The organism is Streptomyces viridiviolaceus, from assembly GCF_014650995.1.
GTDB classification, from domain to species: domain Bacteria; phylum Actinomycetota; class Actinomycetes; order Streptomycetales; family Streptomycetaceae; genus Streptomyces; species Streptomyces viridiviolaceus.
Window position 1 is genome coordinate 343,608 of sequence record NZ_BMWA01000003.1, and the last position, 46,052, is coordinate 389,659.

Genomic DNA, 46,052 nt, shown 5'->3' on the forward strand with positions numbered 1-46,052 from the left:
GGGATCCTGGGACCGTCGGGGTCCAGCCCTCGCGCAGGGCGCGTGCGATGGCTCGGGCAACATCGGATGGAAATACCGGTTTGGCCTCGCGCCCGACCCAGTTACTCAGGTGCGGCTGGTTGGTGGTGACCACGAGCGTTGATCGCGGGGTGTCCGCACGCTCGACCGCGAACGTGCATGGCGACCAGGCCAGGCCCTGGAAGTAGGTCGGCCTGCGTCGCAGCCGCCAGCGGTAGGCCGTGCCGTCGACAATGACGCGCCGTGCGCCTTTACGCCCCAGTGCCATGACTCCCCTTCGATATGGGCAATGCTAGCGACTCCGGCTCTGCCGTCCGTAGGAAGCAGACGTGCCAGATCCGTGCCAGATCGTGCGGGAACCACGGGGAACACCGGGTATCAATCCGAGAAGCGGTCAGGCGCCGGCAGCACTCCTGTCCAAGTCAGCCAGGCAACCTTCCGTAGATCACCTCAGCTTCCCAAGCCAAGTGCACCAGCTGTCAGCTCCTGATCGGCTGGCCGTGACAAGGAGAGTGGCCCCGGCAGTTGTCCGGGGCCTCTCTAGGTGCGCACTACTGCCAGCCGAAGCCCGCAGCAGGTGGCTTCTGCGTTCCCCATGAGGAGGGGTGAGATTGGGGCGCTGCCAGGCGGTGACCGCGGCTGGTCGCTACCCGGAGCACGTCCCGTAAGGCACCGGCCAGATCCGTCGCCGGAAGTCGCAGCTTCTCCAACTCCGCGGCCTCGTCGCCGAGTACTTCTGGAAAGCTCCAGCAGTTCGGGTGCCGTCCCGAGCTGTACCGCTTCGATGTTGTCCGCTAGGCGGGACATGTGACCGTCGCTGTCGTCGGTGCTGAGATAGCAGGTGTAGACAGCGGACATCGTGGTGCCCGCGGCTCCTTGCGAGATCGTCTACGAGATCCCGATCAACCGATGGCCCCGCCTAGGGTTCGCCGTATGGCCGACGACGCCCCGTCCTGTCCCGAGTGCAGCCAGCCCCTGAAGCCGGGCGGCCTTGTGCTGTCCAGCCGAGACGACGACCGCCGGGGGGCCTGCCGGTCTCTGTGGCGGTGCGCTGATCGGCACACCTGGTGGCGTTGGACGGACCGGCCGGAGGAACCGTTCGAGGTCTGCCCAGTTCCGGAGCTGTTTCGGTGACAACCAACGCTGACATCAATGAGGCCGGACGGGTGTGGATCGAACTCCTGAGGCGGTGCTCATCTCGGCGCGACGGCGTCGAGCCAACTAGCGAGCGCGGAGAAGTCGGCGTCTTCGAGGCCCTTGGCCGGGTCGACGTGATGAAGCAGTGACGGCCCGGGGTGGCTGGCAGCGACCCAGAGGCGGTCCATGGCGCTGATCTCGTCGTCGATCCAGATGAAGGGCCGGCCGTCGGCCCACTCGACGAGGGGGCGGGTCTTCCAGTGCAGGCCCCGCGGGCCTTCCTCGGCGCCGGTGTCCGGCCACTCCACCACGGGCAGCCTCGGTAGGCCGATGCGTGGGGCGACGGCCTCGTTCGCTTCGTCCATCCAGGTCGTCGCCCACACGAGATCGCAGCCCAGAGCCATGAGGCGTGCCCCGATCCCTGGGGCGAGCCGGGTCAGCAGTGGGTTTCCTTGATCCGCAGGCGTCGCGGCGGCGGCATTGGCGGCCTGCTGGTGACCGGTCGGCGATCCGAACGGGATCAGTGGGCCATCGATGTCGAGGAAGAGGAGAGGGCGCTCCGCTGCGCTGGTCACGGCGGCACGGTAGCCCGGCGCGGTGGGGAGGCGGCAGCCTGGGCCGGGCCGTCTGTGGGCCGTGCGAGGGTGCCCGAGGGCGACCGACGGCGACCGGCAGTGACCGGCGAGGCTCAGGCGCCATCCGAGAAAGCCCAGGTCAGAGGCCTCGCGGCTAACGCGTTTCCGCCCAGGGGTGGCGGTGCGGCAAGATGGGGTGTATCTGCCCACTGCCTGATTTAGCTGCCGGACGGTTTCTCTTGGCTGAGTTCATTTACACCATGCGCAAGGCGCGCAAGGCGCACGGCGACAAGGTGATCCTCGATGACGTCACCCTGAACTTCCTGCCGGGGGCGAAGATCGGCGTCGTCGGCCCGAACGGTGCCGGTAAGTCGACCGTGCTGAAGATCATGGCGGGGCTGGAGCAGCCGTCGAACGGTGACGCGTTCCTGTCGCCGGGCTACACGGTCGGCATCCTGCTGCAGGAGCCCCCGCTGAACGAGGAGAAGACCGTCCTGGAGAACGTCCAGGAGGGTGTCGCCGAGGTCAAGGGCAAGCTCGACCGGTTCAACGAGATCGCCGAGCTGATGGCGACCGACTACTCCGACGCGCTGCTCGAAGAGATGGGCAAGCTGCAGGAGGAGCTGGACCACGCAGGAGCCTGGGACCTCGACGCCCAGCTGGAGCAGGCCATGGACGCGCTGGGCTGCCCGCCCGGCGACTGGCCCGTGGTCAACCTCTCCGGTGGTGAGAAGCGTCGCGTCGCGCTGTGCAAGCTGCTGCTCGAAGCGCCCGACCTGCTCCTGCTCGACGAGCCCACGAACCACCTCGACGCCGAGTCCGTGAACTGGCTGGAGCAGCACCTCGCCAAGTACGAGGGCACCGTCGTGGCCGTCACCCACGACCGGTACTTCCTGGACAACGTGGCCGGCTGGATCTGCGAGGTCGACCGCGGCCGCCTGCACGGCTACGAGGGCAACTACTCCAAGTACCTGGAGACCAAGCAGACCCGTCTCAAGGTCGAGGGCCAGAAGGACGCCAAGCGCGCCAAGCGGCTCAAGGAAGAACTGGAGTGGGTGCGCTCCAACGCCAAGGGCCGGCAGGCCAAGTCCAAGGCGCGTCTGGCCCGCTACGAGGAGATGGCCGCCGAGGCCGAGAAGATGCGGAAGCTGGACTTCGAGGAGATCCAGATCCCGCCGGGCCCGCGCCTGGGCAACGTCGTCGTCGAGGTCAACAACCTCAACAAGGCCTTCGGCGAGAAGGTCCTCATCGACGACCTCAGCTTCACCCTGCCGCGCAACGGCATCGTCGGTGTCATCGGTCCGAACGGCGCCGGCAAGACCACCCTCTTCAAGATGATCCAGGGCCTGGAGGAGCCGGACTCCGGCAGCATCAAGGTCGGCGAGACGGTCAAGATCTCCTACGTCGACCAGAGCCGCGAGAACATCGACCCGAAGAAGACGCTGTGGGCGGTCGTCTCCGACGAGCTCGACTACATCAACGTCGGACAGGTCGAGATGCCCTCGCGGGCCTACGTCTCCGCGTTCGGGTTCAAGGGGCCGGACCAGCAGAAGCCCGCGGGCGTGCTGTCCGGCGGTGAGCGCAACCGCCTCAACCTCGCGCTCACCCTCAAGCAGGGCGGCAACCTGCTGCTCCTCGACGAGCCGACCAACGACCTCGACGTCGAGACCCTCTCCAGCCTGGAGAACGCGCTGCTGGAGTTCCCCGGCTGCGCCGTGGTCGTCTCCCACGACCGGTGGTTCCTGGACCGCGTGGCCACGCACATCCTCGCCTACGAGGGCGACTCCAAGTGGTTCTGGTTCGAGGGCAACTTCGAGTCGTACGAGAAGAACAAGATCGAGCGGCTCGGGCCGGACGCCGCGCGTCCGCACCGTGCCACCTACAAGAAGCTGACCCGGGGCTGATCGATCTTGCGGCACATCTACCGCTGCCCGCTGCGCTGGGCGGACATGGACGCGTACGGCCACGTCAACAACGTGGTCTTCCTCCGCTACCTGGAGGAGGCCCGTATCGACTTCCTGTTCCGCCCGGACAAGGACTTCCGGCAGGGGTCGGTGGTGGCGCGTCACGAGATCGACTACAAGAGGCAGCTCGTCCACCGGCACCACCCCGTCGACATCGAGCTGTGGGTCACGGAGATCAAGGCGGCGTCGTTCACGCTCACCTACGAGGTCAAGGACGGGGACCAGATCTACGTCCGCGCCTCCACGGTGATCGTGCCCTTCGACTTCGAGGCACAGCGGCCCCGCCGGATCACCGAGGAGGAACGGGAGTTCCTCCGGGAGTACATGGAGCACGAGGAGGAGGCCGTCGCCGCATGACGGTGCTCCACCTCGCCGACGAGGGGGAGGCGGCGGATCTCGCGGCCTTCCTCTCCCGGCTGCTCCACTACGACCGAGCAGCGGCGGTACGGCTGCAGGCGGCCGGCACGGCCCTCGCGGTCTTCGGCCGGCCGCCGTCCTTCGAGGTGCTGGCCATCCGCGCGGTACGGCTCGCCAAGCCGTACGAGAACGGGCTCGACGTCACGCTGGACGTGACCGTGTCCGCCGGTGAGCTGCTGGAGTCGGTGGACGAGCCGGCCGCCACCGCCGGCGTGCCGGGCGCGGTGACCGGGCCGCCGTGGGCCGGTGTGCTGCCCCCGCGCGGCGGCTGGAGCCCCGAGCCGGGGCTGCCGGCCACGGACGCCCTGCGCGGGCTGGTCGCCGCCGCGGTGGCGGAGTTCCGGTCCCGTACGCAGGAGTTGCCGCCCGAGCGGCGTACCCGCGCCGAGCTGGACCGGATCGGGCGGGAGATCTGGTCCCGGACGGTCGGGGACACCCGGCTGCCGGTGCGGGCCGTGCACGCGGCCCAGTCACTGGGCTTCCTGCGGCACGCGGGCGCACCGGGCGAGGAGGAGCCGACGCTGGTCTCCTCCGGCGCGTGGCTGCGGCTGCGCACGCCCTACGGCTCCGTCGCCGTCCGCCGGGCGGGCATCGGGGCACTGGGCCTCAGCGTGCGCTGAGCCGCCCAGGGCGCTCAGTCCCGCTCGCTGTCGTCCGGCCGGACCGCGATGTGGTCGGGCTCCAGTTCCAGGGCCACCCGGTCGCGCATGCCCAGGGCCTCGGTGTACTCGGCGGGGAGCTGGAGGCGGCCCGCCCGGTCGAGCATGGCGTACTCGCGGGCGACCACCCTCTCGTCGCCCGTGGCGGCGTCGACCTCGCTGCGCCGCAGGACCTCCGTCGAGGTGCGGCCGTCGCGGATTGCGACCGTACGGCGGACCTCGCCGGCCACCGCCTGGTCGTGGGTGACGATGACGATGGTGGTGCCCAGCCGCTCGTTGGCGGTGCGGAAGGCGCCGAAGATCTGTTCCGCCGTGTGGGAGTCGAGCTCGCCGGTGGGCTCGTCGGCCAGCAGGACCGCCGGTTCGTTCGCGAGGGCCACGGCGATGGCGACGCGTTGCTGCTGTCCGCCGGACATCTGGTGCGGGCGGCGGTCCCGGCAGTCGGCGACCTCCAGCAGTTCCAGGAGTTCCAGCGCGCGTTCCCCGCGGGCGCGGCGCCCGCTACGGCGGGCGGCGCCGGCCAGCTGCATCGGCAGGGCGACGTTCTGGGCCGCCGTCAGGTAGGGCAGGAGATTGCGGGAGGTCTGCTGCCAGACGAAGCCGACCACCTCGCGGCGGTAGGCGAGACGGTTCTTGGAGGTCATCGCGAGCAGGTCCCGGCCGGCGACCCGGGCCGCGCCGGCCGTGGGGGTGTCGAGGCCGGCGAGGATGTTCATCAGCGTCGACTTGCCGCTGCCCGAGGCGCCGACCAGCGCCATCAACTCGCCCTCGCGGACCAGGAGGTCGAGCCCCTGCAGGGCCTGGACCTCCACGCCGTCGGTGCTGAAGATGCGGACCAGACGGTCGCACGTGATCAGCGCGTCGTGGCCGTAGGCGGGCCGCTCGCGGGACGCGGTGGCGCGGTCGGCGAGCTCGGCGAGGGTGGGGTTCGTCGTCATCGGCGTCTCCTCAGCAGTTGCCCGGGGTTCCTCCCTGCCGTGCCGCGGGGGCGGGGGCGGCCGGCCGGGTACGGCGGGGTGCGTCGGCTCATCCGTCAGTCCCCCGCCCTCAGCTCGACGACCGAGCCGCGCCGGCCCGACCACCACGCCTGCACCACCGCCACCCCCACCGCCACCAGCAGGACCGCGACGGCCGGAACCGCCAGCGACCACGGGTCCGCGCGCAGCTCCGCCCGGCCCGCGGGGGACGAGGGCGTCGCCAGGGCGATCGTCGTCAGGTCGATCCCCGCGGAGAGCAGACGGACGGCCGCCCAGCCCGTCAGGGCACCGCCCGCCGCGGCCAGGAGGGCCTGCGGGAGGGACTCCAGGACGAGCAGGCGGCGGCCCTGCGCCCGGGTGAGCCCCATGGTGCGCAGGCGGGCGAGGAGGGCGACGCGCTCGGGCGCGGCGCGCAGCAGGGACAGCAGCAGGGCCAGGACGGCGTAGCCGGCGCCGGCCGCCACGGCAGCGGTGTAGACGCGTTCGGCACCGGACTGCAGCGGCGAGTCCACGTACCGGGCACGCTCCTGCGACCGCAGCCGCACGGAGCCTGCGCCGTCCGCCGCCCGGTGCAGGGCGCCGACGTCCAGGCGGTCGCCGCTCAGCAGCAGCGTGTTCGGGCGGGCGGCTTCGGCGGACAGCCCGGACCGGTCGACGACCAGGAACTCCTCGCCGGAGACGGCCGGGGTGGACTCCCGGACGAGGGCGATCCGGACGGTGACGGTCGTGGCGTCCTCCAGACGCACCGGGAACGGCCCGCTGCCGAACCGTTCGGCGGCCGCGGGGGAGGCCAGCGCGGGCAGGGGCCCCGACCGGCCGTCCCGCCGCAGCTCACGCCCGTCGAAGGCGCCCAGCCCCGTGCGGGCCGCCAGCGCCGAGTAGTCCGCGGGGTCCACGCCCGCCACCGGCACCGACTGCCGGCCGTCCTCCGCCTTGGCCTGGTAGGCGATGCCCACCTCGGTGAGAGAGGCCACGCCGGGGGCGTCGCGCAGGCGGTCGGGCAGGCCGGCCGGCAGCGGTCCGGTCCCCTCGACACGGGCGTCGGCACCGACGCTCAGCAGCGCCGCCCGGTCCCGGGCATGGTCGACGCCGGCCAGGACCGAGCCGCCGAAGACCGCCGTGGTGAGCGCGGTCAGCAACGCCAGCAGCGGCAGCGCCGCGGAGACCGGCGTGCGGCCCGCGCGGGCCAGCGCCAGGTGGGCCACCGCGCCGCGCAGCCGGCCGGCCGGACGGGCCAGTGCGCGCAGCGGCAGCGGATACAGGCGCACCAGCACGAGCGCCGCGATCACCCCGACCAGCACCGGCGCGAGCGACACCAGGTCCCCGGCGGCGCCCGTCGCACCGCGCCGGCGCAGGGTCTCGACCGCGCCCAGCGCCAGGACCACCAGCGTGAGCTCGGCGACCGTGCGACGCCGGGACGGCCGCACCGACACCACGTCGCGTCGGCCGTCGTGCAGGCGTACGGCCCGGTGCGCGAGGGCGGCCCGCAGGGGCAGCGCGGCGCAGGCGACGGCGGTGACCGCGGCGGCGGTCCCGAGGGCGGGCAGGAGACGGCCGCCGGGCAGCGCGAGCAGGGCGGCGACGAGACCGAGGGCGCCCGCGGGCAGTGCCACGACCGCCGTCTCGGCCAGCAGCCGCCCCGCCACACCGCACAGGGAAGCTCCGCGGGCGCGCAACAGGGAGAGTTCGGCGTGCCGGCGGTCGGCGGCGAGGCCGGCCGCCATCAGCAGGACGACGCCGGCGACCGTACCGGTGCCGGCGGCGGCGACCGCGACCAGCGGGCCGATGCCCGACCGCAGCCGGTCGAAGGAGGCGAACACCTCGTCGAGGTCGGTGCTGACGTCGGTCGCCGGGTCGACCGCCGAGCGCACCTTCCGCAGGGCCGGCCCGGACTCCAGGGAGGCGACGGCGGACTTCAGCCGGTCCAGGTCGTGGGCGTGCAGGGCGTCGTACTCGGACGCCAGCTGCCAGTAGGGGACCGGGTTCCCGGCCGTGCCCAGCAGCGCAGGCGCCGCGTCGGGGGCGAGCAGCAGGGCGCCGAGCCAGTACTGGTCGGGGTCCGGGCCCGCCGAGCCCGGCACGGTCACCAGGGCCGGGGTGCGCAGCAGGGGCTGGGTGGCCCAGTAGGCGCCGCCGGGGTCGCGGGGGGCGAGGACGCCGGTGACGCGGACGGCGAGCGGGGAGCGTTCCACGCCGGGGACGTGGAGGACCGAACCGACCTCGATGCGCAGGCTCTCGGCGGTCTCGGCGGTGACCGCCGCCTCCACCGTGCCGGTCGCGGCCGTCACCGGGGCACCGGTCGCCCGCGGCAGGCGGCCGGAGCGCAGCCGGGCGTGGTCGCCGAGGCCGTGCGGGGTGGCGAGGACCACCTGCGGGGGCAGCCCGCTCGGCCGGGGCAGCCAGGGGTCCGGCACCTTCAGGCTCTGGGCGGTGCGCACCCCGTACGTCGACGCGGCCCGGTCGACGACGAGCGGACGGTCCACGGCGGCCAGGGCCTTGTCGTACCGCCTGCCCAGCGGGCCGGGGCGCAGGGCTTCCTGCCGCTGCCTCGGGGTGAGGAGGAAGTCGGGCTGCGGGGCGGTCAGCAGCACGCTGGTCCGGTCCGGCCGGGCCCGCTCCAGCGCCCGGTGCAGGCCCGCGTCCCCGTACCGGTCCAGCGCCCTCGGGAACGCGGCGGCCAGACACGCGGTCAGCGCCACCAGCAGCGCCAGCGCCCACGCGGCACCGGGGGCGGCACGCAGCCGGGTGCGCACCCAGGGAGCGGTCACGGACTTCACGCCACCTCACCGCCCAACTCCAGGCCCGCCGTCGCCGGGCGTGCGGTGGCGGGGTCGTGGGGCTGCGGGCGGGTTGCTGGGTGACGCCGTGCCGGTGTCGGGGTGGGCCGGGTGTGGTCGTCTCGCTGCTGTTCGGGGGGTGTCGTCGGGCGGGCGGTGGTGGGGTCGTGGGGCTGCGGGCGGGTTGCTGGGTGACGCCTCGCGGGTGTCGGGGCCGGGGTGGGCCGGGGGTGGTCGTCTCGCTGTTGTTCGGGGGGTGTTGTCGGGCGTGCGGTGGCGGGGTCGTGGGGCTGCGGGCGGGTTGCCGGGTGACGCCTCGCCGGTGTCGGGGCCGTCGTGGCCCCGGGACGCTCCGGTGGAGCGGGGCGTTCGGCCCCTCGCTGCCGGGGGGCCGGCGCCGCCCCCGCGGTCACGGGGAGTCCATGGGTCACCGGTCCTCACCGCCCTGTTCCCTCAGTGCCTGTGCCGGGTCCGCGCGGCGCAGTGCCAGGGCCGCCGTGACCAGGAGCGGGGTGAGCGCCACGGCGGCCAGGAGTACGGCGATCCGGGAGGCGGGCAGCTCGACGAGGACGTCGGGGACCGGGCGGGCGGCCTGCGGGGTCAGCACGATCAGCGGGATCACCGCCCGCGTCAGCACGGCCCCCAGCGCCGTGCCCACCAGCAGCGCCAGGCCCACCAGCACCCCCTGCTCGACGGCGACCGCACGGGCCAGCCGGCGGCGCGTGGCGCCCAGGGCGCGCAGCACCGCGAACTCGGCGCCCCGCTCCCGCAGGGAGCCCGCCGCGCTCACGGCGAACCCGACCGCGGCGAGCGCCGCCGCCACCCCGGCCGCCGCGGTGAACGCCGCCTCGGGACCCGCGCCGAACGGGTCGTCGCGCAACTGCTCGGCCACCTCGTCCCGGACCACGACCTGCGCGGGGTCCACGTCCGGGAAGGCCCGCAGGGCGTCCGCGACCCGGCCCGCCTCGCCCGGCGCCGTGCGCAGCCACCACTCGGTGGGCGTGACGCTCTGGCCGTACTTCGCCTGCAGCACCCGGTTCACGGCCCGCAGATCGACCAGCAGGGCCCCGCCGTCCTTCGCCGGGTCGTCCGCCGAGGCGGTGGTCGGCAGTTCCCGGACCGAGCCCGTGATCCGCACCGGAAGGCTCTCACCGCCGAGCGAGACGTCCACGCGCCGGCCGGTGCGGGCGCCCGTCGAGTCGAGGAAGCGGTCGGTGGCCACGGCCGTGATCTGCGGCGGCGCGGGCTGCGGTACCAGCAGCCGCACGGTCACCGACGACACCGCCCAGGTCTCGTCGGCGGGGATGTAGCCGGTGCCGTACTCGATCGTCGGCGGCCCGGACCCGATCAGCCGCGGCCGGGTCGGGCCGGTGCGCGCGTCCGGCGACGACACCAGCCCGTCGCCCCGGGCCGAGGCGGTCCACGGCCCGGGCAGCGGCAGCCTCCGAACGGTCCCGTCGGCGGCCGTGGCGGTCAGCTCCCGCAGGGTGAGGCGGTGCCGCTCCGCACGGCCGGTCGGCTGAACCATGATCAGTTCCACGCCGGTCACGGTCAGCCGGCCCGAGGCGACGTCGAGGTCCAGGGTGTGGCTGCGGCCGTCGGCGGCCAGCTCGCCGGCCGGCAGCCGGTACGGGGTGCCGTAGGCGTCCTGCACCGTCACCGTGACGTCCGCCGTGGCGCCCGTGCCGGAGCTGCGCAGGATCGCCGTCAGGCCCAGCCGCACGGTGCCCTCGGGGACCTCCGGGCCCGCCGCGGTCCCCTCGGGCCCGAGCGGGGACAGCAGCGACCGCACCGGCTCGCCGGCGAGGTCGGAGCGCATCAGCACCGTGTCCGCCGCGTGCGCGGTGTCCAGCGCCAGGACCGTCGCCGTCCGGTCGCCGGACAGCGGCAGCGCGGCACGGACCGCGGGCGCCGCCTCCCGTACGCCCGCGACGGCCGCGTACGCCTCGGTGCGGCCGAGGCCGGCCGTCCCGGCGGCGAGCACCCGCACCGGCGCCCCCGCGCGGAAGTCCGCCTGGTCGCCCTGCGAGCGGTTCCAGGAGGCGCCCTGACCGATCGCCAGCACGCCCAGCGCCATGGCCAGGACCAGCAGCAGCACCGGCCCGGCGCCCCGCATCGGACGCCGGCTGAGCTGCCAGCCCGCCAGCGCCGCGGTCAGCCCGCGGCCGCCGGCCGCCCGGCGCTCGGCGAGCCCGGCCACCGGCGGCAGCAGCCGCAGCGTCAGCACCGTCCCGGCCAGCAGCGCCAGCGCGGGCGCCGCGACGAGCAGCGGATCGATGCCGAGGGTGCCCGCGCTGTCACCGGTCACCGCGCCGGAGGTCTGCCGGGACAGCTGCCAGTAGGCGACGCCGGCCACCACCAGCAGCCCGACGTCCGCGCCCGCGCGCAGCGGTGCGGGCAGCGCGCGGGCCCGGCCCCCGGCGGCCGGGGAGGAGGTCAGCGCGGGCAGCGTCACCGCCAGCGCGCACCCCAGGGCCGCCACCACCGCCACCAGCCACACCCCGCCGCCGCCGGCGGCCGGCACCTCCAGCCGCAGCCCGATCCTGGCCAGCGGCCCCTGCCCGCCCAGCAGCCGGGTCAGCGGCCCGGCGAGCAGAGGCGCGCAGATCACGGCGGGCACGGCCAGCAGCAGCGCCTCCAGCGCGGCCAGGCCCGCGATCCGGCTCCGGGAGGCGCCGCGCGCCCGCAGCAGCCGCAGCTCGGCGGCGCGTTCGGCGCTCAGCAGCCGGGCCACCAGCAGCAGGGCGCAGCCCGCCAGCAGGGCGAGCTGGAGCGCGACGACGAGGAGGGTGGAGCGGGAGACGAGCAGGGAACGGTCGAGCCGGTCGAGCACGCCGGGCAGGGCGGTGGTCGCGGCAGTGGTGCCGCTGAGGGCCGGCCGCCCGCGCAGCCACGCCGTCCCCTCGCGGGCCGACTCGGCCAGCGCGTCCGTCCGCCCGGCCGTCAGCGTGGAGAAGTCGGCCGTCGCCAGCCAGCCGGACGGCCCGGCGCTCACCTCGCCGCCGGTGAGCACGGCGGGGGCGGCGAGCAACGGCCCGTACGTGGTGAAGCCGCTCCTGCGGACGCCGCGCCCGGCCAGGTCGTCCAGTGCCCAGTAGGGTGCCGTGGCCTCGGACGGCCGGTAGAGGCCGGTGATCTCGACCGGCACCGCGGGGCCGTCGAGGCGGTCGTCGAGGGTGAGCCGGGCGCCGGGGCGCACCTCGAGGCGCTCGGCGGCGGTCGTCGGCAGCGCCGCCTCGATCCGGCCGGTCCCCGCCCGGGGCATCCGCCCCTCGGTGATCCGCACCTGCGTCGGATCCAGCGCCGCGAAGAACGTCAGGTCGGGTTCGTCCGACCGTTCCTCGCCCGGGCGCAGACTCCTCGGCAGCGCGTACGGGCCCGACCGCAGCAGCGTCCGGACCGTCACCGGCAGTCCGCCGAAGGTCTCCCGGGCCCCCTTCCGCACGGCGGCGTCGGCGGCCTCCCGCCGGTCGGCCGGGACGTCGGCCTTGACGACCAGCGCGGTGTCGGCGGCGTTGCGCGGGTCCCGCAGGGCCTGGCGCAGGGCCGCGTCGCCGATGGCGCCGGAGTACGCGGTGAGGGCCGCCAGCACCGCCGTGGTCAGCAGGACGGTGAGCAGGGCGGCGGCGAGCAGCAGGCGGTGCGCCCGTGCGCGCAGCAGCACGAACCCCGCGAGTCCCCCGAACCCCGTCACCCGGCCCCCCGGCACTGTTGTCCAGACCTCCGGGCGATGCTGTCAGAGGGGGCGCGGCAGGGGTAACCGCCCGAGGGGCGGACTTGACCGGATCGTGACCGGATTCCGGCGAGGGGCGACCGGAATCCGCGCATCACCCCAAGAGGATCATCAGTCCGGGGTGTTCACCATCGAGGCCGCCGCGTACGTCAGGTACTTCCACAGCGTCTGCTCGTGCTCCTCGGACAGGCCCAGCTCGTCGACGGCGACCCGCATGTGCTTCAGCCAGGCGTCGTGCGCCGCGCGGTCCACGGTGAAGGGGGCGTGGCGCATCCGCAGCCGGGGGTGGCCGCGGTTCTCGCTGTACGTCGTCGGCCCGCCCCAGTACTGCATCAGGAACAGCGCGAACCGCTCCTCGGCCGGACCGAGGTCCTCCTCGGGGTACATCGGCCGAAGCAGCGGGTCCTCGGCGACCCCCTGGTAGAAACGGTGGACGAGCCGGCGGAAGGTCTCCTCCCCGCCGACCTGCTCGTAGAAGGTCTGCTCCTGAAGCGTGCCGCGCCGAATCTCATTCACGTCCCCATGGTCTCAGACGCGGGGAACCAGGACTCGAGGCTTAGGACCACGCCCCGCGACCCGGGGGGTGCTCGCCTCGCGGCGGGAATCGCAGGACAGTGGAGGCATGGGCGGGCAGGATCCTGACACGCGGGGCGACGACCGGGCCGCGCTGGAGGACCTCGCCGCGTCGGCGCGGGCGGCGCTGGTGCGCGACATCGACCGGAGCGGGGCCTGGGCGGCCGACCCGGTCTGGCGGGAGGCGTTCGAGGCGGTCCCGCGCCACCTCTTCGTGCCGTACTACTACGTCGGCGTCGTCGGCGGCTACGAACGCCGCTGGGGCGAGCACCCCGACCCGGCGGCGCGCGAACGCTGGGTGCGCGGCGCGTACGCCGACACCCCGTTGGCCACCCGTCCAGCAGCCAGCCGTCCCTGATGGCGATGATGCTGACCGCGCTGGAGGTGGCGGACGGCGACCGGGTCCTGGAGATCGGCGCCGGCACCGGGTACAACGCCGCCCTGCTCGCCCACCGGCTCGGCGACGACGACCTGGTCACCACCGTCGACCTGGACCCGGAGATCACCGAGTCGGCCCGCCGGCACCTGGCCGCCGCCGGATACCACCCGGCCGTCGTCACCGGCGACGGCGCCCGCGGCGTACCAGGACGCGCGCCCTTCGACCGGATCATCGCCACCTGCACCCTGCGCGTGGTGCCGCGCGCCTGGCTCGCCCAGTGCCGCCCCGGCGGGCGCATCCTGATGCCGCTCGCCACCGGCCTGGTCGCACTGACCGTGCGCGACGCGGAGCACGCGGAGGGGCGCTTCCTGCACACGCCCGCCTACTTCGTGCCGCTGCGCGGCGCCGAACGCCGCGAGACGGAGGCACAGGGCCTGGGCGGGGTGCCGCAGCGGGCCCGCGGCGACGACCTGTTCCGGTTCCTGCTGGCGCTGACGCGCGGCAGCCTCGACCCGCAGGAGGCGTACGCGCTGTGGGAGCGCGAGAACGCCCCGCTGCGCGAGCGCTACGGCATCACCGTCAGCGGCGAACGGGCCTGGGCCTGGCTGGACGACCCCGAGGGCCCGTACGCCTGGCCCCTGACCGGTTAGGACTCAGCCCCGGCGGATCGTGATCGTCGTCCAGGCACCGACGTGGACCCGGTCGCCGTCCTGCAGCGGTACCGGCACGAAGGGCTGGATCGGCTCCTCGGAGCCGTTGACCGTGGTGCCGTTCGTCGAGTTCTGGTCGACGACCGCCCAGCTGCCGTCGGGCTGCTGCACCAGTACCGCGTGCTGGTGCGAGACGCCCGGGTCCTCCGGCGGCACCGACAGGTCGATGTCCGGGGTGTCGCCGGTGGAGTGCCGGCGGCGGCCGATGGTGATCTGGTTGCCGGTGAGCGTGCGCTGCTGCTCCGGCGAGTACGCGGGCAGGTTCAGGCCCGCGGCCTCGGGGCCGGAGCGCTGCATCATCGCCATGAAGTACTCGCGGTCCGGGCCGATCGTCGCCGTCCAGGTCGCGGGCCGCTGCGGCGCCTGCGGCTGCTGCGGGAAGCCGTGATTGGGCGGGGGCGGCGGGGCCTGGGTGGCACCGGGCTGCGGGTAGCCGTAGCCGCCGCCCGGCGCGGAACCGGGGCCGTTCGGACCGCCGGGGCCGCCGGCGGGTCCGGCGGACGACGGCGGGGAGAGCAGCCAGTCGTCGTCACCGCCGCCGAAGGACGGCCCGCCCGGCTGCGGCGGCCGGCCGGTCTCCTGCGGGAAGGCCGGCGGACCGGACGGCTGGAACGCCTGCGGAGCGCCCCCCGGGCCACCGGGACCCGGCGGGGGCGGAGGCGGGGTGGGCCCGGGCGGCGGCGGGACCGGACGCGACGGGTCGGCACCGAAGCCGGGCGGGGCCGGCGGACCGGAGGGACCGTTCGGACCGCCAGGGCCACCGGGGCCGCCCGGCCCCGAGGGCTCGCTGCCGAACGGCGGGATCGGCTCGGCGGGACGGTTCATCTGCGACGGGCGCGACCCCTGGTACTCGTACGAGTCACCGCCGCCGAACGACGGACCCGGCTGCTGCGGCTGCTGGAAGCGGACGCCCGGACCGGGCGCCGGCGGGCGCGGGGCGGCCGGGGTGTACGAGGTGGCGGTGTTGGTGAGGAAGTTCCACCGGCACTCCTCGCAGAACGGCGCACCGCCCTCCCGGGGCGTACGGCACTGCGGGCACAGCTGCGGCTCGGCGGCGGGGCCGCCGGGACCACCCGGGCCTCCGGGGCCGCCGGGCGGCGGGAAGCCGTAGCCACCGCCCGGGGGCGGCGGCGGGGGAGGCGGAGGGACGGCACCGGCCATGCGGTGACCGCAGACCTCGCACCAGTCGTCGGAACCCGACTGGTGTCCGTTCGGGCAGGTCGGCATGTGGGCGCTTCCCCCTCTTGCGGAGCTTGTCGCGTGCGTTGCTCTACGTCGGTTCTGGGTCGTACTAGGTCACTTCTTTACACGAACAGTCTTTGTCGACCGGGTTTCGAGAGTCATCTCGTCGGCCTCCTCGACCTTCGCCTTCAGTCGCACAGTACCTGCCGCCGCGTCGACCACGTCCACCACCTTCGCAAGCAGTTTCGCAGTATCCGCGTTTCCGGAGGCGCCGGCGAGCTGAACGGCTCGGCCCAGTTTGGCCGTTGCTCCGTCGATGTCTCCCGCTTTGCGCAGATCCAGCCCCTGTTGGATGACTTGTGCCAGTTCGGCCTGCCCGGTGTAGTGGGCGACCTGAGGGTTGATCGACGTGGAGGCGGCCATGTCGTCCGTCCACACGGCCCGTACGAGGCCCTGGGCGCCCAGGTTCTGCACGCTGCCCCCGGGCTCCGGGATGACCAGTGAGACGCGGGCGGCCAGCATCTCCTGGCCGATGCCCGCGGGCGGTACCTCCACACAGACGTGGTAGTCGCGGGACTCGTCCCCCCAGGACCCGGTGGGGTAGTCCCCGGCGCGCGGCCCCGCCTCGGTGCGGCGGTCGGTCAGCTCCTCGACCGTGGGCGCGACCTGCTTGACGAACTTCACCGTGGTGCCGACCGGGGTCCACAGGCGCAGGGCGACGTCCGCGACCTCCTTGCCCATGGCCGTCTCCATCATCTGCGTGAAGTCGGCGGCGAGCCCCGCGGGGTCGGCGACGATGTCGGCGCTGCCCAGCAGGGCGGAGGCGATTGCTGTGACTTCTTTCACTTCCCAGTCGGTGCCCACGCCCCGGGCGTCACAGGTGAAGCGCCCGGCGCACGCGTCCAGGGCCGCCTTCAGGTCCTCGGGCGACTCGTGCTCGTTGCGGCCGTCGGTGAGCAGGATGCCGTGCCGGATGGCGACGTCCGCCGACGACAGCAGCCGGTCCGCCAGCCGGAGCCAGGTGCCGATGGCCGTGCCGCCGCCCGCGCTGAGCTTGCGCAGGGCCTGCTTGGCCTGGTCGCGGGTGGTGCCGTCGGCCACCGCGAGCCGGCCGCCGCCCGGATAGACCTCCTTGGCCACGTGCGTGCCGCCGATCACCGCGAAGTGCACCCCGTCGCGCAGGGTGTCGATCGCGGCGGCCGTGGCGTCCCGGGCGTTGCGCATCTTCGTCGGCGGGTAGTCCATCGAGCCCGAGCAGTCGACCATGAGCGCCACCGCCGCCGACGGGCCCTGGCCGGGGGAGTACAGGTGGGGCGCGGCGACCGCGCTCCCGATCGTGCCGCCGCCGGTCGCGGTGACCGTCACGATCGCGTTGACCTCGGCCCCGCCCTCGGGCAGGTACTCGTTCTGGTAGACGTCCACCGAGAACTGAGGCACGTTCGACTTCGAGAAATTGGCCATGCCGGATCGCATCCCCCTCTACGTCCCCACAGCGGTGGGGTGATGGCTGATGGCGCGGACCGCCCCCTGCGGTCCGCGAGGCCGCCCCGTACCCGGAGCCGTGCGGGCGGCCTCAGGCCGATCCTGCCCCCTGCGGCGGGGCCGGGAACGGCAGGACGGCCACTGTTACGTTGTCGTGGCCGCCGCCGTCCAGGGCGTGGCCGACCAGCACCCGGGCGCTGTGCAGCGGGCGCACGGCGGCGTCGTGGGGGACGGCCTCGGCCATCTCCTCGGCCGACTCCGCGTAGTTCCACAGGCCGTCCGTGCACACCACCACCACACCCGGCCGGTCGGGTTTGAACGACGCGGTGTGCGGCTCCAGTTCGTAGGCGTCCGCACCGAGCCAGCCGGTGATGGCGTGGGCCCGCTCGTCGGCGTACGCCTCGGCCTCGCTCATCAGGCCCGCGGCGACCATCTGCGCGGCCCACGAGTCGTCCTCGGTGAGCCGGGCGGCGGGTGAACTCCGGTCCGCCGGGACCCAGTAGACGCGGCTGTCGCCGACCCAGCCGACGACCAGCAGGCCGGCGGTCACCACGGCCCCGACCAGCGTGCAGGCCGGGGCGTTCTGGTGCGGTGCGTGCTCGCGGGCCGTGGCGGGCTCCTCCGCCAGCGCGTTGACGGCGTGCGAGGCGGCGACGATCGCGTCGTGCATGGCCTGCTGCGGATGGGTGCCGCGCGGCAGGGCCGCGAGCAGGCACTCGCCGGCCGCCCGGGACGCGGCCAGGGAGGCGTCGTCCGGGCGGGTCGCCGAGGAAACGCCGTCGCAGACGATCGCCACGGCCGCGTGGGTGCCGTCGGGCAGGGCGGCGTGGCCGACGCTGAACGCGTCCTCGTTGCGGTGGTGACGCAGCCCGCGGTCGCTGACCGCGGCGACGGGACCGGACTCCTGCTCCATGTGGTCGCGTTCGCGGGGCTGGGCGTGACCGCAGTTCTCGCAGTAGCCGTCGTCGTCGACCCGGCCCGCGCGGCAGGCGACGCACACCTTGCCGGCCGGGGCCGGGGGCGCCGCGGGTGCCACCGGGGCGGCGGCCAGGCGCGGGTCGGGTGCCTGCAGCGGGTACTCGTCGGGCTCCTGCGGACGGTCGAACCGCACGCCGGCCGCGGCCGGCGGCGTGGACGGCACCGGCGGTGCCTCCGGACCGAGCGGGGAGCCGCCCGAGTCCGTGCCCGGCACGTCCGCCGGCGAGTGCGCCGGGACGGGCCGGCCCGAGCCGTCCGACTCCCGGGCGGCCGGCCAGTCCACGCCGTCCGGTGGCGACGACGGCGCCGGCACCGAGCCGTTCATGGCGATCGTCGGACTGTCCTCGGGCCGCGCCGGCACGGCGGACAGGTCGTATCCGCACGCACCGCAGAAACGGTCACCCGACTCGAGGGGTTCCTCGCAGCTCGGGCACTTCGACACAGCGGCCTGCTGGGGCATCTGCGACATCAACTACACCCACGTCCGGGGGCGGTAACGGTTGGCACGTTCCACCAGGTCGATCCTCTCCTCGCCGCCCCGCGCCAGCCGGGCCAGCGTGCGGTACGAACGCTCCAGGCCGAAGCGCAGGCCGCGTTCGTCCAGGCCGCTGCCGAGCAGCGTCCGTCCCCCGGCGGCGGGAGGGGCGGAACCCTGGCCCCCGGAGAGTACCCAGTCCAGCGCGCAGCCGAGGACTTCGGCCGACAGGCGCTCGCGCCGCGCCGGGTCCAGACCGTACACGTCCAGCGCTTCGACCTGCCGCGCGGCGGCGGTCAGATCGTCCAGGAACGGCGTGTCGGCCGCGGTCGCGGTCCGCTGCCTCAGCCGGGCGCGGACGGCCGCCACGCGTGCCGCCGTGTAGTGGATGGAGGACTCCGGCACCGACTCCAGCGTCCGTACGGCACCGCCCCGGTCGCCGCCCGCGAGCTGGACCCGGGCCAGGCCGAACGCGGCGCTCACATGGCTCGGGTCGGTCGACCACACCAGGCGGTAGTACTCGGCGGCGTTGTCGAGCTGACCCAGCACCTCCGCGCACAGGCCGAGCGCCAGCTTGGGCGCGATCTCGCCGGGGAAGGCGTCGTAGATCGCGTCGAACGCCAGCGCGGCGGCCTCGTGATCGCCGGTCACCAGCGCGGCCACGCCCCGGTACCAGACCACCCGCCAGTCGTCGGGCCGCTCTCCCTCCAGCGCCACCAGGGTGTCCAGTGCGTCCCGCGCGTCGCCCTGCTCCAGCCGGGCCCGGACCTGCCGCAGCCGCGTCTCGGTCGAGGGCGCCGGCGCGGCGGCCAGCGCACCGAGCAGTTCGCCCGGCGCGGACGCCATCAGGCCGGCCAGGAAACCCGCGTTGGGATCGGCGGGGTCGACATGGGGGACCGGCAGCGCGAGCGCGGCGGCGGAGGCGTCGACGGGCCGGACCAGGCCCGCGGTGCCGCCGGGCGCGGCTCCCGCGCCGACGGCGGGCGGAGTGGCGCCGGGGCCCGCGGCGCCCGGAAGCGCGGCGTTCGCGCCCGCGCCGACCGGCGACCCGCCGTTCGGGCCGACCGTGGTGCTCGCGCCCCCGCCGGCCGGAAGCGCACCCGGGGACGTCCCGGCGCCGCGGCGCCGCGTACGGACCGTCCGGGCCCCCAGCCGCGACACCTCTCCGTCCAACGCCGGGAACAACTCCGTGTCCGTGACCCGCACTTCGGGACCGAACAAGGTGGACAGCGCCGGCCGGGCACGGCCCGACTGCAGCGAGACCACCTCGCGCAGCACACCCGTCAGCTGCTCCGCCATCTCCTGCGCGGAGGCGAACCGGCGGGCCGGATCGGGATCGGTCGCCCGCACCAGCAGCCGGTAGAACGACTCGTACTGCCGGAAGACCTCGATGGTGTCGGGATCCGGCAGGGAGTCGGCGTACACGGTGGTGTAGCCCTGGAAGTCGAACGTCAGCACGGCGAGCGTGCGCCCGACCGTGTACAGGTCGGACGCCACCGACGGGCCGACGTCGGCGACCTCCGGCGCCTGGTAGCCCACCGTGCCGTAGATGGCCGACTCCTCGTCGTCCATCCGGCGCACCGCGCCCATGTCGATCAGCTTGAGCTGGTCCTCGGTCTGGATCGCGTTGTCGACCTTGAAGTCGCAGTACAGCAGGTTGCGGCTGTGCAGGTGGCCGAGCGCCTCCAGTGCCTCGATGCCGTAGGCGCACGCCTGCTCCACCGGCAGCGGGTCGCGCCGCCCCTCGGGGGTTCGCCGGCCGTTGGCTATCTCCTTCAGGGACTTGCCGCCGACGTACTCCATGACGATGTAGCCGTCGAGGGAGCCGGTGCGCTGGTCGAGGTGCTCGACGAAGTTGTAGATCCGCACGATGTTGGCGTGCTCGATCTCCGCGAGGAACCGGCGCTCCGAGATCGCCGCCGCCATCGCGTCCTGGTCGCCGGTGTCCAGCAGGCCCTTGAGGACCACCCAGCGGTCGGAGACCGCCCGGTCCACCGCGAGGTAGATCCAGCCGAGCCCGCCGTGCGCGAGACAACCCACGACCTCGTACTGGCCGTGCACGACGTCGCCGGCCTTCAGCTTCGGCACGAACGAGTACGGGTGGCCGCACTTGGTGCAGAAGCCCTCCGTGCGCCCCGGCCGCTCCCCGCGCGCCCGGCCGACCGGCGCCCCGCAGTCCGAGCGCGAGCAGAACCGCTTCCGCTCCGGCACCTCGGGGTTGTCCAGGACCATCGCGCGCGGGTCGGGCCGCGGGATCGCCGGGACCTCGACCAGGCCCGCGCCCAGCCGTCCCCGCGCGGAGGAACCGGCGGCGGAGCCCGAGCTGCGCACCGAGACCGAACGGCCCGTGGACCTGCCCGACAGGGACCGCGAGAGCCGCCCCGACACCGAGCGGCGCGACTTCGACGACTGCGACGACGTACGGGAACTGCGGCTGCTGGAGCGCGAGCTGCCGCTGCCGGCCGAACCGCGCGAGCCCCGGCCGCCGCCGGTGATGCCGGTCGGTGCCGAACCCACCATGCCGCCCGGCGAGACGACCGGCGCGAGCCCGCACGTGTCGCAGTACAGCTCGCCGCCGCCCACGTCCTCGTAGGTCCCGCCGCAGCCGGGACGCTGACACGTGCGCTGCTCCTGACTCATGACGCTGCCTCCCCCTCGTCGCTCATGCCCCGGGTCCCGTCCGGTCCGGCCGGTCCACCGGCCCGCCCTGGCCGGGCACGCGCGGGGCGGTGCCGAGCAGTTCCGCCGCCGCGTGCTGGTAGCGCAGCACGGCCTGCTCGGCGACGCGCAGGTCGCAGGGCGCGCTCCACAGCATGCGGCGCGCCTTCTCGTACTTCTCGACCAGCTCCGGATCCTCCGCGAAACCGAGCCGGGCGACCTTCGCCTTGTAGGCGTCCAGACGCCCGCGCAGCTCGGCGCGCACGGCGAGCGGCGCGGTGACCGCGGTCAGCGACTCGCGGGCGCGCAGCAGTTCGTCCTCCGCCTTCTGCTCCAGGGACTCCAGGAGCGGTGACAGGCGGTGCCACTGCGCGTGTCTGCGGTACTCGGCGGCCGTCGCCAGCTGCTCCTGCAGCACGGTCGGCGGTCCGCTGACGACCGGCACCTCCGTCGCGGCGATCTTCGCCAGCACCTCGCCGCGCGCGGTGCGGGCCTCGGCGAGCGTCCGGTCCGCGCGGGAGAGCACGTCCCGCAGCCGCACGATCCGCTGCTCGGCGTCCTGGCGTACGGCCAGCACGGCGTCGATCTCGCGGCGCACCTCCTCCAGGGCGCGCGCCTCCCGGTCGTACACCGTGGTGTCCGGACGGCCGCCGCCCGGCGCCGAGCTGCCCTCCGCGGGCAGCCAGAACGCCAGCGGGTCGGACACCACCCGCTCGCGCAGCTTCGTCAGCGTGCGCGTGATCCGCTCCAGGTCGTCGCCGGCCGGGTGCTCGCCGGGGCGGACGCCCACGGAGTGCGCGAGCCGGCGGGTGCGCTGCAGCTCGGCGGCGAGCAGGTCGATCCGGGCGGGCAGCGCCGACCACACCGCGTCGGCGGCGACCACGATGTCGAGGGAGGACGCGTACAGCTGGTTCATCCGCTCCACGAGCGTGACCAGCGAGTACCGCTCGCTCAGCCGGCCCGGACCGCCGTGCAGCGTCGGCGCGTTGGCCGTGGCCGCCGCGCTGCCGGCCACCGTCACCGACTCGCCGCGCAGCAGCTCGGTCAGCTCCACCAGGTCCTCGCGGCTGGACCAGCGGCGGCGGGCGCGGATCTCCCGGGCGGTGCGCAGCGCGCCCGTGTAGGCGTCGAAGTAGCTCCACAGCAGGGTGATCGACGCCTCCGCGGCGGACCAGCGCTCGCCGGTGACGCCCGTGAGGTCGGCTCCTTCGAGGAGCCTGCGGCCCGCGTGGTCCTGCAGGGCGAGGAGCGAGGTCTCGATCGCCTCGTGCTCCGCGCCGAGCCGCGCCAGCGCACGGTCCACCTCGTCCCGGTCCATCACCGGCCCGGTGGGTCCCGTGACGCCCATCGATCACCTCTCGCTTCCTCGGACTTGTGTGTGGTCTCTCTACTGCGGTGACGGGCCTTCAGCTCTTGCGCAGGTACTGCGGTGCCGGGGGCTCGGACTTCGCCGAGTCGTCGCCCAGTGTCGCCGACAGCCACTGCTCGTACGACGCCTGCCAGCCGTCCTCGGTGTCCTGGCGGAACTCCACCAGGATCTGGTTGACCCGGCGTACCAGATCGTCGGCGTCCTTCTTCATCGCCACGCCGTAGTACTCGGTGGTGAAGGCGTCGCCCTTCAGCTGGACCGTGGGGTCCTGCGCGGCCTGGCTCGCGGCGAGCGCGCCGTCGGTGACCACCGCGTCGACCTCGCCGAGCTGCAACCGCACCAGACAGTCCAGCTGGTTGGGGACGGTGGTGCGCAGATCGGCCGAGGCGACCAGCCTGCCGTCCTTCCGGTCCTGCTCCAGCGTGCTGAACGCCGTCGAACCCGTCGCCGTGCAGATCTCCTTGTCGGCCAGCGTGTCGTTGTACCCGGTGATCGGCGAGGACTTGGGCGCCAGCAGCTGCTGGCCGGTCCTGAAGTAGGGCGCGGAGAAGGCCACGTCCTGCAGGCGCGCGCAGTTGATGGTCATGGTGCGCACCACCATGTCGACCCTGCCGTCCTGGATCGCCGGGATGCGCTGGTCGGTGGGGATGGCCTTGAACTGCACGGCGTCAGGGTCGCCGAGTATGTCCTCCGCGATGCGGTGGACCAGGTCGATGTCGAAGCCCTCGAGTTCGGCGTCGCCGCCGCTGTTGGGGTCGCGGTAGCCCCAGCGGTAGCTGTTCTGGTCGACGCCGACGATCAGCTTGCGCTTCTCTCCCTCACGGCTCTTGATCTCGTCGATCGTGGGGCCGTCGGCCGGGGACGGGGACAGGGTCTGCTTCTCGGGGGCCGTGCACTCCTCCGCGGCGCGCGCCTGCTCGCCCCAGGTCGCGCCCGGGCCGCCGGTGTCCGGGCCGCCCTTGCCGCCGCCGTGCGACGGGGCCAGGGGCAGCAGCAGTACGAAGAGCACCGCGAGGGCGCAGACGACCGCCATCGCGCCCACACCGCCCCAGCCCTTCAGGCTGACCCGCAGACGTCGTGCATGCATCCTCACGCCCCCTCTCACCGGTACCCCTTCCCACCGGTACTCCGACTGTTTCACCGGTACTCCGACAGCCTGCGGCCGATGCCCAGCAGCACGCCGGCCGCGGCGAGGACGGCCAGGACGGCGGCGCCGACCGGCAGGCCGGTCATCGCGTCCCGCCCGTCACCGGCGGCCTGCCGGAACTCGTTCTCCTCGTGGCCGAGGGCGTCGGCGAGCGAGGCGTCGACGCCGTCGAAACACTCGACCGTGGCACCCTTGCCGCCGATCACCATGTCCAGCGCCTGCTGGTAGTTGCCGTTCTCGTCCTGCTCACGGGCCGAGGCGTGGCGCTTCTTCCACTCCGCCATGTTGCCGACCGCCGCCGTGACCGGCTGCTCGCCCGCCTTGTCGTCGGCCAGGCGCCGCGCCTCGGCCAGGCCCTTGTCGAGGGCGCCCATGTTCTTCTGGAAGTCGAAGTCGTAGGCGTCGTGCGTCTCGTCGCCCACCTTCTTGGTCTCCGCGCCGCGCGCCACCAGGGTGAGGTTCTCGTTGCCCCGGGCCTTGAGGGAGGCGATGCGGGCCTCGTGCAGCACGTTCAGGGAGCGCACGCCGTGGTCGTAGGAGTCGCCCAGGTTCGACCGGGCCACGCTGTGGCCGACGACGAGCCAGAGCAGGGCGACCGTGGCGGCCGCGGTGGCGGCGACCAGACCGTGGTTGAGGACGCGGTTGGTCCGCTGGTAGCTGCGGTACTGGGCCCAGGCCAGGGCCGCGAGCGCGAGGACGCCGAGGGCGATCGCGGCCCACGGGTAGGGCTCGGCGTCGCCGTAGTCGGCGCTCAGCCGCCGGTTCTCCGTGCTGTAGAGCCGTTCCGCCGCCGGGAGCATCTCCTTCTGCATCTTCTCGTTGGCGTAGCGCAGATAGGCGCCGCCGACCGGGAAGCCCTGGCGGTTGTAGGTGCGGGCCCGCTCGATCAGGCCCTTGTACTCGGGCAGGAGGCGGTTGAGCTCGGCTATGGTCGCGGCCGACGGGGAGTCGGCGTCGGAGTTGGCGGCGGCCCGCACCAGCTTTTCGGCGGCCGTGCGGATGCCCCGCTCGTAGCGGTCGCGGGAGGTCTCGGTCTCCTGGCCGCCGGCGAGGAACCCGCTGGACGCCGCGGTGTTGGCGTCGGCCAGGGAGCGGTAGATGTCGGCCGCGTCGGAACTGAGCGGCTGGCTGCGGCCCAGCACGTCGTCGGCCGCGGCGGCCCGGTCGGTCGTCTGCCAGGCGGTGACGGCGCCGAAGGCGACGACGAGCAGGGCGAGCAGGGCCCCGATGATGCGCAGCCGGCCGGGTTCGGTGGTGGCCGCCGCGCGCAGCCGGTCCACGCCCTCGGCGAACGCGGTGCGGCGGGGCTGCGGGGGCGGGGACGCGGCGGGCACGCCCGCGCCGGCCCGCTGGTGCGGCAGGGGCTGCGGCGGCACGGCGGGCAGGGTGGGCGCGCCGGCGCCCGCCGGTGGTGCCGCGCTGCTCTTCGGCGGTTGAGTCACTGCCGACCTCCCCCATGGTCATCCGTCGCCGCAAGTATCGCTGCCAGCACCGGCATTCGCACCGGCCTTCACCCGATCTTGATCCGATCCGGCGCCACTCCCCCCGCTCCCGGCTTGGCCCGAGAGGGGGCGACCCCCATCACCCCTGCCCATGAACACGCCACCGGAACCGGTTCGGTTCCCCGGACGGCGCGACGGGCGGGAACTCAGGCGTCGAAGTGCTCCCGCACCCGCGCATGGGCCTCGGGGGCCGCACCCGTACGGTCCAGACCCAGCAGTGCCGCGCCCAGCACGGGCCGCGCCGTCACCACCCGCGGCACGGCCAGGGGGGCGCGGTCGGCGAGCAACCGGCGTACGCGGTCGTCGAGTCGGGGGTGCCGGGCGGCCAGGACGCTGCCGCCCAGGAGGACCGGGGTCTCCTCGGCCAGCAGGTCCAGCCGGGTCAGTGCGACGGTGGCCATGGCCACCACCTCGTCGGCCTGCCGGTCGACGATCGCACGGGCCACCCCGTCGCCGTCCGCGGCCGTGGCGAACAGGACCGGGGCCAGCTCGTGGCGCCGGGCCGAACCGATCCGTCCGAGGTGCAGGGCCTCGATGAGCGCGTACATGGAATCGAGCCCGAAGTGGGCGGGCAGGGCGCGGGCCAGCTCCGTCGGCTCCCCCCGGCCGTCCTCCGCCCGGGCCGCGTGCCACAGCGCCTCCTCGGCCAGCCCCCAGCCGCCGCCCCAGTCGCCGGAGAGGCGGCCCAGGGCCGGGAAGCGGGCGGTACGGCCGTCGGGGCGCATGCCGACGCAGTTCACGCCGGCGCCGCAGACGACGGCGACCCCGCGCGGCTCGGCCACCCCGGCCCGCAGGACGGCGAACGTGTCGTTGCGCACGTCCACGCTCCGGCCCCACGCGCGCGCGTGCAGGGCGGCGGCCAGCTGCTCCTCCTCCACGGGCAGGTCGGCGTTGGCCAGGCACGCCGAGACGTGGTCGACGGAGCCGACGCCGGCCGCGGCGAGGGCGCGCGTCACCGCGTCGGCGAGGGCGTCCACCGCCCGCTCCACGCCCACGGCGGGCGGACGGAAGCCGCCGCCGCGGGCCGTGGCGAGGACGTCCCCGCCGGCCGTCACGACGGCCACGTCGGTCTTGCTGTTGCCCGCGTCGACGGCGAGGACACTCGCGGTCAGGCCCACGCCAGGTGCTCCTGGTTGTGCGCGATCAGCAGGTCGGTGAGCCGGTCGGCCAACGCGTACTGGCCGACGAGCGGGTGGGCGAGCAGGGCCCGGAACACGCGGTCGCGCCCGCCGTGCAGGGCGGCCCGCAGGGCCAGGTCCTCGTACGCGGTGACGTTCGCCATCAGGCCCGCGTACAGCGGGTCCACGGCCGGTACGGGCAGCGCGGTGGCGCCCTTGCGGCCCACCGCCGCCGGCACCTCGATGACCGCGTCGTCGGGGAGGAAGGGCAGCGTGCCCCGGTTGCTGGTGTTCACCACCTGGTAGGGGGAGCCCTGGCCGCCGAGCAGGGCCGCCGCCAGGTCCACGGCCGCCTCCGAGTAGTAGGCCCCGCCCCGCCTGGCCAGCAGCGCGGGCTTCTCGTCCAGGGCCGGATCGCCGTACATCGTCAGCAGCTCCCGTTCCATCGCCGCCACTTCCGCGGCCCGTGACGGCTTGGTGCGTGACTCCTCCACGACCTCGTCGTGCGCGTAGTAGTAGCGCAGGTAGTAGGAGGGGACGACGCCCAGGCGGTCCAGGAGCGGGCGGGGCAGGCGGAGGTCTGCGGCGATGGTGTCGCCGTGTCCGGCCAGCAGCCCCGGCAGGACGTCCTCGCCCTCGGGTCCGCCCAGGCGGACGCCGGTCTCCCAGGTGAGGTGGTTCAGGCCCACGTGGTCCAGGTGGACCTCGCCGGGCGCCACGCCGAGCAGCGCGGCGAACTTGCGCTGCAGCCCGATGGCCACGTTGCACAGGCCGACCGCCCGGTGGCCGGCCTGCAGCAGCGCGCGGGTCACGATGCCGACCGGGTTGGTGAAGTCGATGATCCAGGCGTCCGGATTGGCCCGCCGGATCCGCTCGGCGATGTCCAGGACCACGGGCACCGTGCGCAGGGCCTTGGCCAGGCCGCCCGCGCCGGTCGTCTCCTGGCCCACGCAGCCGCACTCCAGCGGCCAGGTCTCGTCCCGCTCGCGGGCCGCCTGGCCGCCGACGCGGAGCTGGAGGAGGACGGCGTCGGCGCCGTCCACGGCCGCGTCCAGGTCACCGGTCGTGACGACACGGCCGTCGTGGCCCTGCTTGGCGAAGATGCGGCGGGCCAGTCCGCCCACCAGCTCCAGCCGGTCGGCGGCCGGATCGGCGAGGACCAGTTCCTCGACGGGCAGCGTGTCCCGCAACCGGGCGAAGCCGTCGACGAGTTCGGGCGTGTAGGTCGAACCGCCGCCGACCACGGTGAGTTTCATGTCGTCAGCCCTTTCGAGGTCGGGTCTCGCGCGAGGTGTCGAAGACCTCGTCGCGGGTGGTCGCGAGCGCGCTCTCCAGCGCACCGCGCAGGACGGGGTCCTCGGTCACGGAACCGACGACGAGCCGGGGCCGGGAGGCGGCCAGCTCCGCCAGCTCCTCCTGCACGAGGGCGCGCAGCGCCTCGCCGCCGGCGGCGAGCGCGGCGCCGCTGAGGACGACGAGTTCGGGGTCCAGGACGGAGACCAGCGAGGCCAGGCCGGTGGCCAGACGGGTGGCGTACGTCCGGAGGAGCCGGCGGTGCGGATCGTCCCCGGCCCGCGCCGCCCGGGCGAGGAGGGCGGCGGCGGCCTCGGCGTAGGGGCCGGTGGGGATCGGTCCGACGCCGAGCTGCCGGGCGAGGACGGGGACGGCCTGGGCACCGGCCAGCTCCTGGTAGCCGCCGCTGCCCGTCCGGGCGACCTGGCGGACCAGCGGGGCGCCCGGCACGGGCAGGAAGCCGACCTCGCCGGCACCGCCGGTGAAGCCGCGGTGCAGCCGGCCGCCGAGGACCAGGGCGGCGCCCAGGCCCTCCTGGTTCCACAGCAGGACGAAGTCCTCGTGACCGCGGGCCGCGCCGAGGCGCTGCTCGGCCACGGCGGCGAGGTTGACGTCGTTCTCGTACTCGACCGGCATCGGCAGGGCGGCGGCGAGGTCGCCGAGCAGGCCGGGGGAGTGCCAGCCGGGCAGGTGGGAGGCGTAGCGCAGCCGGCCGGTGCCCGGGTCGAAGGCGCCCGGGGTGCCGATGACGAGGCGGCGGACGTCGGCGCGGGCCAGCCCGGCCGCCTCCACCGCGCCGTCGAGGGCGCCGGTGACCTGCCGGACGACGGAGGTGCCGGCGCCGCTGCCGGGCGTGGGCGTCTCGTGGCGGCCGACCGTGCGGCCGGTGACGTCGGCGACGGCGGCGACGATACGGCCCGGGCGGACGTCCAGACCGGCGGCGTACGCGGCGGCCGGGTTGACCTCGTACAGCTGGGCGCCCGGTCCGGGCCTGCCCTCCGTGGTGCCGCCGGCCAGCACGAGCCCGGCCGCCTCCAGGCGGGCGAGCAGCTGCGAGGCGGTCGGCTTCGACAGGCCGGTGAGTTCGCCGATCCGGGTGCGCGACAGCGGTCCGTGCTCCTGCAAGAGGTCCAGGGCGGCGCGGTCGTTCATGGCGCGCAGGACGCGCGGGGTGCCCGGCGTACCGGCGGTTCCTGCCATGTGTCCGCCAACTGTTAGGAAGGTTTCCTGTCGGCTGAGAAACGTAGGCCCCCGGGAAGGAGCCGTCAAGAGGGACCGCCCCCGAGGCGACGGGGTCGTCACCGCGGGGGCGGAAGAAGGGCGCTGCCGGCTACTTCGTCGTGCTCGGCGGACTGATCGGCGAGGCCGCGAGCGACTGCGGGGACGTGGAGCTCGCGTAGGCCGACGGGGCCGCGACCCCGGCGGCCGGGTCGGCAGCGGCGGCCTCCTCCACGGGCAGCGGGACGCCGCCGACGATCGGGATGTCGGCCGCGTCGAAGGCGCGCTTGATGCGCCAGCGCAGCTCGCGCTCGACGGTGAGGGACTTGCCGGGCATGGTCTTCGCCGAGACGCGGACCACCATGGAGTCCAGCAGGACCGAGTCCAGGCCGAGCACCTCGATCGGGCCCCACAGGAGCTCGTTCCAGGGCTCCTCCTTGCCCATCCGCTCGCCGACCGCGTCGATGGCCTTCTTCACCTTGTCCAGGTCCTCGTCGGAGCGGACCGTCACGTCCACGCCGGCCGTCGACCAGCCCTGGGAGAGGTTGCCGATCCGCTTGACCTCGCCGTTGCGGACGTACCAGATCTCGCCGTTGTCGCCGCGCAGCTTGGTCACGCGCAGACCGACCTCGATGACCTCGCCGGAGGCCACGCCCGCGTCGATGCTGTCGCCGACGCCGTACTGGTCCTCCAGGATCATGAAGACACCGGAGAGGAAGTCGGTGACCAGGTTGCGGGCGCCGAAACCGATGGCCACGCCCGCGACGCCGGCGGAGGCCAGCAGCGGGGCCAGGTTGATCTGGAACGTGGCGAGGACCATCAGGGCCGCGGTGCCCAGGATCACGAAGCTGGCCACCGAGCGCAGGACCGACCCGATGGCCTGGGAGCGCTGCCGGCGGCGCTCGGCGTTGACGAGGAGCCCGCCCAGCGCGGTGCCGTCGACCGCCTGGACCGTGCGGTTCATGCGGTCGATCAGCTTGGTGATCGCCCGCCGCACCACCGCCCTGAGCACCGCGGCTATGACCACGATCAGCAGCACCCGCAGCCCGATGGCGAGCCACGTCGACCAGTTCTCCTCGACCCAGCTCGCGGCGTTCGTCGCGCTCTCCTGGGCGTCCTGGAACGTGGGCACCGTCGGAGCCGTCGGTGAGGGTGACGGCGACGAACCGGCGGCGGCCGGCAGGACGGCGGCGGACAGGGACACGGCGGATACCTCCAGTGCACAGCGGTCCGCCCCCCGGACCGGACCGAGGCCACGGAAGGATCACCGGAGGGACGGAATCACCACACTAACGGGGCACCATGTGCGGATCCGTGTGAAGTTCACAGGAGAGACGGTGCTCACCCGTGCTTGAACTGGTCACGGTCCGGGGGATCCATCAGATGTGGTCGAAAACACTCCCAGCCCGTTACCGGGAGATGGTGGCGCTTCCACCAGGCATGAGGGGAGACTGACTGCAGATCGTCCCGGCGCGAGCCACGCGCCGCCGACGCCCAAGGAGGCACCCGTGCCGCATGTCCTGGTCCTCAACGCGTCGTACGAGCCGCTCGGCGTCGTACCGCTCCGCCGCGCGCTCGTCCTCGTCCTCGAGAACAAGGCCGTGTGCCTCGAGGAGTCCGGCGCCTATCTGCACAGCGCGACCGTCACAGTCCCCGCACCCAGCGTGGTCCGGCTCAAGCGATTCGTGCGGGTTCCCTACCGGGGGCCCGTTCCTCTGACCCGGCGGGCGCTCTTCGCGCGCGACGGGGGCCGGTGCATGTACTGCGGTGGCGTCGCAACCAGCGTCGACCACGTCATCCCGCGCAGCCGCGGGGGCAAGCACGTCTGGGACAACGTGGTGGCGTCCTGCCGCCGCTGCAACCACGTCAAGGCCGACCGGCACCTCGTCGAGCTGGGCTGGCGGCTGCGCCACAAACCCGCCCCGCCCACCGGTCTGGCCTGGCGCATCATCGGCACCGGCCACAGGGACCCGCGCTGGCTGCCGTACTTGCAGCCCTACGGCGCGGACGACGCCCTGGCCCGGATCGACGGCATCTCCGCCTGACGGTCCGGGCCTTTGCGCACCCCGCTCCCCGCGGGCACCGGGGCCGACCGGCCGGAGGGCGGGGTCCGCGTACGGACGGGACCGGCCGACGCTCTCGCGCCGGCCGGTCCCGGGTCCTCGGAGCCGGCCCGCAACTCACTCCGCCACGGCGTACGCCTCCACCGACCACAGTGAGTACCCGTACCGCGTGGCCCGCTCGTCGCCCTGCACCCGGACGTACCGCACGTCCCGCTCGTCCATCCGCACGGCCTCCCGACCGCCCCGCCCGTCCCGCACGGACGCCGCCGTACGCCACCGGCGGCCGTCCGCCGAGACCTGGACGCGGTACGCGGACGCATACGCGTCCTGCCAGCGCAGCACGACCTGCCCCAGCCGCACCGGCCGCTCCAGCTCCACCTGCCACCAGGCGCCGTCGTCGGCCGGGGACGACCAGCGCGTCTCCGGGCCGCCGTCGTTCGCCGCCGACGCCGGGAAGTCGGGCGTCTCGTCGGCCGAGGAGCTCGCCGTACCGGCGCGGGCCAGGTCGGGCCCGGCGGTGCGGGGGAAGGCGCGGACCGTCAGCGCCCGGGACGCCTCCCCGAACGCCAGCCGGACGGTGTACGACCGCGACGGCGTTCCCGGCGCCACGGTCACCTCCAGTGGAACGTCCACCTCCTGGCCGCGCGGCAGGGTCAGCCGGCCCTCGGGCAGCCGGACCTGCACGCCCTCGGGGGCCTTCGCCGTGAGCGTGCCCCGCACGTCGGACGGCCGCAGCGAGCCGAGCCGGGCCGACAGCCGTTCGGTGCCGCCGATCTCGGCATCCGTCCGCGTGCGCGTCAGCTCCAGCGACGCGTCGGCCGGGCCGGCGAACCACGGGACCAGGTGCCGCACCCGGGAGGAGTCCGGGCCCGTGACACGGACGGCGTCGGCGTCCCGGCGCACGGTGAGCTCGGTGGCGCCGCTCGCCGCCAGCGCGCCGACGCGCCGCCAGCCCGCGCCCGGCACGCGGATATCGACGTCCCCGCGGGTGCCGGGATCCGCCAGCACCGTCACCGTGTCCAGCGAGCGGGCGCGCGCGAAGGGGACCGTACGGCCGTCCGCCGCGCCGCCCGCGCCCACGGCCGGCGCGCGGTCCAGGCCCGCCCACGCCTCGTACGCCTTCTGCGCCCGCCGCAGGAACGGGTCGAGCACGCCCTTGCCGACCGTCACCCTGGCCGACCCCAGCCGGTCGCGCAGCCGGCCGAGGTCCCGGTACGCCGTCCAGGCCGCCGCCGCGTCGCCGGCGCGCTGGGCGCCGAGCATGTCGAGTGCCGTGGTGCCGGCCTCGCCGTAGCGGGCGAGCTGCTCGGACCAGGGGGCCACCTCGGCGGCCAGCCCGTCCCGCGCCAGTCGCCCGGGCACCTCGCTCAGCAGCGCGAACTCCTTCCGCAGCCGGCCCGCCGCCCGGTCGCCGGTGGTGGCCCGCTCACGCCAGAACGCCTCGATCAGCGGGCGCAGGTACGCCGACTCCTCGGGGTCCAGGACCGAGGACGCGTCGTTGCCCGCCAGCGCCGTCAGCGCCTCCTCGCGGCGCTCGTCGTCGCCCGCGAGGTCGTCGATCGCGGCCCGCCAGGACTCCTGGGGGCGGTAGGCGCGCGGGTTCCAGGCGTAGTCGGCGGCGGTGAACAGCGGGATCCGGGACGCCTCGGGCTGCTCCATCGCGTTGGCGAGCAGCGCGGCCGAGCCGGTGGCGACCGCCGGTTCGCGGCCCTGGTAGGGCCCGAGGAAGAGGCGGCCCGGGGCGTAGTCGTTGACGGGATAGTTGTCCAGCGTCACCAGCCGGTGCCCGAACACCTCCCGGGCCTCGGACAGTTCACGCCCCGTGATGGTCCGGGGCACCACGCCCACACCGGTCCACGCCACCTGCACGCTCCCGTCCAGCGCGCTCGCCAGCGTCCGGCGGTAGGCGGTCGACCCGTCCTGGTAGTACTCGGTCGGCATCACCGTCAGCTCGGCGGTGCCCGGGTACCGGGCGGCCAGATGACGGGCCACCGCGTTCGCCACCCGGGCGTGCGCCCGCGCCGCCGCCGCGGGGCCGGACCCGAACCGCTCCGCGTCCGCGTCGCAGTGCCACTCGCTGTAGCTGACGTCCTGGAACTGCAGCTGGAAGGCGCGGAAGCCCAGCGCCCGCATCGCGTCCAGTTTGCGCGTCAGCGCCCGCACGTCCGCGTCCGAGGAGAAGCACATCGCCTGCCCCGGCGAGACCGCCCAGCCGAGCGTGACGTGGTTGCGGCGGGCCCGTTCGGCCAGCTCCCGGAACTGCGCCCGCTGCCCGGCCGGGTAGGGCTCGCGCCAGCGGGCCTGCCGGTAGAGGTCGTCGCCCGGGGCGTACAGGTACCGGTTCTGCTTGGTGCGCCCCAGGAAGTCCAGCTGCGCGAGCCGTTCCCGGTGCGTCCAGGGGGTTCCGTAGAAGCCCTCCGTGACACCGCGTACGGCGGTGCCGGGCCAGTCGCGGACCACCACGGCCCGGATCGTCCCGTCGTCCGGGCGGACCAGCTGACGCAGTGTCTGCACGGCGTGGAACAGGCCGTCGGTGCCGGCTCCGGCGAGCGTGACGGTGCCGCGCCCGACTGCGAGGCGGTAGCCGCCCGAGGGCAGACCCTTCCGGGAGCCGCCGCCGGGTTCCTCCGTCACGGCGCGCACCACCAGCGCGCCCGCGGGCGGCCGGTCGCCGGCGGCCAGGTCCGTGATCCGGCGTGCCCCGGCCTGCCGCAGCAGGGCGCGCAGGGCCTGAACGGCGTACGGGTCGGCCGTCGGGTCGGCGGCCAGGGCGACCTCGTCGGTGACGGGTACCGGGTCGCCGTTCGTCCGCAGGGACTGCGGACGCGGCCAGACCGCCGTCCCGCCGTCGGCCCGGCCGGGTGAGGGGGGCGCGGTGTCGGGGGTCGGCGCGGCCACCGCGGCGGGGGCGCCGCCCAGTGTTCCCAGGCTTCCGGCGAGGACGGCCAACGCGAGGGCGGCCGCCCTGTTCCTGCGCCGTGGCTGCACGGGTTTCCTCCTGCTCGCCCTGTGTCCGTGTCGGCCTGTGTCACGGCAGGAACGACCTCACCACCCGTCCGGTGAACCTGTCAACGACAGTGGCCCCCGTGACCGGGTCACCGATCGAGGGGTGGTCGCGGTGCGGTGGTGACGTCGCTGGTCAGGCGGCCACGCCCCGGTCCCTGAGCAGGGCGGTGTACGCCGCTTCGGCGGCGCGTCCCTCGAGCGTGCCGGGCGGAGTGTGGGTCAGGAAGCTGTCGGTGTTCCCGTGATGGAGGACGCTCCCCCCGTACACGACGGTGACGTGGTCCGCTTCCTCGGCGAGGTCGGCGACGTCGTGCGTGGACAGCAGCACGCGCACGTCGCCGGTCAGGCTGCGCAGGATGTCGCGGAACACCCGGCGCTGGTAGGGGTCCATGCCGGCGGTGGGTTCGTCCAGCAGCAGGACCCGGGCCCCGTGCACGAGCGCGCCGGCGACGCCCACGCGGCGCAACTGGCCGCCGGAGAGCCGGTTCGTGCGGGTGCCGGCCTGGTCGGCCAGGTTCACGCGGCCCAGCGCCCGGCGGGCCTGCTGCCATGCCTCGGCGCGGTTCATGCCCTTGAGCCAGCCGATGTAGGCGACGTACTCCCGTGCGGTGAGCGTGGGCATCGGCACGATGTCCTGCGGCATCCAGGCCACGGCCTGCCGGTACTCCGGGGTGCCGGCCGGGGCTCCGTCCAGGGTGACGCGTCCCTGCTGCGGCCTGTTCACCGAGGCGGCCAGCTTCAGCAGCGTGGACTTGCCCGCGCCGTTGGGGCCGAGCAGGACGGTGAGGCCCTCGGGCAGGGCGTAGGAGAAGTCCCGCAGCACGGGCGTCTTCCAGCGCCGGTAGCCGTAGGTGCAGTTGCTGAGTTCGAGTGTCACGCTGTTTTCCTCGACGAGCGGATCTGGGCGGCTAGGCCGACGGCGAACACCACCAGGGAGGCGGTTGCCGCGAACGCGTTGTCCGCGGGGAGCGCGATGACGGTCCACAGGTGGGGCACGTTCCCGCGGAACCCGACGACCACGACGGTGACCAGCCACCCCACGGGGATCATGACGGCGGACTGGCCGGCCCACGCCCGTCCGAGCAGCATCAGGCCGGTCAGGAACACCGCGTTGCGCCCACCGGTCGTGGCCGCGGACGTGCCCTCCGCGGCGGCGACGAGGGCACTGCACAGCACCGCGGCGGCCACGACCGCCGTGACGAGCAGGTTGTCGAGCCGGGTCATGGACCGCACCCCGGAGACCTCGGCAGCGGGCAGCCGGGACTCCAGGACCGCCATCAGGAAGGCCAGCAGCGGAACGGGCACGAACAGGGAGAGCGCGACCTTGGGGGAGCCGGTGAGGGACGGCAGCAGCACCGTGGTTCCCTGCACGGCGTACAGCGCCGCGCCGAAGACGATCAGGGCGAGCGGCAGCAGCTGGTGTCCGCGGCGTGCCTTGAACCACCACTTCACGTCGTCTTCGCCTCACAGGTGTCGAGCATCCGCTTGATCCAGGCGGTCTGCTGTGCCGCCGGCTCGGCGAGCACGGAAGCGACGTCGGCCCGAACCTGCTTCTCCAGCTTCTCGGCCAAGGGATCCCGGCCCTCCTGTTCGCGGCGCTTGCGGTAGGCGTCCTCCTGGCCGGTCTTCACCGCCGCCCAGAGCCAGGCCGCGTGCGCGTTGCGGGCGGGGACCCGCTCACAGCGGAAGTGCAGGGAGCGTACGACGATCTGGTACACCGCGTCGCCGCTGCGCACCGGTCCGGTCAGCATCATGCGCCACTCCGTGTCCGTGGAGGGCTTCTGCCGGCGGCCGTCGCCGTAGCTGTCGGTGATCAGGCGGGGCCGGGCCGAGGTGGCCCCGGACTCGCGCAGCACGCGCAGCGCCTCGGCGGTGTCCCGCTGGACCTTCGGCAGGTACCGCGCGTTCATCTCCGGCAGGCACACGCGCGGCGCGCTCCCGGCGCACGTCATCGCCACGTGCCCGCCGGTCAGCGGCGGGGTGGCGGGCCAGTCGGCGGCGGTGCGGTAGGCGCCGAGGACGCCGCCGACGGCGACCGCCCCCGCGACCACGACCCGCAGGGCACGCAGGCCGTGGGGCAGCCAGAGGACCACCAGCCCCACGGCGATGCCGCCGGCGAGGAACAGGGGCACCGCCACGGTGACCATGTCGGGCACCTCGCCGTAGCCGACGCTGCCGTACTGCCCGGAGACATGGCGGGGCCAGTAGGGGAGCATCGCCCGGGTGAAGGCCACCGCGATCCAGTCGACGACGGCGAGGATCGGCGTGGCGATGACGCGGGGCAGCACACAGCCGACGGCGAACCCGAGGACGGCGTGGGCGACGCACAGGAGCATCCCGGCGAGCGGCAGCCGCAGGCTGTCGAGGGTCGGCAAGGTCGCCGACCGGACCAGGGAGATCGCCGGGGGGAGCAGCAGGACGAGCCACGAGAGCACGATCACCGGAGCGAGGGCGTTCGCCGCGATCCGGTAACGCGAACGGGCCGGTGCCAGCGCCCATATCCGGGCGCTCCGCAGTCGTCCGCTTTCCCAGCAGGAAAGCGCCGCTGCCGATGCGTAAGCCAGGGCGTAAAGAGTTTTCAGCGGCTCTGCGACAATGCTCGGCGCGTAATGGTGATAACTGGAAAGGGGGGCTTGTTCGCCCACCACGTAATAGAGGAACGTCAGGACGAGTACGGCTGGACCGGCCCATCGGAGGCTGCCGCTGCGCAGGCTGGTGCTGAATTTCATGGAATCTCACTGAACCCGTGTAGGCCAGGGCGGGGGCGCCCCGGCGGGACGCCCCCCTGAGCTGAAAAGGTCAGCCGTCGGCCTTGGTGGTGTCGACGGAGACGGTCCTGACGCTCAGCTGCGGACCGAAGGTGGAGCCGCCGATCTTCATGATCTGGAAGTAGTAGTCCCGCATGCCGGACGGCAGGTCGGTCCACTCACCGTTGCTGGTGCCTCCGCTGAAGCAGGCGGTGAAGGTCTTGTTGTCGTAGGACTCGTCGGGCTGAAGAGAGATGTCGTTCCATATCTGCACGTCAGTGCTCTTAGAGCCGTCGGTGGTGCAGCTGGTGAACTGAACCTGCGAGTACAGCTCGTCCGACCAGCGGCGGGACTCGAAGCCCACGCTGGCGGCGGTGATCGAGCTGCTCCAGTTCGCCTCGGCGATCGGGGCCAGGGCGAGGGTGATCACCGCGGCGGTGCCGGTCACCACTGAAATGCGTCCGGTGCGCTTCATTTTTTTACCTGCTTTCCTGGTGAGGCACGGGGCAGGTAATTGTGAAGCAAATCCCCCCACATTTCCCCCGATCCCCGTGTGGACAGGGGATGTTGCCCCCGTGATCAAAACTTATCAGTGCTGTTCACGGGCGGGCAACCTAGAATTTGCCATCCGTTTTCCGCGTGTTGGCGCCGTATCTCACCCGGGTCTCATTTTCGGCCGTCAATGTGCCGGGATGGCACCGGTTGGCGGGCGGTGGGGGAAATGAAGGGCGAGAGATTGTTCGGATTTGCGCTCGCATGGACTGAAAGCGTCCTGCGCGGCCCGGCGCTGCCCGCCCGCGGCCGGGCGCGGGGGAGAAGCGTGCCGGATCGGGTCAGAATGTGACCAGGCGCACTTGATGCTCTCCGGTACGTCTGTCCTCGCGCCCACTGGGTAGGGCTGCCATGACCCGCCCGATGCCGTGCTCGACAAGGATCGACAAGGAGACCCCCGTGGCCGCACCGGCACACCTTCCGCTCCCCGCCCCGTCCAAACCCGTGGCGGAGCCGTCCGCCGAACCCGTCAGCCCCCACTTCTGCGTCTTCGGCCCGGAGGGCACCTGCGTCGAGGCCCCGCTGACCAGCGAGCCTCCGCTGCCCGACGCCGAGCCCCTCACCAGCGAGTCGCCGTTCGCCGACGCCGTCCCGCTGACCAGCGAATCCTCTCCCGAGCTCACGGCCGTCGTCCCGGAGCAGGGCACCCCCTCGTTCGCCGTCCCGGAACCCACGAGGTCCTAGATGACAGCTGCCAGGCCGGCCGAGCCGCCCGCCGAGGACCTGCCCGAGGATCTGTCCCGGCTCGCCGCACTGCACGGCGTCGCCACCTCCTACAGCCCCTCCCCGGACCGCACGGTCGCGGCCTCGGCCACCGCCGTCACCCTGGCCCTGGCCGCCCTCGGCGTCGACGCCGGCAGCCCGCCCGCCGTCCGCGCCGCGCTCACCGCCCGCGAGCGGGAACTGCGCGAACGGCTGCTGCCGCCGACCCTGGTGTGCCGGCACGGCGGCGGCCCGCCGGACGCCCTGGCCGCGCTGCCCGACGGCACCCGGCTGCGCGTCGAGACCGAACAGGGCGCCAGGCGCGCCGACGCCGACGGGCTCCCGCCCGGCGTCCACCGGCTCACCGCCACCGCACCCGACGGACGCACCGCCCGCAGCCACCTGATCGTCGCCCCCGACCGGCTGCCCGTCCCCGCCGGGCGCTCCCACGGACTCCTCGTCCAGCTCTACTCCCTGCTCTCGCGCCGCTCCTGGGGCATGGGCGACCTCGGCGACCTCGCCGAGCTGACCGCCTGGTCCGGACGCACCCTCGGCGTCGGATTCGTCCAGGTCAACCCGTTGCACGCCGCCGTGCCCGGCGCGCCCACGGACCCCTCCCCGTACCGCCCCTCCTCGCGCCGCTTCCCCGACCCGGTCCACCTGCGGATCGAGGACGTGCCCGAGTTCGCCCAGGTGGCCCCCCGCGACGAGCGCGTGCGGGCCCTGCTGGAGCGGGCAGGCCGGCTGCGGGGGGCCGTACTGGACGAGGGCGCCCTGATCGACCGGGACGCCGTGTGGGAGCTCAAGCGGGAGGCGCTGGAACTGCTGGGCGAGGTGCCCCTCGGGCCCGGCCGGCGCGCCGCCTACTGCGACTACCTCGCCGAGCAGGGCCGGGCCCTGGAGGACCACGCCACCTGGTGCGCGCTCGCCGAGGTCCACGGCTCCGACTGGCACCGGTGGCCGGCCGGGCTCCGCGACCCCCGCTCGGCCGACACCGCCCGCGCCCGCACCGAGCTGATGGACCGGATCGACTTCCACTCCCGGCTCGCCTGGCTCACCGACACCCAGCTCGCCGCCGCCCAGCGCACCGCCCGCGAGGCCGGGATGCCGATCGGGATCGTGCACGACCTCGCCGTCGGCGTGCACCCGCAGGGCGCCGACGCCTGGGCCGAGCAGGAGTACTTCGCCGCCGGGATGTCGGTGGGCGCCCCGCCGGACGCCTTCAACGCCCGCGGCCAGGACTGGGGCCTGCCGCCCTGGCGCCCGGACCGCCTCGCCGACTCCGGGTACGCGCCGTTCCGCCGGCTGCTGCGGGGCCTGTTCCGCCATGCCGGAGCGCTGCGCATCGACCACGTCATGGGCCTGTTCCGGCTGTGGTGGGTCCCGCAGGGCCGTCCGCCCACCGAGGGCACCTATGTCCGCTACGACGCCGAGGCGATGCTCGCCGTCCTCGTGCTGGAGGCGTCCCGGGCCGGCGCCGTGGTCATCGGCGAGGACCTGGGCACCGTGGAACCCGGCGTGCGCGAGTCACTGCGCGAGCGCGGCGTCCTCGGCACGTCGGTGCTGTGGTTCGAGCGGGACTGGGAGGGCGACGGCCGCCCCCTGCCCCCCGAGCACTGGCGCGCCGACTGCCTGGCCACCGCCACCACGCACGACCTCCCGTCCACCGCCGCCCGGCTCACCGGCGAGCACGTCGCACTCCGCGACCGCCTCGGCCTGCTCACCCGCCCGGCGGAGGAGGAACGCGCGGAAGCGGCGGCCGACACGGGGGAGTGGCTGGAACTCCTCGCCCGGCTCGGCCTGCTCCAGTGCACCGGCGGAGGCGCCGACACGTCCTCCGAGGAGGCGGAGATCCGGGCCCTGCACGGCTTCCTGCTGCGCACGCCCGCCCGCATGGTCGGTGTCTGGCTCCCCGACACGGTCGGCGACCGGCGCCCGCAGAACCTCCCCGGCACCTGGGACCAGTACCCGAACTGGCGCCTGCCGATCGCCGACGCCGAGGGCCGGCCGGTGACGCTGGAGGAGCTCGCGGCGTCGCCCCGGCTGCACGCGCTGATGGAGGCGCTGCGGGGCGAACTCCGGGCACCGGACGGCCCGTCGGGGTGACTGAGGACGAGGCCGTGCGGACCGCGGCGGGGGCCGGGGACGGCCGTCCCCGGGCCGGCGGCCGCGCCGGGCCGGGCTCCATATGGCACCCCGGCCGCGCGCCCGAAACCCGCGTGAACTAACTTTGGCACCGTGGACAAGAAGAACGCCCTGCGCGCCGGCGCCCTGGCAGCCGGTACGACGCTGATGATGCTGCTCATGTCGTCCCCCGCGCTCGCGCTGACCCGCGACGACGGTGACGACCCCGGCACGGGCCTGAGCGTCATCGAGACGCTGGGCCTCTACGTCCTCGCCCCGATCGCGCTGTTCGTGGTCATCGCGGGCCTGGTCATGGTCCTGGACAGGTCCAAGGCGGAGCACCGCGTGACCAGCCGCAACATCAAGACGAAGGCCGACGCGAAGGCCTGACGGGCCGACAGGGCGCTGTCGCCCGCGAGCCCCGACCGGGCTCACCCGTTCTCCGCCGAGGGCGCCGACCCCCGCCGTACGTACGCGCAACCGCCGTACGTGGGCGAGGCCGGCGCCCTCGGCGCGTTCTCAGGGGCTCGGCGCCGTCAGATAGCGCTGCAGCGTGGGCGCCAGCCACGCCACGACCTCCCCGCGGGGCAGCGCCACGGTCGGCGGGAACCGCAGCACGTACCGGGTGAGGGCCAGCCCGAGCAGCTGCGTCGCGGCGAGCGCGGCCCGCGCGGGGGCCTGCTCGGGGTCCGGGCACACCTGGCGCGCGACCGGCAGCACCTGGTCGCGGAAGATGCCCTGCATGCGCTCGGCCCCGGCCCGGTTCGTGGCGCCGACCCGCAGCAGGGCCGTGAGCACGTCGTTCTCCTCCCACATGTCGAGGAAGTGCGTCACCAGGGCGCGGCCCGCCTCCTCGCGCGGCAGCGCGGTCAGGTCGGGCAGTTCCAGGTCCACGGTGACGGCCGCCGCGAAGAGGCCCTCCTTGTTGCCGTAGTACCGCATCACCATCGACGGATCGATGCGCGCGTCCCTGGCGATGGCGCGGATGGTGGCCCGCTCGTAGCCGTCGGTGGCGAACCGCTCGCGGGCGGCGTCGAGGATCGCGGCGCGGGTGGCGTCGGAGCGGCGGGGTGGTGCGGGCGGTGTGCTGTCGTGCGGTGTGCTGTCGTCCGTTCGGGGCATGCCCACGAGCGTAGGCCAACATGTGTAGGCCAACAAGTGTTGACGCGCTCGCCCGCCTGTCCTACGGTGGTCCCACGTTGACAACAAGCGTTGGCCAACGATCGTTGGCACCGCAAGGAGGCCCCAGATGAACGGCACCCCCCGTCCCGTGCTCGTCGTCGGTTCCGGCCCCACCGGCCTCCTCCTGGCCGGCGACCTCGCCACCGCGGGCATCCCCGTCACCCTCGTCGAGAAGCGCCCGCACCGGATCAGCAACCTCTCCCGCGCCTTCGTCCTGCACGCCCGCACTCTCGAGCAGCTCGACGCCCGCGCCCTCGCCGACGAACTGGAGGCCGCCGGCCGCCCCCTCGACCGGATCGGCCTCTTCGGCCGGCTCACCATGGACCTCGACACCCTTCCGTCCCGCTTCAACCACCTCCTCGTCATCCCGCAGTACGAGGTGGAGCACGTGCTGGAGCGGCGCGCGGTGAAGGCGGGCGTCGAGTTCCGGTACGAGACCGAGGTCACCGGACTGACCCAGGACGCGGACGGCGTGACCGTCGAGGTGCGCGGCCCGGGCAGCGAGGCCGAGACCCTGCGGGCGGCGTACGCCGTCGGGACCGACGGGATGCGCAGCACCGTGCGCGAGGCGATCGGGCTGCCGTTCCCCGGCCGCTCCGTCATCCGCTCCGTCGTCCTCGCGGACGTACGGCTCGCCGAGCAACCGGGGACGCTGCTCACCGTCAACGCCGTCGGTGACGCCTTCGCCTTCCTCGCGCCGTTCGGCGACGGTTACCACCGGATGATCGGCTGGCACCGCGGCCGGAACGTGCCGGACAGCGAGCCCCTCGGACTGGACGAGATCAAGGAGATCGCCCGCCTCGCCCTGGGCCGCGACTACGGCATGCACGACGCCCGCTGGATGTCCCGCTTCCACAGCGACGAACGCCAGGTGCCCGCCTACCGCGTGGGCCGGGTCTTCCTCGCGGGCGACGCGGCGCACGTGCACACCCCGGCCGGCGGGCAGGGCATGAACACCGGCCTCCAGGACGCGGCCAACCTGAGCTGGAAGCTGGCGGCCGTCCTGCGCGGCCACGCCGCCCCCGCGCTGCTCGACACGTACCACGCCGAACGCCACCCCGTGGGGAGGACCGTGCTGCGCAGCAGCGGCGGCATCGTGCGTCTCGCCATGGCCAAGCGCCCCTGGACGCTGGCGCTGCGGGCGGCCCTCACCACGGTCCTCGACCACGTGGGCCCGGCCCGCCGCCGCGTGGCCGGCCAGGTGACCGGCATCGGCTACCGCTACCCGGCCCCCCGGGGCGCCCACCGCCTGACCGGCACCCGCGTCCCGGACGTCGCCCTGGCGGACGGTCGGCTGTACGAGGCGCTGCGCGGCGGACGGTTCGTGCTGATCACCCCGCGGCCGTACGAGGGCGCCGGCGGCCGTGGGGACCGGCTGGCCGTGGCGCGCTGGGCGAGCGGACGCGGCACGACGGTGCTGGTGCGGCCCGACGGGTACGTGGCCTGGGCGGCGGACACCGCGGACGAGCGGGCGATCGAGGCGGCGGTCGCCGCGCACGTGGGCTGAGCGGGCGCCTACTGCTCGGTGGCGGACAGCAGTTCGCGCAGCAGGCCGGCCAGTTGGCCGGCCTGTTCGCCGTCCAGGGCGGCGGACAGGGCCTCCGTCTGGACGGCGAGGCCCGCGCCGACGGCCTCGTCGACCAGCGCCAGCCCCTCGTCGGTGAGCGTGACCTGCAGACCCCGGCGGTCGTGCGGGTCGGGGGAGCGGCGCAGCAGGCCGGCGCGCTCCAGCTTGTCGAGGCGTCCCGTCATACCGCCGGTGGTGAGCATCAGCGTGGCCGAGAGCTGCCGGGGGGAGAGCGTGTAGGGCTCGCCCGAGCGGCGCAGGGTCGCCAGGACGTCGAACTCCCCGCGGGAGATCCCGAGGCGCGCGTACGCCTTCTCCATCCGGTCGCCCATCGCGCGTGAGAGCCGGTAGATGCGGCCGAAGACCTCCATGGCGGCCGTGTCCAGGTCGGGCCGCACCGCCGCCCACTGGTCGATGATCGCGTCGACGGGGTCCTTGCGCTGCTCGGCACGTTCAGTCATGGGACGAGTATCGGGGGCTTGTCGGTCGTCCGCAAGAAAGTAGCTTGACGGAAAGTTGCTTGCGGCTAAGCTACTTCTCGCCGACCTGTTCGTCTCCGAAGGGTGCCTCCCATGGCCGCCGGTCGTCCCGCCCTCATCGCCCTGACCGCCCTCGCTCCCGTCTCCTGGGGCACCACCTACGCCGTCACCACCGAGCTCCTGCCGCCCGACCGTCCCCTGTTCACCGGCCTGATGCGCGCGCTGCCCGCCGGGCTGCTGCTGCTCGCCCTCGCCCGAGTGCTGCCGCGGGGCGCCTGGTGGTGGAAGGCGGCGGTGCTCGGCGCGCTGAACATCGGCGCGTTCTTCCCCCTGCTGTTCCTGTCCGCGTACCGGCTCCCCGGCGGCATGGCAGCCGTCGTCGGCTCGGTGGGGCCCCTGTTCGTCGTCGGGCTCTCGGCGCTGCTGCTGGGGCAGCGCCCCACCGTCCGCTCCGTGCTCACCGGTGTCGTCGCCGCGTTCGGCGTCAGCCTGGTCGTGCTGAGGGCGGCCGGCGCTCTGGACGCGCTCGGCGTGCTGGCGGCGCTCGCCTCCACCGCGTCCATGTCCGCCGGCACCGTGCTCACCAAACGGTGGGGACGCCCGCAGGGGGTGGGACCGCTGGCGCTCACCGCCTGGCAGCTGACGGCCGGCGGCCTGCTCATCGCGCCGCTCGCCCTGCTCGTCGAGGGCGCGCCGCCCGCGCTGGACGGCACGGCGGCCGGCGGATACCTCTATCTGGCGCTGGCGAACACCGCGGTCGCCTACTGGCTCTGGTTCCGCGGTATCGGCCGGCTCTCCGCCACGCAGGTCACCTTCCTCGGTCCGCTCTCGCCGCTGACGGCCGCCGTCGTCGGCTGGGCCGCGCTCGGTGAGGCGCTGACGCCCGTGCAGCTGGTGGGCATGGCCCTGGCCTTCGGGGCGACCGTCGCCGGGCAGCTCGCACCTCGCACGGCGGTCACCGCTGAATCGTTCAGAAACGCTGAAAAGACCGGTCGAAAAGATTCGATGGACGTGACAGGTCCGGCGCTGCGACGGTAGGGCCACCGCGTTCACCGATCAGCGAAAGGACCTCTGTGGCCGTAGCCCACCACCGGACCGCCGCATCGCCCGCTTCCACCGTCTCCGCCCCGAGGGGCACGGCTCCCGTGGCCCTCGGGCTCGCGCTCGCCGCGCTCGCCACCGTCGTCTGGTCCGGCAGTTTCGTCACCTCCCGCGCCCTGGGCGACAGCGTGCCACCCGTCCAGCACGCCTTCTGGCGCTGGGTGGTGGCGCTCGCGGCCGTCGCCCCCTTCGGAGCCCGGCAGGCCTGGCGGCAACGGGCACTGCTGCGCCGCCACTTCGGGTTCGTCCTGCTCGCCTCGCTGCTCGGCGTCGCCACCTACAACACCCTCGTCAACCAGGCCGGGGTCACCACCCCCGCCGCCAACATGGGCATGATCATGGCGGCCTCGCCGGTGCTGATGGCGTTGTTCGAGCGGGCGGGCGGCGTACGGCTCGGCGCCCGCCGTGTCGCCGGGCTGCTGACCGCCTGCGCGGGCGTGCTGCTGCTCGTCGGGGGCGGGGCGTCGTTCGCGGCCGGCGACCTGTGGATGATCGCCGCCGCCTGCTGCTTCGGCTCCTACAGCGCACTGCTGCGGCACCGGCCCCCGGCGCTGGAGGGCACCGGCTTCCTCTTCACCACCTTCCTGATCGGCACCGTCCTGCTGCTGCCCGCGCAGGGCGTCAGCCTCGCCGTCCAGGGCGGTTTCGCACCGACCCCCGCAACCGTCCTGCCCCTCCTCTACGTCGGCGTCGCCTCCTCGGCCCTGGCGTTCTTCGCCTGGAACAAGGCGATCGCCCTGATCGGCCCGACCCGCGCCGGCATCGTCTACTACCTGCAGCCGGTGTGCGTGGCCCTGCTGTCCTGGGCGCTGCTGGCCGAGCCGACCGGCTGGGCCCAGGCCGGCTGCATGGCGCTGATCCTGGGCGGCGTCATGCTCGGCGCGGGGTCGCGTCGGTGAGGAGGCCGGCCCGCGGATAGGTTGCCGCCATGGCCGACTGGGACATCCGCAAGCTGCAGATCCTGCGCACGCTGCGGGAACGGGGGACGGTGACCGCGACGGCCGAGGCGCTGAACATGACGCCCTCGGCGGTGTCCCTGCAGCTGACCAATCTCTCCAGGCAGCTCGGTGTCCCCCTGCTCCGGGCGCAGGGCCGCCGGGTGCGGCTGACCGACGCGGCCCGCCTGGTGCTGCGGCACGCCGAGGCCGTCTTCGAGCAACTGGAGCGCGCGGACGCGGAATTGGCGGCGTACGCACACGGGGAGGCCGGCGAGGTACGGGTGGGCGCCTTCTCGACCGCCGTGCCCGCCCTGGTCGTACCGGCCGTGACCGCGCTGCGGGCGGCGCACCCCGGGGTGTCGGTACGGGTGCGGGAGGCCGAGGCGCAGGAGGCGTACGAGCTGCTGGCAGCCGGGGAGGTGGATCTCGCCCTGTCACTGGCGGCGCAGGCGCCGACCGCGGCGGACCCGCGCTTCACACGGGTGCCGCTGCTCGCCGACCCGCTGGACGTCGCCCTGCCCCGCGACCACCCGCTGGCCGGCGCGGCGGAGCTGCGGCTGGCCGACCTCGCCGCCGAGCCGTGGATCTTCGGCGGCAGCGGACCCTGGTCCGACATCACGCGGGCGGCGTGCGAGGCGGCCGGGTTCCGGCCCCACCAGGGGCATGCGGCGGCCGGCTGGACGGCGATCCTCGCGATGGTCGAGGCGGGCATGGGCGTCGCACTCGTACCGCGCATGGCGGCCGTGCGGCGGGAGGGCGTGGTGATGCGGGAACTCACCGCGGACCGCCCGGTCCGGCACGTCGTCGCGGCGGTCCGCAAGGGCGCCGGGGAGGGCGCCGCGGTGGCACGGGTACTGAGCGCGCTGCGCACGGCAGCCAGTGAGACGGGCGAGCACTGAACCCCCCGGCGCCCCGCCGTGCTCCCGAGGCCGGCCCGGGCGGGAGTCGGCGGACTGGGCCGAGGCCGCGGGCGCCGGCTCGGCGGAACGGGATGTGACCCGGCCGTTCTGACCGCCACGGGGCGCCGCCGATGGCGCGGGGCCTGGGAGCGGTGGGCTCCCGGGCCGGCCCCTGCGGGGGTGCTGCCGAGGCCCTGCCCGGGTGGTTACGCGACGGATTCGGGCCGCGGGCGCCGGCCTGGCGGAACCGGGATGTGGCCCGTTCCGACGGCCCGGGGCGCCGCCGATGGCGCGGGGCCTGGGAGCGGTGGGCTCCCGGGCCGGCCCCTGCGGGGGTGCTGCCGAGGCCCT

General features: G+C 74.4%; 35 protein-coding genes and 2 pseudogenes (1 of these 37 only partly in view). 12 read left to right on the top strand and 25 right to left on the bottom strand.

Annotated features, from left to right (window positions below; translation table 11 throughout):
- The 3 genes and pseudogenes from IE260_RS05605 to IE260_RS05610 all read right to left on the bottom strand — a co-directional run.
- On the bottom strand, positions 1–286 hold the 5' portion of the coding sequence (locus IE260_RS05605; RefSeq protein WP_189869336.1) for a hypothetical protein. The gene continues 44 nt to the left of window position 1, outside the view; only the first 286 of its 330 coding nucleotides appear in the window; it begins with the start codon at positions 284–286; the stop codon falls past the left edge of the window.
- 283 nt (positions 287–569) lie between these two features.
- Positions 570–876: pseudogene (locus IE260_RS41490) on the bottom strand (hypothetical protein).
- Positions 877–1,211: 335 nt separating this feature from the next.
- Positions 1,212–1,730, bottom strand: a complete 519-nt coding sequence (locus tag IE260_RS05610; protein WP_189869337.1) for an HAD domain-containing protein — start codon at positions 1,728–1,730, stop codon at positions 1,212–1,214.
- A 239-nt stretch (positions 1,731–1,969) separates the two neighbouring features.
- On the opposite strand from IE260_RS05610, the gene ettA reads away from it, so the two are divergent.
- The 3 genes from ettA to IE260_RS05625 are packed head-to-tail and all read left to right on the top strand — an operon-like array spanning position 1,970 to position 4,731.
- Positions 1,970–3,634 (top strand): energy-dependent translational throttle protein EttA, encoded by a 1,665-nt coding sequence (gene ettA, locus IE260_RS05615; protein ID WP_189869338.1) that lies wholly within the window; start codon positions 1,970–1,972, stop codon positions 3,632–3,634.
- A gap of 6 nt (positions 3,635–3,640) precedes the next feature.
- Positions 3,641–4,051 (top strand): acyl-CoA thioesterase, encoded by a 411-nt coding sequence (locus IE260_RS05620; RefSeq protein ID WP_189869339.1) that lies wholly within the window; start codon positions 3,641–3,643, stop codon positions 4,049–4,051.
- Positions 4,048–4,731 (top strand): DUF8185 domain-containing protein, encoded by a 684-nt coding sequence (locus IE260_RS05625; RefSeq protein ID WP_189869340.1) that lies wholly within the window; start codon positions 4,048–4,050, stop codon positions 4,729–4,731. Before IE260_RS05620 ends, IE260_RS05625 begins: the two co-directional genes overlap by 4 nt.
- Before the next feature lie 14 nt (positions 4,732–4,745).
- Here the strand turns inward: IE260_RS05625 and IE260_RS05630 are convergent, their stop codons facing one another.
- From IE260_RS05630 to IE260_RS05645, 4 genes are all read right to left on the bottom strand, one after another.
- Positions 4,746–5,708, bottom strand: a complete 963-nt coding sequence (locus tag IE260_RS05630; protein ID WP_189869341.1) for an ATP-binding cassette domain-containing protein — start codon at positions 5,706–5,708, stop codon at positions 4,746–4,748.
- A gap of 95 nt (positions 5,709–5,803) precedes the next feature.
- Positions 5,804–8,524, bottom strand: coding sequence for an FtsX-like permease family protein (locus IE260_RS05635; RefSeq protein WP_189869342.1), 2,721 nt, complete (start codon positions 8,522–8,524; stop codon positions 5,804–5,806).
- Positions 8,525–8,951: 427 nt separating this feature from the next.
- Positions 8,952–12,218 (bottom strand): ABC transporter permease, encoded by a 3,267-nt coding sequence (locus IE260_RS05640; protein WP_189869343.1) that lies wholly within the window; start codon positions 12,216–12,218, stop codon positions 8,952–8,954.
- A gap of 150 nt (positions 12,219–12,368) precedes the next feature.
- Positions 12,369–12,773, bottom strand: coding sequence for a globin (locus IE260_RS05645; protein WP_189869344.1), 405 nt, complete (start codon positions 12,771–12,773; stop codon positions 12,369–12,371).
- A gap of 106 nt (positions 12,774–12,879) precedes the next feature.
- Between IE260_RS05645 and IE260_RS05650 the strand changes: the two are divergent.
- Positions 12,880–13,859, top strand: a pseudogene (locus tag IE260_RS05650) (methyltransferase domain-containing protein).
- A 3-nt stretch (positions 13,860–13,862) separates the two neighbouring features.
- Here IE260_RS05650 and IE260_RS05655 read toward each other — a convergent pair.
- From IE260_RS05655 to IE260_RS05705, 11 genes are all read right to left on the bottom strand, one after another.
- Positions 13,863–15,146, bottom strand: a complete 1,284-nt coding sequence (locus IE260_RS05655; protein WP_189869345.1) for an FHA domain-containing protein — start codon at positions 15,144–15,146, stop codon at positions 13,863–13,865.
- Between the two features lie 69 nt (positions 15,147–15,215).
- Positions 15,216–16,562 carry a vWA domain-containing protein gene (locus IE260_RS05660; RefSeq protein WP_189869346.1) on the bottom strand — a complete coding sequence of 449 codons (1,347 nt, stop codon included), beginning with the start codon at positions 16,560–16,562 and terminating at the stop codon, positions 15,216–15,218.
- A 112-nt stretch (positions 16,563–16,674) separates the two neighbouring features.
- The gene (locus tag IE260_RS05665; protein WP_189869347.1) at positions 16,675–18,030 is read right to left on the bottom strand and encodes a PP2C family protein-serine/threonine phosphatase; all 1,356 of its coding nucleotides are present in this window, start codon (positions 18,028–18,030) and stop codon (positions 16,675–16,677) included.
- 3 nt (positions 18,031–18,033) lie between these two features.
- Positions 18,034–20,676, bottom strand: a complete 2,643-nt coding sequence (locus tag IE260_RS05670; RefSeq protein ID WP_189869348.1) for a serine/threonine-protein kinase — start codon at positions 20,674–20,676, stop codon at positions 18,034–18,036.
- Positions 20,677–20,698: 22 nt separating this feature from the next.
- Positions 20,699–22,042 carry a hypothetical protein gene (locus IE260_RS05675; RefSeq protein ID WP_189869349.1) on the bottom strand — a complete coding sequence of 448 codons (1,344 nt, stop codon included), beginning with the start codon at positions 22,040–22,042 and terminating at the stop codon, positions 20,699–20,701.
- Positions 22,043–22,100: 58 nt separating this feature from the next.
- The gene (locus IE260_RS05680; RefSeq protein ID WP_189869350.1) at positions 22,101–23,150 is read right to left on the bottom strand and encodes a glutamate ABC transporter substrate-binding protein; all 1,050 of its coding nucleotides are present in this window, start codon (positions 23,148–23,150) and stop codon (positions 22,101–22,103) included.
- 50 nt (positions 23,151–23,200) lie between these two features.
- On the bottom strand, positions 23,201–24,652 hold the full coding sequence (locus IE260_RS05685) for a GlnX family signal transduction membrane protein (protein ID WP_189869351.1): 1,452 nt from the start codon (positions 24,650–24,652) through the stop codon (positions 23,201–23,203).
- A gap of 206 nt (positions 24,653–24,858) precedes the next feature.
- Positions 24,859–25,830 (bottom strand): N-acetylglucosamine kinase, encoded by a 972-nt coding sequence (locus IE260_RS05690; RefSeq protein WP_189869352.1) that lies wholly within the window; start codon positions 25,828–25,830, stop codon positions 24,859–24,861.
- Positions 25,821–27,086: a 6-phospho-beta-glucosidase gene (locus tag IE260_RS05695; RefSeq protein ID WP_189869353.1), complete on the bottom strand. Its 1,266-nt coding sequence runs from the start codon at positions 27,084–27,086 to the stop codon at positions 25,821–25,823. Before IE260_RS05695 ends, IE260_RS05690 begins: the two co-directional genes overlap by 10 nt.
- A 4-nt stretch (positions 27,087–27,090) precedes the next feature.
- The gene (locus IE260_RS05700) at positions 27,091–28,323 is read right to left on the bottom strand and encodes an ROK family transcriptional regulator (protein WP_189869354.1); all 1,233 of its coding nucleotides are present in this window, start codon (positions 28,321–28,323) and stop codon (positions 27,091–27,093) included.
- A 130-nt stretch (positions 28,324–28,453) separates the two neighbouring features.
- On the bottom strand, positions 28,454–29,545 hold the full coding sequence (locus IE260_RS05705) for a mechanosensitive ion channel family protein (RefSeq protein WP_189869355.1): 1,092 nt from the start codon (positions 29,543–29,545) through the stop codon (positions 28,454–28,456).
- Between the two features lie 304 nt (positions 29,546–29,849).
- On the opposite strand from IE260_RS05705, the gene IE260_RS05710 reads away from it, so the two are divergent.
- Positions 29,850–30,386 (top strand): HNH endonuclease, encoded by a 537-nt coding sequence (locus IE260_RS05710; protein ID WP_188179413.1) that lies wholly within the window; start codon positions 29,850–29,852, stop codon positions 30,384–30,386.
- Between the two features lie 135 nt (positions 30,387–30,521).
- Here IE260_RS05710 and IE260_RS05715 read toward each other — a convergent pair whose 3' ends face one another.
- From IE260_RS05715 to IE260_RS05735, 5 genes are all read right to left on the bottom strand, one after another.
- Positions 30,522–33,392 (bottom strand): glycoside hydrolase family 84 protein, encoded by a 2,871-nt coding sequence (locus IE260_RS05715; RefSeq protein ID WP_189869356.1) that lies wholly within the window; start codon positions 33,390–33,392, stop codon positions 30,522–30,524.
- Between the two features lie 151 nt (positions 33,393–33,543).
- Positions 33,544–34,287 (bottom strand): ATP-binding cassette domain-containing protein, encoded by a 744-nt coding sequence (locus IE260_RS05720; protein WP_189869357.1) that lies wholly within the window; start codon positions 34,285–34,287, stop codon positions 33,544–33,546.
- On the bottom strand, positions 34,284–34,862 hold the full coding sequence (locus IE260_RS05725) for a hypothetical protein (RefSeq protein WP_189869358.1): 579 nt from the start codon (positions 34,860–34,862) through the stop codon (positions 34,284–34,286). Before IE260_RS05725 ends, IE260_RS05720 begins: the two co-directional genes overlap by 4 nt.
- Entirely contained in the window at positions 34,859–36,139 is a 1,281-nt protein-coding gene (locus IE260_RS05730) for a hypothetical protein (RefSeq protein ID WP_189869359.1), read from the bottom strand. Before IE260_RS05730 ends, IE260_RS05725 begins: the two co-directional genes overlap by 4 nt.
- 70 nt (positions 36,140–36,209) lie before the next feature.
- Entirely contained in the window at positions 36,210–36,632 is a 423-nt protein-coding gene (locus tag IE260_RS05735; protein WP_189869360.1) for a hypothetical protein, read from the bottom strand.
- Positions 36,633–37,108: 476 nt separating this feature from the next.
- Here IE260_RS05735 and IE260_RS05740 point away from each other — a divergent pair, with 476 nt between their 5' ends.
- From IE260_RS05740 to IE260_RS05750, 3 genes are all read left to right on the top strand, one after another.
- The gene (locus IE260_RS05740; protein WP_189869361.1) at positions 37,109–37,393 is read left to right on the top strand and encodes a hypothetical protein; all 285 of its coding nucleotides are present in this window, start codon (positions 37,109–37,111) and stop codon (positions 37,391–37,393) included.
- Complete coding sequence (gene malQ / locus IE260_RS05745; protein ID WP_189869362.1) at positions 37,394–39,517, top strand: 4-alpha-glucanotransferase; 2,124 nt, start codon at positions 37,394–37,396, stop codon at positions 39,515–39,517.
- Positions 39,518–39,649: 132 nt separating this feature from the next.
- Complete coding sequence (locus IE260_RS05750; RefSeq protein WP_189869363.1) at positions 39,650–39,925, top strand: hypothetical protein; 276 nt, start codon at positions 39,650–39,652, stop codon at positions 39,923–39,925.
- Positions 39,926–40,054: 129 nt separating this feature from the next.
- Here the strand turns inward: IE260_RS05750 and IE260_RS05755 are convergent, their stop codons facing one another.
- On the bottom strand, positions 40,055–40,657 hold the full coding sequence (locus IE260_RS05755) for a TetR/AcrR family transcriptional regulator (protein ID WP_189869364.1): 603 nt from the start codon (positions 40,655–40,657) through the stop codon (positions 40,055–40,057).
- Positions 40,658–40,784: 127 nt separating this feature from the next.
- Between IE260_RS05755 and IE260_RS05760 the strand changes: the two genes are divergently transcribed.
- Positions 40,785–42,224 (top strand): FAD-dependent monooxygenase, encoded by a 1,440-nt coding sequence (locus IE260_RS05760; protein WP_189869365.1) that lies wholly within the window; start codon positions 40,785–40,787, stop codon positions 42,222–42,224.
- An 8-nt stretch (positions 42,225–42,232) separates the two neighbouring features.
- Here the strand turns inward: IE260_RS05760 and IE260_RS05765 are convergent, their stop codons facing one another.
- Positions 42,233–42,745: a MarR family winged helix-turn-helix transcriptional regulator gene (locus tag IE260_RS05765; protein ID WP_189869366.1), complete on the bottom strand. Its 513-nt coding sequence runs from the start codon at positions 42,743–42,745 to the stop codon at positions 42,233–42,235.
- A gap of 111 nt (positions 42,746–42,856) precedes the next feature.
- On the opposite strand from IE260_RS05765, the gene IE260_RS05770 reads away from it, so the two are divergent.
- The 3 genes from IE260_RS05770 to IE260_RS05780 are packed head-to-tail and all read left to right on the top strand — an operon-like array spanning position 42,857 to position 45,701.
- A complete protein-coding gene (locus tag IE260_RS05770; RefSeq protein WP_189869367.1) occupies positions 42,857–43,801 on the top strand; it encodes an EamA family transporter in 945 nt (314 codons plus the stop codon).
- A gap of 35 nt (positions 43,802–43,836) precedes the next feature.
- Entirely contained in the window at positions 43,837–44,763 is a 927-nt protein-coding gene (locus IE260_RS05775) for a DMT family transporter (protein WP_189869368.1), read from the top strand.
- A gap of 29 nt (positions 44,764–44,792) precedes the next feature.
- Complete coding sequence (locus IE260_RS05780) at positions 44,793–45,701, top strand: LysR family transcriptional regulator (protein WP_189869369.1); 909 nt, start codon at positions 44,793–44,795, stop codon at positions 45,699–45,701.
- Positions 45,702–46,052 lie beyond the last annotated feature (351 nt).

Excerpts from the sequence above, each read along its gene's own strand:
- IE260_RS05625 (WP_189869340.1), top strand. The coding sequence starts at position 4,048 with ATGACGGTGCTCCACCTCGCCGACGAGGGGGAGGCGGCGGATCTCGCG.
- IE260_RS05630 (WP_189869341.1), bottom strand. The coding sequence starts at position 5,708 with ATGACGACGAACCCCACCCTCGCCGAGCTCGCCGACCGCGCCACCGCG.
- IE260_RS05655 (WP_189869345.1), bottom strand. The coding sequence starts at position 15,146 with ATGCCGACCTGCCCGAACGGACACCAGTCGGGTTCCGACGACTGGTGC.
- IE260_RS05660 (WP_189869346.1), bottom strand. The coding sequence starts at position 16,562 with ATGGCCAATTTCTCGAAGTCGAACGTGCCTCAGTTCTCGGTGGACGTC.
- IE260_RS05665 (WP_189869347.1), bottom strand. The coding sequence starts at position 18,030 with ATGTCGCAGATGCCCCAGCAGGCCGCTGTGTCGAAGTGCCCGAGCTGC.
- IE260_RS05670 (WP_189869348.1), bottom strand. The coding sequence starts at position 20,676 with ATGAGTCAGGAGCAGCGCACGTGTCAGCGTCCCGGCTGCGGCGGGACC.
- IE260_RS05675 (WP_189869349.1), bottom strand. The coding sequence starts at position 22,042 with ATGGGCGTCACGGGACCCACCGGGCCGGTGATGGACCGGGACGAGGTG.
- IE260_RS05680 (WP_189869350.1), bottom strand. The coding sequence starts at position 23,150 with ATGCATGCACGACGTCTGCGGGTCAGCCTGAAGGGCTGGGGCGGTGTG.
- IE260_RS05695 (WP_189869353.1), bottom strand. The coding sequence starts at position 27,086 with ATGAAACTCACCGTGGTCGGCGGCGGTTCGACCTACACGCCCGAACTC.
- IE260_RS05700 (WP_189869354.1), bottom strand. The coding sequence starts at position 28,323 with ATGGCAGGAACCGCCGGTACGCCGGGCACCCCGCGCGTCCTGCGCGCC.
- IE260_RS05730 (WP_189869359.1), bottom strand. The coding sequence starts at position 36,139 with ATGAAATTCAGCACCAGCCTGCGCAGCGGCAGCCTCCGATGGGCCGGT.
- IE260_RS05735 (WP_189869360.1), bottom strand. The coding sequence starts at position 36,632 with ATGAAGCGCACCGGACGCATTTCAGTGGTGACCGGCACCGCCGCGGTG.
- malQ (WP_189869362.1), top strand. The coding sequence starts at position 37,394 with ATGACAGCTGCCAGGCCGGCCGAGCCGCCCGCCGAGGACCTGCCCGAG.
- IE260_RS05755 (WP_189869364.1), bottom strand. The coding sequence starts at position 40,657 with ATGCCCCGAACGGACGACAGCACACCGCACGACAGCACACCGCCCGCA.
- IE260_RS05760 (WP_189869365.1), top strand. The coding sequence starts at position 40,785 with ATGAACGGCACCCCCCGTCCCGTGCTCGTCGTCGGTTCCGGCCCCACC.
- IE260_RS05765 (WP_189869366.1), bottom strand. The coding sequence starts at position 42,745 with ATGACTGAACGTGCCGAGCAGCGCAAGGACCCCGTCGACGCGATCATC.
- IE260_RS05770 (WP_189869367.1), top strand. The coding sequence starts at position 42,857 with ATGGCCGCCGGTCGTCCCGCCCTCATCGCCCTGACCGCCCTCGCTCCC.
- IE260_RS05780 (WP_189869369.1), top strand. The coding sequence starts at position 44,793 with ATGGCCGACTGGGACATCCGCAAGCTGCAGATCCTGCGCACGCTGCGG.